We start from the raw sequence: 57,671 nt of genomic DNA, 5'->3' as shown, positions 1-57,671 counted from the left end.
GTACCTATGTTGATATGACAGTTGCGAATGTCCTTGTCACCTTGCTTGTAGGTGTCCTTGAAGTCTACGTGCTCCATAACAAAGACGCTGGCATCGGCCATTTCTTCGCTCCAGAGGAATTCGCGGAGCGGGGTACCTGTGCCCCATAGTTTCACTCCGGTGTTGCTGATGCCGTATTTGGCGAGGATGGTGAGGATGTCTTCCTGACTGCTGTTTCCGTCGATGCCTTCAACGGGACGCTGATTCAGGTCTTTGCGTATGGCATCCCAGTCGCCTTGTTTCAGGCAGTGGGCGAGGTGAATCTTGCGAATCATGGCGGGGAGGACGTGACTGCGTTCCAGGTCGAAGTTATCGTTCGGGCCATATAGGTTGGTAGGCATCACGGCGATATAATTGGTGCCGTATTGCAGGTTGAAGCTTTCGCACATTTTCAATCCGGCAATTTTGGCAATGGCATACGGTTCGTTGGTGTACTCCAGCGGGGAGGTGAGGAGTACTTCTTCTTTCATAGGCTGCTCGGCATCACGGGGATAGATGCAGGTGCTACCCAGGAAGAGGAGTTTCTTCACGTTATGGCGGAAACTTTCGCCGATGACATTCTGCTGTATTTGCAGGTTTTTGTAGATGAAGTCGGCGCGGTAGATGCTGTTGGCCATGATGCCGCCTACGAAGGCAGCGGCGAGGAATACATATTCCGGTTGCTCGTCATCGAAGAATTTGCGGACAGCTACAGCGTCCAGTAAGTCGAGTTCTTTGTGAGTTTTGCCAACGAGGTTGGTATATCCTTTATCTTGCAGGTTCTTCCAGATGGCTGAACCTACCAAGCCGCGATGTCCGGCTACAAAGATTTTGGCATTCTTGTCCATTGTTTTTGTTTATTAGGTTTAAATACAGAGACACGGAGATACAGAGTTTTTATTCTCATTTTGTAGGTGAAAAACTTTGTGTCTCCGTGTCTTTGTGTTTGATTATTATTCTTGTGCTCTCAAGTGCAGCTTCTTCACGAACTTCATATCATGCGCTGCCATAATTTTCACCAATTCCTCGAAACTGGTCTGCCTTGGGTTCCAGCCTAACAAGGTTCTTGCCTTGGTCGGGTCCCCCAACAACTGTTCCACTTCGGCAGGACGGAAGTATTTCGGGTCCACTTCTACGATAACTCTTCCGGTTTTCACGTCGATACCCTTTTCTTCAACTCCTTCACCTTCCCAACGTATCTGGATGCCTACTTCCTCAAAAGCAAGTGTGGCAAATTCGCGAACGGTATGCATTTCGCCTGTAGCTATCACGAAATCTTCCGGCGTATCGTGTTGCAGGATAAGCCACATACATTCCACGTAATCCTTGGCATACCCCCAGTCGCGGCGTGCATCCAGATTACCCAGATATAGCTTGTCCTGAAAACCCAGTGCAATGCGTGCAGCAGCCAGCGTAATCTTGCGGGTTACGAATGTCTCGCCTCTGCGTTCGCTTTCGTGGTTGAAGAGGATACCGTTCACGGCAAACATCCCGTAACTTTCACGGTAGTTCTTTGTGATCCAGAAACCATATTGCTTGGCTACTCCGTAGGGACTGCGGGGATAGAAAGGAGTCGTTTCCTTCTGGGGAACTTCCTGCACTTTTCCGTAAAGCTCCGAAGTGGAGGCCTGATAGATCTTCGTTTTCTTCTCCATGCCGAGGATTCGGACGGCTTCCAGCATGCGCAGCGTACCGATGGCGTCAGCTTCGGCAGTGTATTCCGGTACATCGAAAGAAACCTTCACGTGGCTTTGTGCTGCAAGGTTGTATATTTCATCCGGTTGCACTTGCTGGATGATGCGGATGAGCGAACTGCTATCCGTCATGTCGCCATAGTGCAGGTTGATGGTACGTTTCTGTTTCATGTCGCGCACCCATTCATCGAAATACAGATGTTCGATGCGACCCGTATTGAAGGAAGAAGAACGACGGAGAATGCCGTGTACTTCATATCCCTTTTGTAGTAGAAACTCGGCGAGAAACGAACCGTCCTGACCTGTGATTCCGGAGATTAAAGCTGTTTTCATATAATAGGCTTTTTATTGATTGATTTTTGAGAGGGCAAAATTCGTTGTTTTTTACGAGAAAACAAAGACAGATATTAAATATTTATTTATAGATTTTATCCACCACCAGCGCAATCGCCCCGTCTCCCGTCACATTGCAGGCAGTGCCGAAGCTATCCATGGCGATATAGAGTGCAATCATCAATGCCTGTGCCGATTCGTCGAAACCCAGTATGGACTGCAATATGCCCAAGGATGCCATGATGGCACCACCGGGAACGCCGGGAGCCGCTACCATTGTGATGCCCAACATAAAGATGAATCCGGCAAACAGTGGGAAATCAAAAGGTATTCCCTGCATCATCATTAAAGCAAGGGCACATGCCACTATCTTTAGGGTACTTCCCGATAAGTGTATCGTGGCGCAAAGCGGGATGACGAAACCTGCAATATCAGCCGATACCCCGTTCTTTTTCGTCTGTTCCAGCGTGACGGGTATTGTGGCGGCAGATGACTGTGTGCCCAACGCCGTGAAGTAAGCCGGCAGCATTCGTCCCAGCAACTTGAAAGGATTCTTACGAACAAACAATGCAGCAATGCAATACTGGAATATCAGCAGAAAGATATGTAGCAGGAAAATCACCCCGATAATCTTTATGAAGACCATCAATACAGAAAACACCTGTCCCGAATGGGTCATATTAAGGAATATGCCGAAAATATATATAGGAAGTAATGGCAGAATGACTGCACTAATCATCTTTACAATAATATCCTGAAAATCGCGTGCTGCATTCTTCAATGTATCGTTTTTCAACTGTGCAAGTCCCAGACCTAAAGTGAAAGCCAGCACCAACGCCGTCATTACATTCATCAGCGGCGGAATGGCTACTGAAAAGAAAGGCAATATTCCTTGTGCCTCGCTCACTTCCTCCAACGGCACACCTGTTTCTATCAGACGGGGAAATACCGTCACACCTGTGAAGTAAGAAAGGAAACCGGAAAATAGCGTTGCACCATAAGCGATTAATGCCGTTATCAACAATAACTTTCCTGCTCCTTTACCAATATCGGCAATGGCCACCGTCACCAGTCCCACAATAATCAGCGGTATGGAGAAGTTGAGAAACTCACTGAAGATGCCGTTGAACGTAACGAACAAACGCACCATTCCTCCGGGGAGGAAGTTACCCAAAAGAATACCTAATGCAATGGCTATAATGATGCGCGGCAGTAACCCGATATGTAGTTTTTTCATAAAAATGAATTTAAGTTTTCCCGATGAAATGGACTTATGTTTGCAAAAGTACGATTTTTATTCGAAATCCATACGAACAAATGCCCTTGACATATTGTTTCCATTTCAATGAAACAATAACAAAAAAAATGCAAGTTATGACAAAAAAAGAACAATTGACAAACATAGGCTTAATCGGACTTGCCGTGATGGGGGAGAATTTAGCCTTGAACATGGCAGATAAGGGGTGGCGCGTGTCGGTATACAATCGCACCGTTCCGGGAGTGGAAGAAGGTGTGGTCGAACGTTTTATCAATGGTCGTGCCAAGGGGAAGAGTATCGAAGGATACACTGAAATCCCCGACTTCGTAGCATCCATTTCCGCACCGCGCAAAATCATGATGATGGTGCGTGCAGGCGCTGCCGTGGATGAGCTGATGGAACAACTTTTCCCGCATCTTTCTCCGGGAGATATATTGATAGATGGTGGCAATTCAAATTATGAAGATACCAACCGCCGTGTGGCACTGGCCGAATCCAAAGGTTTCCGTTTTGTAGGGGCCGGAGTTTCGGGTGGTGAAGAAGGTGCGTTGAACGGTGCTTCCATCATGCCGGGTGGCTCCGCTACTGCCTGGGATGAGGTGAAACCCATCCTGCAAAGCATCGCTGCACGTGCTGCCGACGGCACTCCCTGTTGCGACTGGATTGGTCCGGCGGGCTCGGGACATTTTGTCAAGATGATACACAACGGCATTGAGTATGGCGATATGCAACTGATTGCTGAGGCCTACTGGGTGATGAAGAACTTGCTGAAACTGGATAATGAAGAGATGGCTTCCGTCTTTGCCCATTGGAATGAGGGCAAACTGCGCAGCTACCTGATAGAAATAACCGCCCACATCCTGCGTCATAAGGATAAAACAGGTGGTTACCTTATAGATAAGATATTGGATACCGCCGGACAGAAAGGCACCGGTAAATGGTCCGTCATCAATGCCATGGAACTGGGGATGCCACTGGGGCTGATTGCCACAGCAGTTTTTGAACGCAGCCTTTCAGCACAGAAAAACTTGCGTGAAGCGGCTTCCAAACAGTTTGTCTGCCAGCGTTCGCAGGTGGTATACAATAAGCCGGAAATGGTGAGAGATATCTATTCCGCTTTGTACGCTTCTAAATTAGTATCCTATGCACAAGGCTTTGCCGTGTTGCAGAAAGCATCCGAGAGCTTCGGCTGGGAGCTCGATTTAGCTTCCATTGCCCGTATGTGGCGGGGTGGTTGCATTATTCGCAGTATATTCCTCAACGATATAGCTGCTGCTTTCGAGGCACAGCAGAAACCGAAGCATCTGTTGCTCGCTCCTTATTTCAAGGAAGAGATACAGCAATTGCTTTCGGGCTGGAAACACCTCGTGGCACATGCGATGAAAGAAGAACTGCCTGTTCCCGCTTTCTCTTCCGCACTGAATTATTTCTATTCGCTGGTATCTTCGAAACTCCCTGCCAACATGATTCAGGCACAGCGTGACTACTTCGGTGCGCATACCTTCGAACGTACGGACGAGCTTCGCGGACAATTCTTCCACGAGAACTGGACCGGACATGGCGGAGATACAAAATCGGGTACATATAATGTGTAATGTAGTGATTAGTTATTAGTGATTAGTGATTAGTGGGCTGCGCTATCATACCGCATGGTACTAATAACTAATAACTAATAACTAATCACTACTCACTAATCACTAATAACTAAATTAAATGAGTAAATTTGTAATGATTATATTCGGCGCTTCGGGCGACCTGACAAAACGCAAACTGATGCCGGCCCTTTACTCCCTCTACAAGGATAACCGCCTGCCGGAGGGATTCGCCATTTTGGGCATTGGCCGTACTGAATACGCAGACGAAACCTATCGCGACTATATCCTGAATGAACTGGAACATTTCGTCACTCCCGCCGAGGTAGGGATGAAAGAGTTTTGCACCCATTTGCATTATCTCAGCTTAGACCCCGCCAAAGAAGAAGGGTATGCAATGCTGGACCAGCACTTGCAAGAAATTACCGGCGAAAAGGAACCGGACAACTTGTTGTTCTATCTTGCTACGCCTCCCTCACTCTATGGCGTCATCCCCCTGCACCTGAAAACAGCAGGACTGAACCGTGAGCACACCCGCATCATTGTAGAGAAGCCTTTCGGTTACAACCTGAAGTCTGCACAAGAACTAAACAAAATATATGCTTCCGTCTTTGAGGAACACCAGATATACCGTATCGACCATTTCCTCGGCAAGGAGACGGCACAAAACATCCTTGCTTTCCGTTTCGCTAACGGCATTTTCGAACCACTGTGGAACCGCAATTATATCGACTATGTAGAAGTCACTGCCGTCGAGAATCTCGGCATTGAACAGCGTGGTGGTTTTTATGATGGCACAGGCGCCCTGCGCGACATGGTGCAGAACCACCTTATCCAATTGGTGGCTCTCACTGCTATGGAACCGCCTGCCGTCTTTACAGCCGACAATTTCCGTAACGAAGTGGTGAAGGTCTATGATTCACTAAAACCTCTGACAGAAGAAGATTTGAACGAACATATAGTCCGCGGGCAATACACGGCTTCCGGTTCAAAAAAGGGCTACCGCGAAGAAAAGAACGTCCCCGCCGACTCGCGCACTGAAACTTACATCGCCATGAAGATTGGAATAGACAACTGGCGTTGGAGTGGCGTGCCTTTCTATATCCGTACGGGAAAGCAAATGCCTACTAAGGTAACGGAAATCGTAGTGCATTTCCGTGAAACGCCACACCAGATGTTTCACTGCCACGGCGGACACTGTCCGCGGGCTAATAAATTAATCCTCCGCCTGCAACCCAATGAGGGCATCGTCCTGAAGTTCGGCATGAAAGTGCCCGGACCGGGGTTCGATGTGAAGCAGGTGATGATGGATTTCAGCTACGACCAGTTGGGCGGACAGGCTACGGGCGATGCTTATGCCCGCCTGATAGAAGACTGCATCCAGGGTGATCCCACACTTTTCACCCGCAGTGATGCTGTGGAGGCTTCCTGGCGTTTCTTCGACCCTGTGCTGCGCTATTGGAGCGAGTATCCCGATGCACCCCTCTACGGTTATCCCGTTGGAACATGGGGCCCTCTGGAGAGCGAAGCCATGATGCACGAGCATGGTGCCGACTGGACCAATCCTTGTAAGAATTTGACGAATACAGATCAATACTGTGAGTTATGAAAACTTATATAAATAGTACAGCTGTTGAAACGGCACGTGCTCTCATCAAGCATCTCATTGGCCTGATGGAGGCAGAGCCGGACAAGATTTTCCACATTGCATTCAGCGGGGGCAGCACGCCCTCGCTCATGTTCGATTTGTGGGCGGAAGAGTTCAAAGATGCCACTCCCTGGGTGCGCATGCGTATTTACTGGGTAGATGAACGTTGTGTACCTGCCGAAGATTCGGAAAGCAATTACGGTACCATGCGTCGTCTGTTGTTGGATAAGGTTGCGATGCCCGAGGAATATATTTTCCCCATCGACGGCAGTAACCAGCCCGATGACGAGGCGAACAGCTATTCGCGTCTGGTGCGCTGCAACGTTCCGCTTTGGCACGGCTTTCCGGCTTTTGATATTGTTCTGTTGGGAGCAGGAGAGGATGGGCATACTTCGTCCATCTTTCCCGGGCAAGAATACTTGCTCTCATCTTTCCATCCCTATGAACTGAGTGTGAATCCCTACAACGGTCAGAAACGTATAGCCATGACCGGCTGTTTGCTGTTCAATGCCAAACAGCTTATTTTCTTCATTACGGGTAGGAATAAGTCCAACGTGGTGCGAGACATTCTGGATTCGGGTGATACCGGTCCGGCGGCCTACGTGGCGCATCATGCCTGGAATGTAGAAGTATTCATGGATGAGCTGGCAAAAACCCAGCCCATCCATGCTGTTTATTCATAGAGAATGAGTGATTTATCAGTTGGACGTCCCGCTTTCGAGGATGCTGACGATGGAGAACAGTGTGAAGCAGATGCCTCCTAACCCGGCTAATACACGTGCGGGGACAAAGTAGACATCATTCATTGTAGCCATTTCAAAAAGGAAAGCAGAGAGGAAAAGGCAAGCCAATGCGGTGAGTACCGGAATAAGCGGAATACGGTTTGCCAGTTTGAAGACATTCCGCCAGATGACTGCCAACAAGATGACTTTGCTGGAGATGCTGTAGCAGACTAAACCGAGACCTATCATGATATATCCGATGGAGGACTTTTCAGGATTGACATCAGTCAGTATCCAAAGTCCCCAGAGAACACTCAGTGTACCCATTGCCAGTACAAGAGCAGGCCACCATTTCCGTTCAGAATGTGCGTACCCGTTACGTATCTGGCGGACAATGGTGGCGATTAGTGCAACCAAACTTGTACATATACATGCCAATCCGGCCATGACGTGACCCGCTACGAAGTAGGCGTTATGAATATCGCTTTGTCCCAATAACCAGAATGTCCATACCCATACGCTGACGGCAAAAATGACGGCAAGGATAATCAATGAGTCTCCTTGTGCCGAAGAAAAAGCCTTTGTAGGTGCGGCATGGTCAGTCCGTTTCGAATTCTGGGTGATGAGGGTGAAGCGGGTGGAAGCGGTGGCGGTGGTGGCTACGCAAGCTGTGATGAATGCTACCCCGCAGATAACGTGTCCCGCAACGAAATGAGCGGTAGTAGTACCATCATTGATATAGGTCATTCCTCCGATGAAGCACAGCACGGCTGCCAGATAGCCGATGATGGGCAGGGCGTACTTTGCCGCTGTAGTATAGGTGTGGATGATTTGACGGATGATGGTTCCTGCTGTAGCGAACAGCGCTATGCATATCATCCCTAACGAAAATACCACAGGACCGGCAACGAACCGGTTCATGTCTGTTCCCGCGTCAATAACGAAGGCTCCGTAGCCAAAACAAAAAAGGGCCATCAGCAGTGGGATAGCCCTGAAAAGGATACTAATACCGTAATTCATAACTGTTACATTTTTAGAGTTTTCCCTTCCAACAGCGTTCTTTACGGTTTGTTTTCTTTTTTAAGATTTATTTGTTTCGGGAAGATTACTTTTCTGCGAGAACTGAGTTCTTCCGTATCCGGTCCATTTGTCTCAAGCTCTTTCTGAAAACTTTTCCATGTATGCATTTGTTGTATTTAGTATATTCTAATAACTTAATATCAATCAATTATGGGCAAAACAAATGTATATTTAGCTATATTCTCAATTGCTGTATTCTTCGGAATATCCATTGACTCTTTAAACGCGTGTACCCGTGTGGTGTATCAGGGCGTGAATAATATGATAATCACAGGCCGCACCATGGACTGGAAAGAAGATACCCGTAGCAACCTCTGGATTTTTCCGCGGGGCATGGAGCGCAACGGAGAAGTAGGGAAGGACCCGATGCGCTGGAAATCCAAATACGGCAGTGTGATTACTTCGGCTTATGACATATGCAGCACCGACGGTATGAATGAAAAAGGACTCGTTGCCAATTTATTATGGTTGGCAGAGTCTTCTTATCCGCAATGGAACGGTGAAAGACCGGCGTTGTCGATAGCTGCCTGGGTGCAATATATGCTTGATAACTTCGCAACGGTGAATGAGGCTGTTGCCGCCGTAGAACAGAATTCATTCGATGTTGTATCGGACATGATGCCCGACGGCACACGAATGGCTACCCTCCATCTTTCTATCTCCGACGCCACCGGTGACAATGCCATCTTCGAATATATCAATGGCAAACTGAATATTCATCATAACCGTTCTTATCAAGTGATGACCAACTCGCCTGTTTTCGATCAGCAACTGGCACTCGATGATTATTGGAAGAATATCGGAGGAACTACTTTCCTTCCGGGAACCAACCGTGCTGCCGACCGTTTTGTGAGAGCCTCTTTCTATATAAATGCGATTCCTAAGACGGAAGATACACGCACAGCGTTGGCCAGTGTGTTCAGCGTGATACGCAATACCTCCGTTCCGTTCGGTATCAGTACCCCTGACCAACCGAATATCTCTTCAACACGCTGGAGAACGGTTTCCGACCAGAAGAATAAAATTTACTACTTCGAGTCTACGTTGTATCCTAATGTATTTTGGGTTGATTTCAAAGATGTGAACTTCTCTGAGGGAGCTCCGGTCAAGATGCTGAACCTTGTTTCCGGCAACACGTATGCGGGGAATACGGCAAAAGAGTTTGTTAATACGAAGCCCTTCCAGTTTTTAGGAGTAAAGTGAGTAGGATTATCAGTGTGTTAATTGTGTGTAAATGCTTCCGGTGAATTAGGCTTATTGCAGCTTAATTCACTATCTGCGTCTGGAGAATAACTCATCTATCCAACGAACCAGGTAGACGATAATAACTCCGGCAATGACCATTGTAATAATGCGAACTAACATAATCTATCGTTTTTAGTTTTTCGGTTGGCAAAGATAGGCAATGATATACAAAATGAGAAGTAAAAGCAAAATAAAAAGTGCTTCCCTTGTCGTTCTCTAACGGGGAAGCACTTTCACACAAAAACTAAACTAGACTTAACTAAACTATTCTATTGGGGGAAGTTTCACAACTTCCTTTATCTGTTCGATGCAAAGATAAAAAAACATTTTTTAATATGCAATAGGAAAATATGTTTTGTCGACAAATTCGGATATTTTATCGACTAATAGATGTTATTTCCTAACTCCTTTTATCTAAGAATGCTTGAAATACCTGTTTATAACTGTCGCTGACGGGGATATACGTTTTATCGAACACAATACGTCCGCGGTCAATAACTCGTATTTTTTCCTTTTGTACAATATAGGACCTGTGAACCCGCATGAAACGGGATGCCGGTAATAATTCCTCCATCGACTTCATACTCATTAGTGATAAAATGGGGCGGGGATTATCTTCCGTATAAATCTTGACATAATCCTTCAATCCTTCCACATAAAGTATCTTTTTAAGCTCTATTTGCACTAGTTTATAGTCACTTTTCACGAAGATGCTTTCGATTTCATCTTTCGGTTGTTGCAATAGCTCAAACCACTGTACGGCTTTGTTTGCTGCCTGCAAAAAGTCTACGTAGGAGATAGGTTTCAGTAGATAATCCAATGCATTCACCTTGTAGCCATCGATGGCATATTGCTCAAAAGCAGTGCTGAACACAATGCGTGTATGTGGGTCTACCATTTTAGAGAACTCCAAGCCGTTGAGTTCCGGCATCTGTATGTCGAGGAAGAGCAGGTCTACCTGCTTTTCCGGCAATTCCTTCATAGCCTGTACGGCACTGGAATACTTTCCCGTTAATGTCAGGAACGGGGTTTTGTTGACGTAGCTTTCTATAAGACCTAAAGCTAAGGGTTCGTCATCTACTATGGCACAAGTCAGGTTCATGATTTTAATTATTAATTTTTAAATATTAAATATTAATTGGCTGTACAATGTCACTGCTGCGCAGCCAATTGATAATTAACAATTAATATTTTATATTTAATACCGATTTATACTCTTTTCCGTCATCACTCACTCCCTGATTCCATTCATACTGACCGGGATAGGTCAGTTCGAGGCGTTTCCGTACTTGCTCCAACCCTATGCCGCTTCCGCTTTTATCAGCTTGGTTCTTGGGGTGGTAGCTGTTGGTTATTTCGCAACATACCTGGCCAGGGCTTTCGCTGAAATGGATGCGGATGAAGCTGGGCTCGGTGGGCGAGATGCCATGTTTGAAGGCATTCTCTATGAGGGAAATGAAAATGAGTGGGGCAATCTCCGTGCGACTGTCGGGGCGGATGTCGATTTGTGTCTCTACGCTTACGTTGGAGGCAAGACGGATGCGCATCAGCTCTATGTAGTTGCGGATGAAATCCATCTCTTTGCCCAGAGCAACGTAATTTTGTTGGTTATCGTAGAGGACGTGGCGCAACAGGCGGCTCAACTCCTGAACGGCAGCTTGTGCTTTGTCACTGTCGAAAGCGATGAGGGCATAGATATTGTTCAGGGTATTAAGCAGAAAGTGCGGATTCAATTGGTTACGCAAGTTTTTCAGTTCGGCTTCCGTACGGCTTTTTTCAGCCTCCCGGCGGGCGGCTTCCACATTCACCCAGCGACCACTCATGCGGATGGCAGCAGCCAGTCCCACGGTGAGGATCATGGAGAATACATCGCGCATGATAAATATCCAACTGGGAGGTCCGGGGCGTCTGGGTCCTTCGGGTTTCGCGAACGTGTGGAAGATGAAATTCTGCCAGAAGTGTACTCCGATGGCGGTGCAGAGAATGAGTAGCAGGTTCACCATTATATATTGTTTGATGCGTCCCTCGAACAAGAAACGGGGGATGAAGAAACAATAGTTGACATAGAACACGATAAGAAACGAGATAGGAACCGCACTGCCATGACGCAGATAGTCTATCCAGGTTATTGAGAAACCGCTACGGTTCATCAACAGGAACGGAAAGCCGAAGATGATACCCCATCCGATAATATGAATGAGGACTTTTGCGATCCAGTGGGGTTTGGGCTCTTGCATAATCATGTTACAAAAATAATTAAATTTAGTGATTCTATCACTCTTATTCGTATCTTATCGCCTCTATTGGGTCCAGATCAGCCGCCTTCTTGGCGGGATACCAGCCGAAGAATACGCCGGTGACGGTGCAGACTGCAAAGGAGAGGAATACGCTCCAGGCTTGAATATAGATGGGCCAGTGGGCTACGTTCTTCACGATGAAGGCTGCTCCGCAACCGATGACGACTCCGATGATACCACCCGTGATACTAATGAGGATGGCCTCAATCAGGAACTGCGAAAGAATATCTACACCACGGGCACCGACGGACATACGCAGACCGATTTCGCGGGTACGCTCTGTTACGCTGACGTACATGATGTTCATGATGCCGATACCACCTACCACCAGCGAGATGCCGGCGATGCATGCCAGAAGTGTAGTCATCAGGTCCGTGGTGGAGTTCAGCATGGTGCTGAGTTCTTGCTGGCTACGGATGGTGAAGTCGTCGTCATCGCTCTCTTTCAGTTTATGATTGCGGCGCAGGAGAGTGGTGACTTCGTCCGTTGCATAGTCCGTCATATCCTCGGAGAGGGCGGAGGCGAAGATACCTTGCAGATAGGTGACAGCAAGCATACGCTTCATTACGGTGGTGTAGGGAGCTAACACTATTTCGTCTTGGTCCATACCCATGGAGTTGTATCCTTTGGCTTTGAGTACACCTACTACGCGCAGAGGTATCTGGTTGAAACGAATGGTATGACCGATAGGGTCTTGCCCGTTCGGGAAAAGATTGTCCACAATGGTTTTACCGATGATGCAGACTTTGGCGGCACTCTGAATGTCAGCTTCGGTGAACATTTCACCGCTCTCCACGCTCAGTTGGCGGATGTCGAGATACTCAGTACCTACGCCGTTCACAGAGGCAGGATAGTTGTTGTTTCCGGCAATGAGCTGTCCGCTGGACGATACGTTGGGGCTGACGGCTGCCAGAAAGTTTGTTTCGTCTCGCAGGGTCTCGTAATCGGTCAGTTTCAGTGTCTGCATGGCTGAAGCATCTTGTCGGACACCGCCACGCATGTCACCACCCGGATGGATCATAATCATATTCGAGCCCATCTCCGATATCTGCGCTTGGATGCTCTTCTTCGAACCCTGTCCGATGGCGAGCATGGTGATGACGGAGGCCACACCGATGATGATACCCAGCATGGTGAGGAAGGCGCGCAACTTGTTGTTGGCAAGGGCACGAAGGGCTATTTTGAAAAGGTTTGTTCCGTTCATGTTAATAACGTTTAGTGGTTAGTGATAAGCGGTTAGCAGTCAGTGATAAGCTACTAATCACTTATCACTAATCGTTAATCACTAATCATCGCTCTTCGGCAACGCTGCTAAGGCTGTGGCTGCCGAGAGAATTTTTTGATTTACTGTATCTTCTGTCACGTGTCCGTCGCGCAGACGGATGTTCCGGCTGCTGTATTGGGCAATTTCGGGGTTGTGGGTGACGAATATGATGGTGCGTCCTTCGGCATGCAACTTTTGGAAGAGGACCAGAATCTCGAAAGAGGTACGTGTATCCAGATTACCCGTCGCTTCGTCGGCAAGGATTACCGCAGGGTTGTTCACCAAGGCGCGGGCAATGGCTACGCGTTGCATCTGTCCGCCGGACATCTGGTTCGATTTGTGTTCCAAGCGATCGCCCAGTCCCACGGCTTGCAGAGCTTCGATGGCGCGGTGGCGGCGTTCGGCGGCTGAGATGGAGGCGTTGTACATCAAGGGAAGTTCCACATTCTCTACAGCGGTGGTTTTTGCCAGCAAGTTATAGCTCTGGAAGACAAAGCCAATTTTGCGGTTTCTCAGGATGGCACGTTGAGGCTTGCTCATGGTGCGCACGGATATACCGTCCAGCAGATACTCGCCGCTGGTAGGGGTATCAAGGCAGCCCAGAGTGTTCAACAGCGTCGATTTACCGGAGCCGGACGTACCCATAATGGTTACGAACTCTCCTTCGGCGATGGAGAAGGAGACGCCACGCAAAGCGTGTACCGTTTCTTCACCCACCTGGAAGTCCCGCCGGATATTTTGCAATTCTATGACTGTTTTGCTCATTTTGTTCTTGTTATTATATGAATGATAATTTAGCGCATGGCGCTAAAATATCATTTATTGTTCTTTTTCTTATTGTCTCCCGGGCGTCCAGGCATGAACGGACTTCTTTCACTGTCAGCTTGTCCTTCGCTTACGGCAGCCTGCTCGCCACTTGTACTGATTACTGCGTCAGCCACAATCTGTGTACCTTCATTGACACCACCCGTAATTTCCGTCATTATTCCATTGGAGATACCAATGCTGACCGGATGTGCAGTAAATGTATCTCCTTCTTTGGTCCACACTTTATGCTCACCTTCGCAATCCTTGATTACAGCATTCTGACCAACCAACGGAATGGCAGGCGTAAAGCGCAACGCCTTTGCAGGAACGCTCAGCACTCCTTGCTTGTCCAGTGTATAGATGGTGATATTAGCCGTCAGTCTTGGTTTCAACTTCAAATCCGGGTTGTGTGCAGAGATGACTACTTCATACGTTATTACCGTAGTCGTAGTAGTACTGCTGCTTGAACTGCTCGTAGCTCCCAGGCGGATTTGCGTCACCTTTCCTTCGAATACATCATTCGGATAAGCATCCACCGTGAAGCTCACACGTTGCCCTTCTTCCACATCACCTATATCAGCTTCATCCACGTCGGCCACTACCTGCATCTGGGTCAAGTCCGCAGCAATGGTGAAGAGGGTCGGGGTTTCGAAGCCGGAAGCCACGGTCTGTCCTTCTTCCACATCACGGCTGATGACTACGCCATCAATAGGGGAGGTGATGGTGGCATATGACAGATTACGTTCCGCCTTGGCAAGAGAAGCCTTACTGCTGTCGAAGGCACTCTTCGCTTTCTGATAGTTGTAGAGACTTTGTTCGTAGTCCGTATCACTGATGAGCTGTTTCTCGTGCAAACCTTTGTTACGCTCATAGTTCTTTTGCTGATACTCGTATTCGGCTTTTGCGCCGTCATAGGTTGCCTTCTGCGAAGCGAATTCACTTTGCAGGGTCACTTTATCCATCTCAGCGATGAGTTGCCCTTTGGTTACTACCGAGTTGTAATCTGCATACAACTTGTCGATGATACCGCTGACCTGCGTGCCGACTTCTACTTCGGTCACCGGCTCAATGGTGCCTGTGGCGGTCACAGAGTTGGAGATATCGGCACGGCCCACGGTGGTCGTCTCGTACACCACTTTCCGTTTTTTGGCTTGTCCGCCAAATGCCCAGACAGCTATGCCGGCTACAATGATGATTCCGGCTGCTACGATGATAATTTTTTTCTTACTCATACTTTATATGATATACTTATTGAATTAATTTTATGTTTTGAAACATGTTTATAGTGCTATCCCTTCTCCCTGGTAGAAGCGCAGCAACTGTGCATTCAATATCGCCATATACTTGGCTTGTAGCGTCTCCTGCTGTGCATTGAGCAAGTTGTTCTTCTCCGTCAGCAGTTCCACGGTATTCTTCATACCCAGGTTGAACTGTTCCTGAATGAGGTCGTAACTTGTTTGTGTGCTGCGCAGTTTCTCGGCGGCGGCCACGTATTGCTGTTGCGCACTGTTGGCATCCAGCCACAGGCTTTCGATGGTCTTGTACAGGGTCTTCTGCTGGTCCAGCAAGTCCAGTTCGCTGGTCTGCTTTTGCAGGCGGGCCTTCTGCACAGCGCTCTTGGTCTGGCGGTTGTTGAAGATGGGGATACTTACAGTCAGTCCCAGCGAGTTGTTCCAGTTATTCTTCACCTGTTCGGAGAAAGAGAAGTCATTGCCGTTGGCATTGGTGGTTCCAATACCGGCGCTAAGGCTCAGGGTAGGGATGTATCCTGCTTTGGCAATGCTGATGTCGAGGTCGGATGCCTGCACATTCAGTTTGCCCGACTCAATTTCCGGACGGAAGGTGAGGGCGGCGCGATACACATCTGTCTTGGTGGGTAACGGTATCAGTACACTCTCATCGCCCAGGCTGGGGAGGTAGAGATCCATTTCCTTTTCACCGTCCAGCTCGAGGAGTTGTTTCAGTTGCAGTTTGTAATCTTGCAGAGTGGCTTGTGCGGTCACCAACTGATACTTATCCGTGCTCACCTGCGATTCCAACTGTGCAAGGTCGCTTTTAGCGATGCTTCCGGCTTCCAGCAACTGCTGTGCGCGGTCGCGTTCGGCCTGACTCACGGCAAGAGTATTCTCGTTCACCTTTACGGCTTCGGCAGCATAAAGTATCTGCACATATATCTGTGCGATGCTTTCCTCGATGGAGTTCTCGCTTTCGGCAACGTTGAGTTCGGCGATGCGGTTGTTCAATGTCTGTTGTTTAATGGTGTTCAGGCGCTTATTGCCGTTGTAGAGAGTCCAGTTGGCATCAATGCCGTAACTGCCGTTGTAGGACGTCTTGCTCGTACTGCTGGTGATGTTGTCACCACTGATGATGGTGCCGCTCTCACTGTTGGGACGATTCACGATACGTTGGCTGACACTTGCCGACAGGCTTGGGAAAAGGGCTGCCTTAGCGGTTTTTACATCTACTTCGGCACTCTCCGCACTGATGCGGTTACGCTTCAGGGTGATGTTGTGCTGCAAGGCATAGTCGATGCAGGTTTGCAGGTCCCATTGGGAGGGAAGCGCTTCACCATCTTGCAGAGTGGCATCCTGCGCCGTGCTTTCTGTTTGCACGGCAGAGGCAGGTTCCTGTGCACACAGCGTTGAACTGCCTGCACAGGCACTGGCCACGCATAGTGTTATCACTGTCAATCTTCTTACATTTCTCATATCTCTGTTATTGCTAAATATGTTTTTTACCTGCACAAAGGTATGAGGCGCGTCGGAAACCTGCAAAACGAATAGACGGTTTACAAGTTTCCGACGGCGGAATACTTTTTTGTGCCGACAACTGACTTTATCGGTTGACGAAATTATATATAGAGCAGAAATGAACTATAATTTAGCGAGCGGCTTAACTTTTTCCCTATTTATTTGTTATATATGTATATAAGTTTTATATTTGTAATCATTATAATTTTGATATTATGAAGAATACAGTACTCAGCATCTGGCGTTTTTACGTAGATGGCTTTCGCGGTATGACATTGGGCCGTACATTGTGGTTCATCATCTTGCTGAAACTCTTTATTATGTTCGCTATTTTGCGTGTATTCTTCTTCCCGAACTTCCTGAATTCGGCTGCTACAGACGGCGATAAGGAAGGCTATGTCAGTAATGAACTCATAGAACGTGCTATCGGTGATCCTCCTCCCTCCATCTCCGATTAACCTCCTTCCTCTTAGCAAATAATTAATAATTGATATTTAATAATTAACAACTTACTTCTTATGCTTGAGCACATAGACACTTCGTTGATTGACTGGTCGAGGGCACAATTTGCGCTGACCGCTATCTATCACTGGATTTTCGTGCCCCTTACGCTGGGGCTGGCAGTCATCATGGGCATCATGGAGACAATGTATTACAGAACAGGTGAAGAGTTCTGGAAGCGGACTGCTAAATTCTGGATGAAACTCTTCGGTATTAACTTTGCCGTGGGGGTGGCTACGGGATTGATTCTGGAATTTGAGTTCGGAACCAACTGGAGCAACTATTCCTGGTTTGTAGGAGACATTTTCGGTGCTCCGCTTGCCATAGAGGGCATTTTGGCTTTCTTTATGGAGGCCACGTTCATCGCAGTAATGTTCTTCGGTTGGGACAAGGTGAGCAAACGTTTCCATCTCGCCTCTACCTGGTTGACGGGACTCGGTGCTACGATTTCAGCCTGGTGGATACTTGTTGCAAATGCTTGGATGCAGAATCCGGTAGGGATGGAGTTCAATCCGGCAGCGGGACGCAATGAGATGGTGGACTTTGCCGCAGTGGCACTTTCGCCAGTGGCGGTGAACAAATTCTTCCATACGGTGCTGTCCGGTTGGGTGCTGGGTGCAGTGTTTGTTGTGGGGATAAGTTGCTGGTTCCTGTTGAAGAACCGGGATAAGCGGTTTGCTTTGTCAAGCATCAAGATAGCTGCCTGGGTAGGACTGATTTCGGCTGCGCTTTCGGCATGGACAGGAGACGGCTCGGGCTATCAGGTGGCACAGACACAGCCAATGAAGTTGGCCGCTATGGAAGGATATTACGAAGGACAGCAAGACGCCGGATTGGTGGCAATCGGCATGCTGAACCCAGAAAAGAAAACGTATAATGATGGTGTAAACCCTTTCTTATTTCGGATAGAGATACCGAAAATGCTGTCACTCCTGGCCGAACGGCAATGGGATGCCTTTGTACCTGGCATCACGAACCTGATAGAGGGAGGTTATCAGCTAAAAGATGGCACGACGGCCTTGTCTGCCGAAGAAAAGATAGAGCGTGGAAAGACAGCTGTTGCTGCATTCGGCGCCTATCGGGCTGCAATGGAAACAGGTAATGAAGCGGAGATGAAAGCGGCTGAGCAGACGCTGAAAGAGAATGTAGCTTATTTTGGTTATGGATATATTAAAGATGTGAACGACCTGGTGCCCAATGTGCCGCTGACGTTCTATGCGTTCCGCGTAATGGTGATATTGGGCGGATATTTCATACTGTTCTTTATCTTAGTGCTCATCCTTTCCTATAAGAAAGACCTCTCGAAAATGCGATGGATGCATTGGGTGGCTCTGCTGACTATTCCTTTGGGGTATCTTGCCGGACAGGCAGGATGGGTAGTTGCAGAATGCGGACGCCAGCCGTGGACGATACAAGATATGTTGCCTGTAAACGCTGCCATCTCTAAGTTGGATGTCAGCTCTGTACAGACCACGTTCTTCATCTTCCTGATACTGTTCACCATCATGCTGATAGCAGAAATAGGTATCATGCTGAAAGCGATACGTAAGGGACCGGAGAATAATTAATAATTAATCATTAAAAATTAAAGCTCATGACATACGCTTTTCTACAACAATATTGGTGGTTCGTGGTATCATTGCTGGGGGCCCTGCTCGTATTCCTGCTGTTTGTGCAGGGTGGTAACTCGCTTCTTTTCTGTTTGGGCAAGACGGAGGAGCACAAGAAGATGATGGTGAACTCTACGGGACGGAAATGGGAGTTCACGTTCACTACGCTGGTGACATTTGGTGGAGCATTCTTTGCATCGTTTCCGTTGTTCTATAGCACCAGTTTTGGTGGGGCCTACTGGCTGTGGATGATTATCCTGTTTAGCTTTGTGTTGCAGGCGGTCAGCTATGAGTTTCAGAGTAAGGCGGGAAATCTGCTGGGTAAGAAAACATACAGGACGTTTCTGGTGATTAATGGTGTGGTCGGTCCGGTACTGCTGGGCGGAGCGGTGGCCACATTTTTTACGGGGTCGGAGTTCTACGTCAATAAGAGTAGTATGGCGGATACAGTGATGCCGGTCATCAGTCATTGGGCCAATGGCTGGCATGGACTGGACGCTCTGACTAATCCGTGGAATGTGGTGCTAGGACTGGCAGTGTTCTTCCTGGCTCGTATTCTGGGGGCGCTATACTTTATTAATAATATTGATGATAAAGACTTGGTGGCACGTAGCCGCCGTTCGTTGATAGGGAACTCGGTGTTGTTCCTGGTGTTCTTTCTGGCGTTTGTTATTCGGACGTTGCTGGCAGACGGATATGCGGTTAATCCTGCTACAGGGGAGATATTTATGGAACCGTATAAGTATCTGACGAACTTTATAGAGATGCCGCTGGTATTGATAATCTTCCTTATCGGCGTAGTATTAGTGCTTTTCGGCATCGGAAAGAGTTTGCTGAAAAAGACGTTTGATAAAGGTATATGGTTCACGGGTATAGGTACGGTACTGGCTGTGCTTGCGTTACTGCTCGTGGCAGGATACAATAATACGGCTTATTATCCGTCTACGAACGACCTTCAAAGCTCGTTGACACTGGCAAACAGTTGTTCCAGCCAGTTCACGTTACGGGTGATGTTCTATGTTTCCTTCCTGGTTCCGTTTGTGCTGGCGTATATCTTCTATGCGTGGAGAAGCATTGATATACACAAGATTAGCGAGAAAGAGATGGAAGACGGGGGACATGCGTATTAGTGAATAGTGGTTAGTGATTAGTGGCTGCGCTATCATTCCGCATGGAGCTAATCACTAACCACTAATCATTAACCACTAATTGCATCCCAATCAACCTGTCATATCTCTCACCGAAAGCCCGGTGATAGACAAGTATCAGATATTCATTTTCCGTTTCATAATAGTTTCCTTCTGCCTGCGCCGTGCTTCCTGATCTACTTCCCGGTGCTACATATAAATACTGATAATTATATGCCCCCTGTTTCAGTAACTGATTACCTTCATAGGCATGTGTTTCCGGATTATACTTCAATCGGCTCTCCTCATTGAAATTATCATAAGTAAATGCTCCTTGTAGATAAAAGTCCCCTTCACTGAGCGGATTTTCCCATAACAAGGAAAAATGCACGAAGAAGTAATCAGCTTCCGTATTGTTGTTCACAGCTTCATCATAGCGTATCACAAAACGCCCATTCTGATCCTGGTCATAACTATAGTTCAATATTCTCGGTTCAGCCGGACGAAGCGTCACGTGATAGTAGGGCGCATGATAACGGATACTCTCCACCCCTTGCGAAGCATAGCGGGTACTCACCATTTCGAAACGTCGATACTCATTTCCCGCAGGAAATATCAACGCACGGTTATGTTCATACCGCAATTGGTCAGGACCCACATAAGAAGGTTTCAGGTTAGTCACCCAATTATCCGTACGATTATCCTGTAAGACGTGTACTTTTACTTCGTTCTGCGGATTACGAATGGGGTATCCCTTATACTGAATACTGAAACTGACCTGTTGGTGCGTCTTGTTACGGTCAATTTCCGTGTCGCTGCTGACTTGTGCCGATACATTCACTTCTTTCTCCAATACCCGGAAGCAAGCACTGAAGGCAGGCTTATCTTTGCCTTCGGCATCATCATAAACCGTCAGCCGATAGTTGCCGGAAAGTTTCAACTGTACTTGGTCGTTAGGAAGTGTCAGTCGGTAGTGCGTGTAAGGTAGAGTGGTGTTGACCGAGATATCATAATCCTCTATCGGATTGTCATTGAAACCATCCAGGTATTCCGTTTCAGAAATGTCCGAAGGCGTCCAGTCTGCATTGCAGTGCGTGAGGATGTACTGGTAGCGGTGATAATCGTGTGTAAGATGGTCGAAAGAAATTTCCACAGATTCGTTTTCACCCAATCGAATGACTGCAGGGGCCATATAGTCATTATTAGCAATAACCTGTACCGTGCGTATATGTGGCGTATGCACTTCTGTACGCTGGGCATGCATCTCACCGCAGATGATACAAACAAAGAGGAGTATCCAGATTTTCTTCATCCTGTAATATGTTAAGTACACAAATATACGCAGATTATTTCTTTTTCTTCTTCTCTGCTGGTGGGAACTTAGGAACCAACTTCATCAGTCTTAATATCTGTGACTGTCTGTGCAGGATATAAGACGAGGGGTGTGCAGAGTCAAAACGTATTGGGTTGGGGAGGGTGGCGGCTATCAGTGCGCATTGTCCTGCTGTCAGTTTGGCGGCAGTGGTCTTGAATTTATATTTGGCGGCAGCTTCTGCTCCATAAATACCTTTTCCCATTTCGATGGAGTTGAGATATACCTCTATGATTCGTTCCTTCGACCAACAGAGCTCGATGAGCCAAGTAAAGTAAACTTCGAAGCCTTTCCGCATCCACGAAGATTGTGGCCAGAGGAATACGTTCTTTGCTGTCTGTTGGCTGATGGTACTGGCACCTCGTTTCCGTTTGCGGGTTTCATTCTCTTTCAAGGCTTTCTTTATTTCGATGAAGTCGAAGCCATTGTGAGTGGCAAAGCGATTGTCTTCCGAGGCAATGACTGCCATCGGCAAATGAGGGGATATTTTGTCAAAAGGTACCCATGTGTGATGCCAGACAGGTTTTTCACCTTTGAAGATTTGCTGGGTGCTGCGAATGACCATGAGAGGAGTGACATAAACAGGGACAAAACGATATAGTACCACTGCAAGGATAGTGGAGATAAAGAAAAAGAGTACCAGGTTGCGGATAATTCGCAGAACTTTCTTTATACTCATTGTCGTGGTGTTTTTTAAAGTTATAAGCTACAAAAAGCTACGAGCTATAAAAAGTTACAAGCTACGAGTTACGAGTGCTTTTGGTTGTGATAGCCGAACGAATAATTATTCGTCCGTAAACATAGCGCAACAACTCGTAATCCGTAGCTCTGTAGCCCGTAGCGTAGCCTTATATATTAGTTTCCTGCTTCCGCATTTTTAATCATCTGTTCACTGGCATACATATAAATATCTACACGGCGGTTCTGACTTGCCGTCATGCTGTCATCATACTGGTTGTAACCCACACCTTCCACTTTTTTGAATTGTGCAGGAGATACACCGCAGTCTTGCAGGTAATTCTCTACTGTATACGCGCGGTCTTTTGAAACTTTCATATTAGCTTCATACGTACCCACCTTGTCAGTATGTCCTACAATAGCGATGTCTGTGGTTGCATCTTCCTTTAATATCTGAGCCAATTCGCGCAGCGAAGCTTTGGACGTATTGCTCAGTGTAGAAGAGTTAAATCCGAACAGAATGCCCGATTCAAAAGTAACCTTCACCGCAGCGAGTCCGTTGTTGTCCGTCACCTTCTCCACCTGTGCACCTTCAATCTTGGCAGCTTCGGCAGCTTTCTTATCCATCTTATGACCGATGGCAACACCTGCACCCGTACCTACCGCCGCACCGACAGCCGCTCCAATGGCAGCGCCCTTGCCTTTACCGATAAGTCCGCCGATGATTGCTCCGGCAGCTGCGCCGGATCCACCGCCAATCACACCGCCTTTTGCAGTGTTATTCATTGTACTACAACTTCCTAATATAATGGCACAACTCAACAATAGTGCCGTAATTTTCATCTTTCTCATACTTTTTTCTTTTTAATATGTTACCGTAATTAGTAATGCAAATTTAGATATATAACAATTATCCTGTAGCTATGTTCAGGTCGTTTGTTCGCCTTTTTTAGAGAATTTTTCTTTTTATAATAATAAACCACAGTGTGAGAATGGTTCCCTTGGCAATGGTTGTTGCACTTACAGCCCACCAGATGGCGTCTACGCCCATTCCCGTGTGCACCAGGAACAAGGCAACGGGGATACGCATGTAATTGCATGATATACTGATAATGGCAGGTGGGATTGTTTTTCCTAATCCGTAGAACACACCTTGCATAGTGATTTCCAACATCATAAAGATTTGTGAATAACCATCTATACGCAAGAAGTCACCCCCTATGCGGTAAGCATCCGGTTCGGGCACAAAGATAGAAAACACTTCACTTCCGAAGAAAATAAAAAGTAATGAGCACAGGGTGCCGAATATAGATGTCATCCATAGCGTAGTGCGCCAAGCTTTCTTTACTCTCGACTTCTCTCCGGCAGCATAGTTCTGTGCAATGAAAGTACTCAATCCGGTAGAGAAACCTTGTGATGTATTCCAGGTAATAGCTTCTATCTGTCCTCCGGTAGTGAAAGCCATAAGCCCGAGGTGTCCACCTTGTTCCGATGCGGTGCGTGAAAGGAACATATTGACGAAGGCAAACAGGGTATTGAGTGTAGCTACCGGAAGTCCCAGTCTAAAAATACGTTTCGTATATTTCCCCTTCAGTCGGGTAAGGAAAGGAAAACCACCCAACAAATCGTCCTTACAACGTAGTTGATATACGAAGATGCCAAATACTGTTGCCTCGGACAGCCATGTGGCAAGTGCCGCACCTACCGTTCCCCAGCCGAAACCGAAGATGAAGAGGGGGTCGAGTATGATGTTCATAATCAATCCGGTGCCGCTGATGTAAAAAGGTGTTTTGCTTCGTCCTGCCGCATTATATATTCCGGTGAAAGCAGCAGAGAGAAACACGAAAGGCAATCCGGTTGATACAATGCGCAGATAAGTAATGGCATTTTCCGTGATGTGTTCTTTCAGCTCGAATATGTGTAGGATTGGGCTGGCAAAGAGGAACAACAAAGCTCCCCAGCACACCGAAATAAGCAATGCAATACTGATGTTATGCGAAGCGAATTGTCGTGCATCCTGTTCACTGCGAGCTCCGATGGACTGGCCTACGCTGACTTCTGAACCTACCTTGTTCAACAAAGCGATGGAACCGGACATCCAAGTCAGTATTCCTACCGCACCAACAGCGGCAACAGCTTCACTACCCAAACGGCCTACCCATGCCATATCCGTCAGACTGTATGCCATCTGGATAAACGAGGTAGCCATAATAGGTATTGCCAGATTAAATAACTGGCGGTTAATAGGCCCTTGTGTCAGACTTTTTATTCCTTGCATTCTCTTATTGCAGACTATATATCAAATATGGGCTGCAAATTTACGGATTATTTGTTAATAATGCGAATCAGTAGTTGAATTAGGCCCATTAAATAAGATAAAAAGGAATCTATTTGTTCATTAAGCAAAACCAAGAAAGGAAGTGATACCACACAAAAAAGGCCATCTATCCCAGACAGCCAATCTTTTTGTTAACCTTAAATCTAATACTATGAAAAACACAGTACAAAGATACGGATTTGTAGAACTTCTGCAAATTTAGGAGCTCAAACGGGCAATCTTATAACATGGTTTAAATGATATATCAAGATTGTTAACTATTAAATGTCTTTTTCCGGTTCATTCGTATGAACTCATTGCTTTTTAGCAATATCTCTTATTGAAATTTCTTATCTTCTTCGAGGAGTTCCTGGCTAAATTGCTCCGGTGCCAGAGGGGTAAAGAGTTCTATAAGATTTTCTTCGGGATCACGCAGGTACAGGGTACGCATCCCCCAATCGGGCATATCTGTAGGTTCATTGATAAACGTCACGCCTTTTGCTTTTAGGGCGGCAAAGGTTTCGTCTACGTTATCTACACTGAATGAGACCATTGATTTTTCGCGCATTGCAACGGGCTGTTGCTTATCTACATTGCCTACCGAAGGTGCCATCCAGTCGGATACAAAAAGAGCGAGGCCTTCTATTCCGTCAGCTACTGTAAAACTGGCGTATCCGCTATTTTCATCTCCCCAGGCTGGTTCTAATCCGAGTTGTTCGGTGTAGAATTTGAAGCATTTGGCGAAGTCTTTTACTAATAATCTTACGTTGTTGAATTTCATTGTTTACTGATTAATGGTTTGTAATTTGTTTTTTTATAATCAAGATGCAAATACAATCATCCTATTGGCTGGCATTTCAAAAAATCGTATTTACCTCCAAACGATACAGACTGTCTCTTATCAAACTTTTCTGTGGATGAATTTCCCCTCAATCCAGTAAGTGGCATGATTGGATTTAAATTTTAAAATAACATAAGTCGGGTCGGTTGGTCCGCCGGGAAAATGATTGATGAACCAGTCCTGCCAAAGTTCCAGTTTGATGTCCGCGTCTGTGATTACCTCCACATCACCGGTCATGCAAACGCTGTCTCCTTGAGCGTAGAAGCATAAACCGCCTTTCGGATTTTTGCGGAAGTCCTCCGTCTTCCATGAGGTATCTCCGGTGGACATCCAGACGGTTGAGATACCTTCAGCTTTCACCATGCTCATCGGCACTGGGCGTGGATAACCTTCCTGGTTTATAGAAGTGAGAACTACTACTTCGCTCTTTTGAAGCATTTCTGCGGCTTTCTTTTCAAGTGTTTCCATTTTTATAATCTGTTTAATTGATTGAATGGTGCAAATATAAGCAGTCGGAGATATTGCTTCATTGTACAAAAACGACATTTATGGCTCAACATAAGTCAGCGTGGCTTCTTCCTCTGATGTCGGTCGGCTCATGAAGGAGTAGGGGGTGCTGCCGGATAAATTCTTTATCTCCCTTGACAGATGTGGCACGTCATAATATCCTGCATGGACAGCGGTCGACAGCAGATTGTCGCAAGTATTGTTTCTCAGCAGGTCAACGGCATTCTTGAACTTCATAATCCTGCTGTATATCTTGGGAGTATATCCGGTATTCATCTTGAATTTGCGTTCGAACTGCCGCTGGCACAGACAAATATCATCCATAAGCGACTGTATAGACAGTTTTCCCTGGTATCGGTTTATCTGTTCTATGGCAAATATAATCTGCGAGTCTGCTGGCAAATCATGTTTGTATAACGACCTGATGAATAGCTCTTCTATAATTTTCACTCGGTCTCCGAAACTACTTTCTTCACACAACCTTTCAGTGAATGAAGTATCGAAGAAATTGCTGACTTCGTCGGCATTCATTCTCTGATTAGTGAGTTCGTGCAGGGGAAGCCGGATGAAACGAGATAATCCGCAAGGCAGAAAGCGAACGCCCAGCATATGAATCGTTTCTGTATATGTCGTTAATTCCGAATAGGTATTCATCGGACCGATGAAATAGGCACGGTAAGGTTTCATCTTCAAATCACTGTTTACAGCTTGTGTTGCTTCTCCAAGAGTGAAGATGAAGTCTGTACATCCGTCAGGCAATATATTGATGCGCATTCCATATCCGGGATTGCCTTTTAATTCCCAATATTTATCGATATAGGGAGAGAGCAGGGGGCAGGGCGAGTATTCCTTGTACATATATATAATAGGTCTTGCTCGCAAAGATAGCAATTTTTATTTTTCCATCTCCTTTTCCAGTCGTTTGCTCGGCATCACCCACAGGCAAGCCATCAGGAAATATAAGAAAATAGATATCCATACACAGACAAAGGCAAGCGGTATGGCACTGAAATAAATAAGAATGGATATCTTTTCTTTCTTTCCTCCGGCATGGAGTTTCCTCAGTGGGAAGTCTTCGCCATGATAGCGTATCAGTGTATTTTCGAGTAGGCGGAAAGCAATGGCACTCATCAGTAATACCCCTCCGTAGAAAGCTACAGGTACAGGTGATAAGTGATTCTTACCAATCCAGTTTGTGGTGAACGGCACCAGTGATAACCAGAAAAGCAAATGTAGGTTTGCCCACAAAATGACGCTGTTGATGCGGTGCGTCACTTGCATAATGTGATGATGGTTAATCCAATAAATGCCGACATAGATATAGCTGAGCAGGTAGCTCACAAATACCGGAACAACCGGAAGCAGCGCCTTTAGTGTCACTTCATCGGGTGTATCCATTGCCAATACCATGATAGTGATGATGATAGCCATTACCCCATCGCTAAAAGCTTCTAATCTCCCTTTGTTCATATTCGTCTGTATTACACTTCTGAATATACAACAAAGATGAAGTGGTTTCGTTTTCCGTTCTCAGGGATTTTTTTGCTGACAGGTATATAGATGTCTGTTATCTATTTCTCTGGTATATCCAGATCGCCTTGGAAGCTGATGGACTGGCGGTTCTGCATATTCACGAATATCGACGACGAGCCATTACTGAAAATGTCTATGTTGAAACTGAACCTGTCTTCCGCACTCCGCGCAGTGAACTGGATTTTGGCAGTTCCCTTCTTGTCCCACTCTATCTTATAATCATTGATTGGAGCTTTGAAGTTCAGCCCTTCGCCACCACCATACGGAATGGAGTAGGCACGTCCGTAGTAGGGGAGGTAGGATATGATGGAGTCATTCCTTACTTCTACCGAATAGGGGGAAGTGAGTGAAACGGAACGTCCTCTTGCGGGAAGTGCTCTGTTCACATCTATTTTATATTTTTCAGATAAGACCAGTTCCTTTACGGCTTGCTGTTTCATCTCTTTCTTTTCTTTTTTGGTCTGTGCAGAAAGAGTAGAAACACTGATTACTGCCACCAGCAGTAAGAAGAAAAGCATTCGGATCGTTTTCATACATACTATGTTTTAATCGTTTATATATGAGTAACAATCAAATATACAGATAATGCCAAATGAATGTGTACTCTTTTAATGATATTTAGATTTATTTCTCCATAGGCACTCCAGAATCTCTTCTGAGAGGGGAGGGAATCAGTATACGACTGAATAGGGATCAGTCGTATACTGAACCCTATTCAGTCGTATACTGAAATAGGTTCAGTCCGGGACGTAACTTACGAATACTGGAGAGGCTTTGGGTTTTGTGTATTTTTATGGCGGAATGAAATACTAAAACCACAAAATTTTAAGTAAAATCCATTATATTTGTATCCCGAACAAACAAGCCTATTGCAGTGCCGGTGAATAACGTGAAAAACATAAAGATAGCATTACTCCTTTTCTTATGCTTCAGGATAACGTTGACAGCTTATGCCGGCGATTTCCTGTTTACGTCTATCAATACCTCAAATGGCCTGAGCGATAACCAGATACGTTTTATTCTTCAATTGCCGGACGGACGGATGGTATTCACCACCAGTGGCAATGTCAACCTGTATGATGGCGTGCACTTCTCTTATCTTCATCGCACCGCAGAAGATGTATATCCATTGCAGCAATACGACGGATATTACCGTATTTACCGGAGCGGAGACTCTCTGTTATGGATTAAAGACAATCATAAATTGATGTGTATCGATCTTTACAAGGAACAATACATCACCGATTTAGCTTCCTACTTTCAAGGCAAGAGCATACCCCGACCTTTAGAAGACCTTTTTGTAGACGACTTGGGCCGTACATGGTTACTCATGTCTAATGCCTTGCAAGAACTGGGTAGCGGAATGTGTATCCTCCTTCCTGACAATGACCCAAGAGTACTACAAGATGTGAATGCAAAGGATAATGCTTTGTATCTATTTTATGACACAGGCGAAGTTGTTTGCTACGACCTCGGGAATCAGAAAGAGTTATATACCACCTCCGCTTACCCTCCATCCGAACGGGGAGATTTCTGGAGAACCTCTCTCGTAGTCAAAGGCAGTAAGGGATTCTATCAGTTGCGAAATGGGCGTAAAGGCGGCTTATTCTATTTCGACTGGCAGAACCGGACATGGAAAAAGATATTTGAGCAGGAGTACACACTTAATACTCTGGTCATCCTTCCGGGTGATGAAAAAGCATATATCAGTTGTATTCACGGCTTCTGGATCATTGATTTGGTGAATGGAGCACATCAATATCTTCCTCTGTTAAAGACCAGGAAAGGGCAGATTGTCTCAACTGAAATCAGTACTATCTTTCAGGATTTGCAGGGTGGACTATGGGTAGGAACTTTGAACCGTGGATTGCTATATTATCACCCGGCTATGCATAAACTGGCATACATCGGTCGCAGTTTTTTCCCTGTTTCTCTTGAAGAAGATGTAGTCGTTGAATGTTTTGCTGAAGACGAAGTGGGCAATATCTATTTGAGAAATCATTCCCATATCTATCGGTTGGCTGATAGCAAAGACGGCTCTTTGCTTTTAATTCCGCTTAGCGCATCTTCTATCTCTTCTGAGTTGTCCAGTCAACTGCAAAGAAGTGCCTCGGGATACCAATTCAGGGGTAAGAACTATACCGCTCTCTGCACCGATTCACGTGGCTGGACATGGGGTGGAACATCCGATGGACTGGAACTTTTCACCAATAGAAAAAAGACATCACACATCTTCTATTGTGAAAACGGTCTTAGCAATAACTTCGTACAGGCCATCCATGAAGACCGGCATAATGATATTTGGGTAACCACCAGTAATGGCATTTCCCGCATTCACGTCAATCCGGATAATCATGATGTTAGCTTTATCAATTTCAACCGGCAAGACGGTGCTTTGGAGGGAGAGTATGTGCAGGGAGCCATCTTCGAAGCCTCTGACGGCACCCTCTATTTCGGAGGAATCGATGGCTTTAATGTATTTCGTCCGGACAGTGAGCCGATAGCTCCGGGACTGCCTTATACTCCCGTTTTTACCACTTTACGTTTGTATGGTCAAAAAGTAAATACAGGAGAAAAGTATGGTGATCGTGTTATCCTTCCTCAAACACCCCCTTACACCGAAAATATAGAATTGGATTATAACCAGAACTTCCTTACTTTTGAATTTTCCGCCCTGAACTATCTGAATGGTGAACGTACTTATTACCGCTATCAGTTGGAAGGCATCGATAAAGATTGGAATCATGTCTTTGCCGGTGGACAGAATGGGAGAACAGACGGCACAGGTATCCTTCAGGCTTCCTATACCGACCTCTCTCCGGGAAAATACATTTTCAGGGTCATGGCCTCGGACAACATTCTGAAATGGGATGGGAGAGTGAAGGAGCTGTCTCTCATTATCCATGCCCCTTGGTGGAAAACGACTACTGCTTACACCTTATATATAGTAACATTATTAGTAGTAATTATAGCCGGTATCCGCCTTTATGTCTACTGGACCCGTAAAAAGATGGAACGTCGACATAAAGAAGAAATTCTTCTCCTCCGTATTCGTAACCTCATAGAGCAATGCAATAGTTATGAAAACGAGCAGAAAGCCCGTTCGGAAGAAAGCAATGCTCCCTCACCCTGCAACACCGTTGAAACACCCCATTCTCCAAAACAGGATGTCGCCGAGTCCGCATTCCTTGCCCGTGCCATCGAACAGGTAGAGAAGAACCTGCACGTCTCCGGTTACTCTGTAGAGCAACTGAGCCGTGACCTTTGCATGGAACGCACCGGGCTTTACCGGAAACTGGTGACTATGCTCGACCAGTCTCCAAGCCTTTTTATCCGTAACATCCGTTTGCAGCGCGCAGCCCAATTACTAGTGGAAGGCGACCTCAGCATTACCGAAATTGCAGAACGCACAGGTTTTAGCAGTTCCAGCTATCTGAGTAAATGTTTTCAGGAAATGTACGGTTGCCGCCCCTCCGAATATGCCGAAAAGATGAAGAAATCAACATGATTGTTGTTGCTTTCAACATGGTTGTTGCCCGCCAGACGTCCTTACGCCCTACTTTTGCAACATCATAAAACACTTAAAAACCATGAAAATGAATCTTATTAAAAAAGTCGGCTTCTTGCTGGTATCGGCAGCCCTTGTTGCCACAAGTAGCGTAGCGCAAAATGTGCAACGCACGCCTCAGGGCATCAAGTATGTTACACAAGGAATGGATGTTAGTGTGGAGTTTTACTCGCCCACCATCGTCCGGGTTTATAAAACACCCATGCAGACATCCTGCAATAAAGAAAGTCTGGTCATTATCAAAACTCCCGAAACTACCCCGGTGACTTTCGGCGAAAACGGCAAAAATGTGACGTTGAGCAGTGGTGCCGTGCGGGTGGAAGTGAATACCGAAACCGGAGGTATCCATTTCTTCGATAAGTCAGGGAAACGTATGCTGACGGACAAGGATTACGGAACCCAGTTCACCCCGTTTGATGATGCGGGAGTTCCTGCTTTTAATGTTCGCCAGGCTTTCCTGTTGGATAAAGATGAAGTCATCTACGGTCTGGGACAGCAGCAGACGGGCAAGGTGAACCAACGTAATCAGAAACTTTTCCTTCGCAACCAGAACATGAGTATCTGCATTCCGTTCATTCATTCCGTCAAAGGCTATGCTTTGTATGTGGACAATTATTCTCCTACCACTTTCCTGGATAATCCGCAGGAGATGTCGTTTGACTCGGAAGTAGGCGATTGTGCCGATTATTATTTCATCTATGGAGGTAATGCCGATGGTGTGATAGCCGGTGTGCGCGACCTGACCGGACAAGCTCCCCTTTATCCTCTCTGGACTTTGGGCTTCTGGCAATGCCGTGAACGCTACAAGAGCCCTGACGAACTCTGCGAAGTTGTTGATAGATACCGTGACCTGAAAGTACCTTTGGATGGTATCATTCAGGACTGGCAATATTGGGGATGCGACTCGAACTGGAACTCCATGAAATTCCAGAATCCTCGTTACATCAATAAGATGGGTGATCCTGAATACATGAAATATCTTCCGAACGGTGAAGACAAGAATGCACGCTATGGCACTCCGCGCATCAAGAGCCCGAAAGAGATGATAGACTATGTGCATAAACAGAATGCTCACATCATGATTTCCGTATGGGCTTCTTTTGGCCCCTGGACGGAAATGTATCAGAAGATGGACAGCCTGAAAGCTTTGCTTCACTTCGACACATGGCCACCCAATGCCGGAGTAAGACCTTTCGACCCGTTCAATCCGGTCGCCCGCAACATCTACTGGGCCGAAATGAAAAAGAATATCTTCGACCTGGGTATGGATGCCTGGTGGCTCGACTCAACCGAACCGGACCATTTGAATGTCAAAGACCAGGATTTCAATACTCCCACCTATTTAGGCTCGTTCCGCAGAGTACACAACGCTTTTCCGCTGATGTCAAACAAGGGAGTTTATGAGCATCAGCGTGCTGTGACTACTGATAAGCGTGTCTTCTTACTTACCCGTTCGTCCTTCTTGGGGCAGCAACGCTATGCTTCGCATTCCTGGAGCGGTGATGTGGTTTCGGACTGGTCTGTTATGCGCAAACAGATTGCGGCGGGTCTCAACTATTCCTTATGCGGTATTCCTTACTGGAACACAGATTTAGGAGGTTTCTTTGCCTGGAAGTATAATAATACGGTAGATAATGTCGCCTATCACGAATTACATACCCGTTGGTATCAATGGGGTGCATTCCAGCCGATTATGCGTTCGCATAATTCCGGTCCGGTGGCTGTGGAAATCTACCAGTTCGGCAAGAAGGGTGACTGGGCTTATGATGCGTTGGAAAAATATACTCACTTGCGTTATCGTCTGTTGCCTTACGTTTACAGTACCTCATGGGAAGTGACCGACAAAGCCGGCAGTTTTATCCGTCCGTTGATGATGGACTTTCCCGAAGATAAGAAAGTGCTTGATATGGATACTGAATACATGTTTGGTCGTAACTTCCTCGTTCGTCCGGTGACGGATTCTCTTTATACCTGGCAGGATAAAGAGCAAAACGGTCATTTGAAAGATATGAGCAAGGTCGGCAAGACAGATGTGTACTTGCCCCAAGGTGCCCGTTGGTTCGACTTCTGGACCGGACAGGCGCTTGAAGGCGGACAGACTATTCAGCGTGAAGTTCCTATCGACATAATGCCGATTTATGTCCGTGCGGGTTCCATTCTTCCCTGGGGACCGGCTGTGCAATACTCCACAGAGAAGAAATGGGATAATCTGACTGTTAGGATTTATCCGGGTGCTGATGCCGAATTTACTCTTTACGAAGATGAGTTTGATAACTACAATTACGAAAAGGGGGCTTACACTACCATTACCATGAAGTGGGATGATAAAGAACGCATCCTCACGATTGCTGACCGTCAGGGTAGCTACAAGGGGATGCTGAAGAATCGTAAGTTCAACTTTGTGGTGGTAGAGCCGGGCAAAGGCTGTGGCGATGAAGATACGATGGCATTCGATAAATCAGTTTCTTACAGAGGAAAGAAAGTAGTTGTGAAGTTGTAATCGGACAATAGTGTTTTTATATTATTGTAAGTTCAATATAAATAGAAGTAACTTTATTCTCCTCCTCTCCGGAGAAGGAGAATAGAGTTACTATTATTTGTTTTGAGATCACATTTATGCATTTTATTCCAACTCCTTTGCACAAATATTAATCGTTCGCAGTGCATCCGATATTTCAGCCGGATTCATTCCCAGACATTCTACTCTTAATACTTTCTCCCAGTCTTCAAAATCTACGTTCCATTTATGAATCTGTGGATATTTTGCGAGCAATGTTCCTACTCTTTTCACATCCTGTTTCCTGACTATAGAAGTTCGGAAAATTAAAATGCAGTCTTCCATTTTTCTCATTGTTTTTAGTGTTTTGATATGGAGCACAAAGATAATCCTGAAACTATTTCCGGAATAGGTCTAATAGACGAATTCCTTTGCCATTTCCGATGAAATAAGGAAAATAGGGGATGAAATCGGTAACTTTCGGATATGATGAATCCCCACTGCAAAGAAATGAATCAAATGATATTTTAGCGCAGCTCAAGGCTGCTTTGTTCAAATCCGCTACAAAAGAGACCTTTTTATCGATTTATTTCCGGAATTAAAATAAATGCATATATTTGCAGAATATAGAGTCTGTCTCATCAGAGTCTGAAGTGATCTTTATATTTTATTTATTGTTATTTGTCAAACTATGAAATTAACGGAATCCGAACCAAAGCAGGTTGATGTAGAATTGGAGCAATACCGTACTCGACTTGAGCAAATGGTCGAAGAGAAATCCAGAGACCTGATAGCCAGTCAGGAAATACTGGAAGCAACCAATCGCCGTCAGGCATTGTTTATTAAAGTACTACAGATACTGCAACTGGAAGCAGATATACCCACAGCCATGAATATGGCACTTGCCGAAATCGGTCGCTATACCGGCGTTGACCGTTTGGCAACATGGGAAAATCATCTTGATGGAGTTACGTATGGCTGCACTTACGAATGGTGCAACAGAGGTATTGAGCCCGCCATCGATTATCTGCGGAGCATGACTATTGAAGCAGGAAAACCTTGGTTTGATATGCTCGAAAAAGACAATATCATTTGTACATCCGATATCTATTCGCTCGACCCCTTCATTACACAAATGCTGGAAATACAAGGCGTAAAAGCCATTGCTGTCTTTCCGTTATCGCAGTTGGGCGTACACTTCGGTTTCCTTTCGTTTAACTTTTGCTGGAATAAGCAATGGGACGAAAAGGATGTGGAACTGATGAGCCAAATATCACAGATTGTATCCACTGCTACAAAACGCTGGCAGGTGGAAACCACCCTGCAACAATCACAGCAAACGATGCAAAAGGTATTGGATAATATCAATGCTAATATCTTTGTTAGCGACTACGACTCGTTGAAAGTGCTTTTTGCCAATAAATCTTTCAGGGAAGAGGCCGGTCAGGTTGCTGAAAATGCGAAATGCTGGAAAATGCTGAATGCAGGATTGGATGATGTGTGCAAGCACTGCCCGAAGCCGAATCTGTTCGATGCCGACCATCAGCCCACAGGTGTTCACTTCTGGGAAGACTACAATCCTGCCACTGACCGTTGGTATACCATCCAGAGCACGGCGCTCAAATGGACTGACGGGCGGCGGGCAATCATGGAGTTAGCTACCGACATCACTACCCGTAAGCAGGTGGAACTGGAACTGATTCAGGCTAAGGAAAAAGCTGAAGAATCGGACAGGCTTAAATCGGCATTCCTGGCCAATATGAGCCATGAAATACGTACTCCTCTTAACGCCATTGTAGGCTTTTCGAGCCTGCTTGCCGAAACTGAAGAGGTGGAAGAACGTCACTCATACATGACTATAGTAGAGAAAAACAATGAACTGCTGCTCAAACTTATTTCCGATATTCTGGATATTTCTAAAATAGAATCCGGCACAATAGAACTTACCATAGCAAGGGTGGATGTGTTCATGCTTTGCCGCGAGGTGATTAACACCTTCTTGTGCAAAACCCGTGACAGGGTGGTAGAACTTCGTTTCGATGAAAATTCACCGCAGGTGGTGATTGACGGTGATGAGAAACTGATTACACAGATGCTTTCTAATTTTGTGAACAACGCCTTGAAATTTACTACCGAGGGATCGGTCATTCTCTCTTATACTTTGGAAGATGACAATCAGGTGCGTTTCTGCGTGACGGATACAGGTGAAGGCATTCCTGCCGAAAAACAGAATGAGATTTTCAATCGTTTCGTGAAGCTCGACTCGTTTGTACAAGGTGCCGGACTCGGACTGGCGATATGCCAGAACTTGGTTGAGAGGGTGGGCGGAAAAATTGGCGTCAACTCTCGCGAGGGAGAAGGTTCATGCTTCTGGTTTACGCACCCATGCGTGATGAAGGCTTAAGCTTTATCTCTTTCCAAGTCGATAGGCAAAGGATGCACCTAATTTGTAGGGTAACCATTCGGCACTGGCATTTTTACCCACATACATTTCTCCGGTAGATTTCATATAACCTCTATATCTGGAATGTTGCCACCCATAGCTTGCGAAAAGGTCTAGTGCCCAACGGTCGTTAATTTTAAATTGATAACCTAAGGTTGCTCCGAAAGACATGCCGTTACCTTTTTGATATCTATCACGATTGATATAATTCCATTTAGTGACCTTAAACAGTTTGTGATAACTGCCATATCCTCCTACATAGAGCCCGTTGAATGCTCCTTTAGGGTAATATCTGCCTTCTACGATTAATTGGCCAAATCTCATAGGGTTGCCCTCAATGCTTTTCCAAGGTGAGTATACAGCATCTCCATTGAATGTCCACTTATTTGCAAGTTTAGTTTCTGCTGACATATTCACTACACCCATAGCCCAATACAAAGCGTTCCATTTAAGTTGAGTCTGAGCCTGAACGGCAGATAAAGATAGAGCCAGGATGGCCAGCAATAGTAATTTTTTCTTCATGACGAAACAGTTTAGATATAATAATTTAGTTAAAGTCTTTTCTCTGTATTTTTTTCGTAAAGAGCTATTAGTCAAATGTTTTAATCTGTTTTGAATAAAAAAAGGAACTCTCAAAGTTCCTTTTCTAGTGATCCAGCTGGGGCTCGAACCCAGGACCCCAACATTAAAAGTGTTGTGCTCTACCTGCTGAGCTACTGAATCAATCCTTGTTTTGCTGTTAAGCGGGTGCAAAGATAGAGACTTTTTTCGTAAATGCAAAAGGATTCTTCTTTTTTTCTTATCTTTGTCACAAAACGAAGATAAGCTGCACCTCTGCATAAAAAATGAACTCGTTCATTTTATTCTGCTCTCGGTTTGCATTATCTTTGCACAAGATTCCTCTATTTGAAATTGAATATACATTATTAATATAATACACTTAAAAACTTTATGGCAACAGTTGACGATAAAAAGATTATCTTTTCTATGGTAGGGCTGAACAAGACCATTCAGCAGAACAACAAGCAGGTATTGAAGAACATCTACCTCTCGTTCTTTTATGGCGCAAAGATTGGCATCATCGGTCTGAATGGTTCGGGTAAATCCACCTTGCTGAAGATTATCGCCGGGTTGGACAAGTCTTATCAGGGCGAAGTGGTGTTTTCACCGGGTTACTCAGTGGGATATCTTGCCCAGGAACCTCACCTTGACCCTGCAAAGACCGTAAAAGAAATCGTTATGGAAGGCGTACAACCCATTGTGGACGCACTCACCGAGTATGAGGAAATCAACCAGAAATTCGGTCTTCCCGAATACTACGAAGATGCTGACAAGATGGACAAACTCTTTGCCCGCCAGGGAGAACTTCAGGACATCATCGATGCAACCGATGCCTGGAATCTGGACAGTAAATTGGAACGCGCCATGGATGCCCTCCGTTGCCCGCCCGAAGATCAGTTTGTGGAGCATCTTTCGGGAGGTGAACGCCGCCGTGTGGCTCTCTGTCGCCTGCTGTTGCAGAAACCCGATGTACTGTTGCTGGACGAGCCTACCAACCACCTCGATGCCGAGTCCATCGACTGGCTGGAACAGCACTTGCAGCAATATGAAGGTACGGTGATTGCCGTAACTCACGACCGTTACTTCCTCGACCACGTAGCAGGCTGGATTCTTGAGCTCGACCGTGGCGAAGGTATCCCCTGGAAAGGCAACTACTCCAGTTGGTTGGAACAGAAGACCAAGCGCATGGAGATGGAAGAGAAGACTGCCAGCAAGCGTCGCAAGACACTGGAACGTGAGTTGGACTGGGTGCGCATGGCTCCCAAAGCCCGTCAGGCAAAGGGTAAGGCGCGTCTGAACTCTTATGATAAATTGATGAACGAAGACATCAAGGAGAAAGAAGAGAAACTGGAAATCTTCATCCCCAACGGTCCGCGCCTTGGCAACAAGGTGATCGAAGCAAAGCACGTGGCAAAAGCCTATGGCGACAAACTTCTGTTCGACGACCTCAACTTCATGCTTCCGCCCAACGGCATTGTCGGCGTCATCGGTCCCAATGGTGCCGGTAAAACCACCCTGTTCCGCCTGATTATGGGACTGGAAACCGTGGATAAAGGCGAGTTTGAAGTAGGAGAGACCGTGAAGGTGGCTTATGTCGATCAGCAACACAGTGATATCGACCCGAACAAGAGCGTGTACCAGGTTATTTCCGGCGGTACGGAACTGATTCGTATGGGTGGCCGTGATATCAATGCACGTGCCTACCTGTCACGTTTCAACTTCTCCGGTGGAGATCAGGAGAAGCTTTGCGGTGTACTTTCGGGTGGTGAACGTAACCGTCTGCATCTTGCTATGGCTCTGAAAGAAGAGGGTAACGTGTTGTTACTGGACGAACCTACCAATGACATCGATGTGAACACACTTCGTGCTCTTGAAGAAGGTCTTGAAGACTTTGCGGGATGTGCCGTAATCATCAGTCACGACCGTTGGTTCCTCGACCGTATTTGCACTCATATACTTGCGTTCGAAGGTGATTCCAATGTCTTCTATTTCGAAGGCTCTTATTCAGAATATGAGGAAAATAAACAGAAACGTTTAGGGAAAGAAGAACCTACCCGTGTACGTTATAGAAAGCTGATGAATGACTGATAATCGGTGAGAATCTGATAGCATATATTATATTTTGATGACAAATAGAAAGCCCTGCAAAAATCTTGTAGGGCTTTTTTGTTATAAAAAGTTTCAATAACTCCTACTTACTCTAAAATTTTGTAGCAGAAATGTAATACAAATCTAAATCTTATTAATTATATTTGCGTCTTGATACAGTATTTAATACTTAATTAACATTTCTAATTAACACAATTAATTAACAAAAAACAGAAGTATGAAAAAACATCTAATTCATTTCCTGTTGGTGGCAGTGCTGTCCATATTTAGTGCTGCGGCATTTGCCCAGACTACAGTGAGGGGACAGCTTGTTGACTCAGAAACAGGCGAACCGCTGGTGGGAGCTGCCGTTATGGTAGAAGGCACTTCACAGGGTACGGTGACTGACATTGATGGTTATTTTAAACAAAGTGTTGCTCAAGGTGGAACCTTGTTGTTCAAGTACGTAGGTTTCAAAGACCTCAAGAAGAAGATTACACAGAAGGGTGCTTCTGTTGATTTGGGTGCTATCAAAATGGAACCGGATGCAGTGATGCTGGCGGACGTTACGATTACTTCGTCTATAGCAGTTGCCCGTAAAACCCCCGTAGCTGTATCTACTATTGATCCGGTTTTTATAGAAGAAAAGTTAGGTACACAGGAATTTCCTGAAATCCTGAAATCTACTCCGGGTATATATGCTACTAAAGACGGTGGTGGTTTTGGAGACAGTAAGATTAATATTCGTGGTTTCAAGAGTGAAAACTCTGCTATGATGGTTAACGGTGTACCCATGAATGGTATGGAGAACAATAAGGTATATTGGTCAAACTGGTCAGGTTTGTCTGATGTAACCCGGAGCATTCAGGTACAACGTGGTTTGGGTGCTGCCAAAGTTGCCTCTCCGGCAGTAGGTGGTTCTATCAATATTATTACTAAAACTACCGAAGCTAAGAAGGGTGGTTCTGTTTCCTACGCTATGGGCAATGATGGTTATAATAAAATTCTGTTTAATCTTTCCTCCGGTTTGTCTAAAGACGGATGGGCATTCTCCTTGCTGGGAGCCAAGACCTGGGGTGACGGATATATACAAGGTACAGAGTTTGAAGGATATACTTGGTTCGTTAGTATTGCTAAACGCTTCAATGACAACCACCAGTTGTCTTTGACCGCTTTTGGTGCTCCTCAGTGGCATAACCAACGTAGCAATCAGAATGGTCTATCTATTAAAGAATGGCAGCGTGTAAAACAATATATGGGCGAAGATAGTCCTTATAAGTATAACTCTACTTTCGGTTATCGCCATGGACAGTCTTATAACTCTTCCAAGAACTCTTATCACAAACCACAGATTTCTTTGAATCACTTGTGGCAGATTGATCAGAAATCAAGCTTGAGTACTGCTCTTTATGTATCTATCGGTCGTGGAGATGGTTATAGAGGTACGGGCGATAGCACCTACTCTAATTCATGGTATGGTTCTACAAACGGTTTGGTGAACACACAATTCCGTCGTCCGGATGGAACTTTTGACTATGATGCTGTTGAAACAATGAATGCCGAAAGTACTAACGGTTCCAAGATGGTAATGAGTAAGATGATGAACAATCATCTCTGGTATGGCTTGCTCTCTACATACACCACTAAACTCGGTGAAAATTTTGATTTCTATGGCGGTATTGATTTCCGTTATTACAAAGGCTTACATCAGGATATCCTGACAGACCTTTTCGGAGGTACTTATTTTATTGATTCTTATAATAGAAAGAACGTTACGGCAGAAAATAACCCCGCCGTAGGTGGTAATTCTAGTTATATTAATCAAAAATTGAATGTGGGTGATGTGTTGCGTCGTGATTATGATGGCTTCGTTATGTATGAAGGCGTGTTTGCACAGTTGGAATACAATCAGGATAAGTTGAGCGCCTTTGTGTCCGGTGGTGCTTCAAATACCGGCTATTGGCGTTATGACCGCATGTATTATAGTAAAGATAAGGCTAAGTCTTCAACCAAGAATTATCTGGGTGGAAACATCAAGGGAGGTGCTAACTATAACCTGACTGAGAATCATAATATCTTCGTCAACGCAGGCTACATCAATCGTGCGCCGATGTTTGATACTTCTTTCATCAATTCGCAAACTTCACATGACCGTAACCCGGATGCCAAGAACGAGAAAATTATGTCGTTCGAGGTGGGATATGGCTACCGTAGTCGTTTCTTCACTGCTAACTTGAATGGGTACTATACCCGTTGGATGGACAAGGCTCTTTACGATAGTGGTACAACGCAAGACGGTTTGCGTTGGGCTATGAACATGACTGGTGCCAACGCTGACCACTGGGGAGTAGAATTGGATTTTGTTGCCAAACCTTTGAATTGGCTTGATGTTACAGGTATGTTCTCTTGGGGCGACTGGCGTTGGGGCGGTGTAGCTTCCGGATACCTGTTCGACTCACAAGGCCAAATGTTGAAAAATACTCGTGGTGATGTAGTGACTGATATGGCAAATGCAGAACAATATCAATATCAGATTGATATGGATAACGTTTCTGTAGGTGGTTCGGCACAGACAACAGCCGCTTTGGGGTTAGGGGTACGTCCGGTAAAAGGTCTGCGCTTGGGAGTAGATTGGAACTTCTTCTCACGTAACTTTGCCGATTATGATATCAATGCCAACGTTGCAACGCAAAATGAGCCTTATGTAATTGGTAGCCCGTGGAAGATTCCATCCTATAGCACATTTGATTTAAGTGCAGGTTATACATTTGATTTTGGAAAAATACGTGCCACTCTAAGTGGAAATGTAAACAATGTCCTCGATCAGGAATACATTGCAGATGCTCGTGATGGTAGTACTCACGATTGGGAGAGTGCTACACGTGTGCTTTATGGTTTCGGCCGTACCTATTCTGTAAGATTGAAGTTCAATTTCTAAACCAAGACAGATTATGAAGAAAAATATAGTATTTAGCATGTGCGCATCTTTGCTGTTTTTGGCAAGTTGCGACTATAACGAAGATAACTTTCCGGGCTATGACGAGCTTGCCATTCCTAAGGATGTGCAGAATGTCGAGTTGAGCCTGGCAGACGGTGACTATAAGAAAATTGCCGGACTTGAGAGCAATATAAAGATTGCAACGGATAAAGTAGATCCGGAAGGAATAGACTTTGTGGCAGCTTTGGAAGCCATGGGCACGAACAAATATTTTACGGAAACCGCACCAGCATCATGGTATCTGCCTGCTTATCTTGAAACCCTTTATCCTTATTTGAGCGACGAATCGAAAGTGACGGTGGCTTTCAATAATGCAGAGAAACTGCCCGAATATCTGACAGATTTCAATGGCATTTCCGCTTACGAACTTACTTCCGGTGACTATAAGACAGTATGGGGTGAAACTGTTTCTGCTTCGTTCCTGTCTCCGTCTACAATAAGTAAAATCCCTGCCCTCCTGAAACAAGCTGTAGAGAATCCTGCTGATGGTGCTATGCGTATGGTCAACTATGCGTATTCTGAGACAGAACCGAGTATCGGCGGCGGTGGCGTAATTCCGAATGTTTATCAGAAAGTATCTGGAATGGCTGCTGAGGGTGGTAATTATGTATTTGTTGCTCCTGATAAAGAAGGAAAACTCATTCCCTTTGGAAGACTTACGGATGAAACAAAATCCTATGGTTATATGGCTGGTACTGCTGTGACTGTTACCGATGGATTGATTAGTAGTGATGTTTCGAATTATGTATTGACTGTTACTCCTACTGCAACCGGATATTCTCTGCAACGTCCGGATGAAAAGTTCATTTATCTGTCAGGAACATATAATAGTTTTAATCTGGGCGCTCTTCCTGCAACCGGTGGTGACTGGAAGTTCTCTCAAAATGCAGATGGCACAACTTCTATCGTGAATGTTGAAAAGAAGAAGACCGTGAAATTGAATGAATATAATGGTTCTTATTCTTTTGGTTCATATCCGCCCTCTTCATTTGGTATCTATCTGAATGCATCAATGAAGGGAAGTGATGGTGATTTCACCTTCCAGGACATCAAGTTGGAAGGCGTTACTTATGCATGGAAATACGATTCACAGAACAATTATTGGAAAGCTGCGGCTTTTGCTGGTGGGGTGAACAATCCTACTGAAAGCTGGTTAGTTTCTACCGAAATAGATTTGTCCGGTGCTACTGCTCCGTCACTTTCATTCGATGCTGCCATCAACTTCCTGAATGGCAATAACCGCGCTGATTTTATCGAAGCTAAGATTTCTGCTGATTATGTAGATAACGTTACGGCTGCTACTTGGACTACACTGAACGCTACGTGGTCGGAAGGTAAGGGCTGGACTTTTGTTAATTCCGGTAAGATTGATTTGAAAGATTACGTTGGAAAGAAAGTACGCCTTGCATTTGCATATAAGAGTACTTCGGCATGTGCCCCTACTATAGAGATTAAAAATATAAGTGTTACAGAACCTAAGGATGGCTATTATGCAGATGTTTATCTGTATAAGGAAGTTCCTGAAAATGAAGTGGAAGCAGCTTCTGCTATGATGTTCGCCTCTACGCGTGCTGCTGCAAAATACAACACTTCTGCTGTATACCGGTATGACGCAGCAACCAGCACTTGGAAAGAATACACCACTCCGGATGTAACTGTCGCTGTATTGCAACCTGCCGATTATGCTAAGATGGGAGCTACCTATGTCAGCAAACCGGGAGAAACTTTGCCGATTTATCTGAAGAATGCTTATCCGTATGCTCAGGCAGACTTGACTGTAGCTGTGGTTTATTACAGCAGTAGTAGCCAGGCTATTTCTGCAACCGAGTTCATTTATGACGGTGCTACTTGGACGGAAACTGCTAAGGTTATGCCTACCACGATGTTGTTTATCAAAGCGAACGGTGTATGGAACGAAGCGAAAGTATACTATGCAAATACCTTTATTGGTGATGAAGGTGGATGTACAATTCAGGATGTTGAGTTGGGCGGAAAAGACTATGTTTGGATTCTCGATGCTAAATACGGTTGGAAAGCTACCGGATATTTGGGGGGCAATAAGACTACTGAAAGTTGGTTGCTTATTCCGGAAATCAATTTGAAGGGTGCTTTAACTCCTGTATTAAGATTTGAAGCCGGTCTAAATTATCTGTATGGAGCAAAAGCAGAAGATTATATTAGTGTTTGCGTTTCTACAGATTATACTAATGATGTGACTACTGCTACCTGGGAAAAATTGGAATTTGCAACATGGCCCGATAGCTTTACCTTCATTCCAATGGAAACTGATTTCAGCAAGTATAATGATAAGGTTATTCGCATAGCTATTAAGTATACGAGTGATGCAACTTGTGCTTCTACGTTTGAAGTTAAGAACTTCTCTCTTCAAGAAGAATAAGAATCATTGTTTCTATAAAATGAACCCCGGAAGTTTTTTCCGGGGTTTATTTTATCCTACCTTTACCACCTTTCCCCCTTCACCTCAAAGCACGGGCACTCCTTCGTCCACTCCATCGGCTCCACCTCTCCGTTTCCATTCACATCCGGACTCAAATCCCGGTGTCCTACCACCCTTGCTTCCGGATAATCCATCTTCAATGTCCTTACCAGCACCCGCAGAGAATGTCGTTGCCACTCTGTACGCGTATCTTTGGGCACTCCGTGGCAGTCCAGTCCACCCTCGTAGCAAACAGCTATGCTACTCGCATTGTAACCCCGTGCATGCGCCCCGGCCTTCTCTACGGAACGAAGGCTTTTGATGTCCCCGTTCAGGCGAATGTAATAATGATACCCCGCTTCGCTGACCCCCCGTCGCAGATGATCGGCAGTGAGCTCCGCTTCCGTGTAGTGGCGGTCAGCACGAGTGGCGGAACAGTGAATGACGATTAGATTTATTCTTCTCATTACATCTTCCCCGTCATTGCATGCGCACTCAGCGCTCCCAATACAGCCGAAGCCACCGCAATTACCACCTTCAATATCGCATCCCAACTCATTTTCTTTTTCATACCAAATCAAATATTAGTTATTAGTGGGCTGCGCTTCACCCATCGCGCAGCCTTTAATTTTTAATTTCTAACGCCAAAGGCGTTAGATTCTATCCCAGTGGATCCTCTTCCAGGCCTCCTTCTCCTGAACCGCCGGAGCCTCCCGAACCACCGGAATTGCCTCCGCCGCCGGCCTGCTGTGCCTCGAGGTAGGCTTGCAGGTCGATGAACTCTATTTTTTCTCCGGCACGGGTGGCCACCAGATTCACCTTGACGGAGGTGGAAGGTCGGAAATTGATATTCACCCGTTTGATTTTCTCCACTGTGCACTCCTTACGGGTGGCGGAACCTTCGCCTTCGCAACTCAGTGAGAATACACCGAAGTTCTTGATGTTTACCGATTGTCCAGCATACAGACATTCGCGCATCGTCTCCACGAAGTTGGTAAGCACACTCTGGATGTCGCCTTTGGAGAGCGAACTCACGTTCTTCATTCTGTATGCCAGCACATCCAGATCGACACTCTGTCCCAGCGTCACCAGTCGGGGATAAATCATCTTTGCCGCATCCTTCTTGGTGGGGTCGGCATACTCTTCTTTCTTGAAAAATACTCCCATAACTTTTTAATTATTAATTTTTAAATTTTAATTATTAATTGTCCAACAAGCTTGTTTTGATACCTCAAAGATACGACAGCCGTCAGGGGAGTTTCGGACTTATCCGGACTTTCCGGGGATTTTCGAGGGATAACATAGGATTACGGGGGATAACAGGGGATATGAATTTTACCGGAGTTGGCATGCAGCTTACGCACTGGTTATATGTAGTTTCTGTTTTGTTTATCGACGAAAAAAGCGTATATATTGACTGATAATTCGCTAATTATTAGTACCTTTATGGGAAATAAAATAATGAATTTATTATATGAAAACCAGCGAAGAAGATAATGAATTTCAATGCCGCACTTACGGCAAAAGCGAGTTGGCACAGCTTTACTGTCCGAACATCGAAGCCAAAACGGCTGTGGCAAAACTCAATCAATGGATTGCACTGAATCCCGGTCTGAAAGAGGGTTTAGAGGATAAGGGGCTGCGGCATTGCGCAAAGCAATATACACCTGCACAAGTGAGGCTTATTGTGAATGCTTTGGGCGAACCGTGAGTTGTGCTGATGGAGGTTGCAAATACAAAATAGGAATGGCAAATGGTTTGCCCTTGCAATAAATCTGTTTGCCCTTGCAATAATTTCATTAGCCCTTGCAATTATTTTTTTGCCCTTGCAATGGGGGTGTTCTAATATTCATTTTGACACACTCTCATCTTTTTGTGTATATCCTTACAAAGATGAGACGGAATTCTCCGTCTCATCTCTTCGTTTTGGGTCCGCTTGGGTCCAGGGTCCACCCGGCCCCTGTTTTGGGCTTATTTTCCTGTTTTTTGGTATGTATCCTCTTGTTTAATAATTAGTTCGCACTTCTGGGCTTTCTTCAGCATACGCTTGACGGAAGTGGTGGATATCCCTTTCTCATGTGCCGCATTCAAGAATTCAGTATAAGTAAAATTAGTTGGCAAAGTGTTTAACACGTTATTCACCCGGTGAAAACTGTGTATGGCCACCGGCGGATGCTTGCTTGCAGGTAGCGCCGTGCTCATCAGCAGACTGTGCTCAATGAGTACGTGAATGATACTCATCGCCGTATTGAAATCCTCGTCCGAGCAGCGATATTCTTTGGCGAATTTAAAGTCCTCCCACTTGCGGAATACCGTGAGCAGGGCAGCGATGCGCATGGCAAGCAGACCGTGACGGAAGATGATACCGCCCGGTGCGTCGGTTCCTTCAATGATGGCTTTATCCAGCAGCTCACTGAACTGGTGTGTGTGCTCTTCCCACTGTGCCTCGCTGAAGGTGACACGTGTGGGGAACTCGAGCAAGTGCAGGTGCATCTCGGCCAGTTGTTCGCCCAATTCACGGAAGTAGGTACGCAAATCTATTCCTTCTTTCGGGGCGCACGATTCCCAGATGTACTGTGCCTGCCGGGTGTAAATGGAGAAGCGGTTGTAGAGCCCGTCTTCGAGCGACTGGAAGAAGGCGATGAACTGCTCTTGCGTGCCCGAGAGGAGGAGCGACAGGTAGGGAGTCTGGACGCTGATGGGGTCGCCATCCACTTTGTAGGAAGAAGCTATCTCTTCGTGCTGCGCAGCTTTGCAAAGGATGTCGGTGAAGTTGCCGCACTCCTGTGAGATGGCGGAAATCATGGTGTAGATTTCTGTACTCGTCATGCTGCCGCCCACGAGACCGTTGTCTCGCAGGTGGGCGATGAGACGACTCTTGGAAATAGTGCTGGGAATCTTGATGTAGACGTACTTGGGTTCCTCGGGCTTGAGGTTGATGTCTGGCTTGCGCTTTTCGCGGCGGGCTTTTTGCATTTCCGTTTCCCAGGCGAACATGTTTTCTTCAAATTCTTTCTTCTGCTTGCGGCGCAGTCGGTCGTAGTGCTTCTGCGTGGCTTCGAGCAGATAAATACAGAAGCCGACGACTCCTTTTCCGGCGGCGGAAGGAGCCTGGATGGCAGAATAGAAGTTCGGAGAGAACTCGGCGTTCTTGTAGATGAAACGTGTGCCGGGCAGGCAGGCGGCACAACAGTTCATGCAGCTCAGTAGTGTGATGTCCTTTTCACGGGGATTGTTGGCATACTTGACGCAATCCTTCAAAAAGGGTGGCAGATGCTCGTAAACTTCCTCCGGGAAATAGGGTGCAGAGGCACGTAGCTCGTTGTTATTTTCTAACAAAACGTCTTCCTCTTCGGAGTCATTGCGGGTCGTTTGTGGGGCCGGGTGGACCCTGGACCTAAGTGGACCCTGATTGGTGTCTTGGGGGACTTTAGGAAGAGTGCTAATGAATTGATAACCAGCTTGCACGCGTTGACGGATATCTTCTGCTGTGAAATCGGCGTTGGACCAATGTTGCGAAAAAACAGAAGTGATTTTTTCGAGTTCTTCAATCGAAAAACCTTTACTGCGGGCCATGCGTCCCAGCTTCAGGGCGATGTCGTTTCGCTCGCCGCGCACGAAGGGGTTGAGGTGCTCAAAGTCGCTGACGAATTGGGCAAGGAAACCGGGAGCGGGGGCTTGCGGAACAGGCTGGGGTGAGGCGGATGCTACGGGCGTTGCGGGAACGGGTGTTGCAGGAACAGTGTTTTCCGGCACTGAGCTTTTTTCCGTTTCCGGCAGGCGGAAAGGGATGGCATCGGGGTTGAAGTACGCTTCGGGATGCCAGGAGTAGAAGCAGGGACGGGTGATGTCTTTGCACTTCGGGTCGCAAGGGTGATTTACGTAGCTGCTGATGGCTGCTGACACGGCAGCGTAATAGGCATTGTATTCGCTGGAATCTTGGATAGCAATCAATACGAAAGCCTTGCAGCCGTTGCCGGAAATGCTTTTATGGGCACCCACTACATAAGGCAGTTCTTTCAGCTTTCCGAATACTTCTTCGGTGCGCTCGTCGGTATAGTCCAGGTCGATGCTGGAGATGTGGCTCAGCTCGATGAGGTTGCTGGCTGCATGTCCGCCCTGGCAGATGCCGGCGGGGATGATGCAGGGCATCTTGCCCTTGATGGCTTGCGCTTCGGCCTCGTGTCCCGGTTGCTGCCGCAGGGTGCGGTAGCGCACCACGCGGTCTTTGAATTCGTCACCTTGTATTTTCTCGAAATACTGTTTGATACTAATCACCTGTGAAACTTTGCTTCGTACACCGGAGAACTCGGATACCAAATTCCCGGATAGACTTTCTTCATCGGAATTTATTTCTTCCATCATAATTAAAAATGAATTTACCTTTTGTGCTCCGCTTTGTTGCTTTTGCACGCTTGCAAAGATACGAATAAGTAAATAATTGTTTGTTCAAATTCAAACATTTTCAATATATTATATACTTGTGTATAAGTGAGTTAGTGTATTAAAAATGTAGTATTTTAAATTTAATAAATCTTAACGTTGACTATCTTTTTTGTGTTTCTTGTCATGTTCTTTAATGATTTTGCATGAACTTCTATTGATGCGCTTAATCTTCTCATATCCACGTACTGATATGTCTTTTTTCAGTGTTTCAATTTCTTTGATAAAATCTTCCATATCATGAAGTTTATGTAAATCATCATGAGTAAATTTGCTTTTGTTATCCATTACTAATTTGTTGAATTTATTATTTGAACTGCAAAGATAATAAAAACTTTAGAGCCTGCTTAAAAAAACATTGTTTTAAGCAGGCTCTAAAGTTTACAATTATATCTGATGGCCGTATCTTTGTACTATGGCAACACCATTTTGCAGGTGGCGCAGCAGCTTTGTGCGTCGTAGGCGCGTATCAAGTAGAAACCGTGTGCCAGTCCCTTGACAGGTAGATTGAAGCGTTTCTCCGTGTTACCGGCAGTGTCGTGCGAGGCGATGGTTTGTCCGCTGCTGCTGACGATTTCCACGCGGGTAAGTTCTGTGCTGCTCATCAGGGTGAGATAGCCGCTGCGCGGGTCGCCTGTCAGGCGGATGGCGGGTTGGGAAGTGCCGACGTCTTCGATTCCGGTGCTGCTACTTTCTAGGTTGATGAAGGTGACGATGGGACTATGGTCGGAACAGCGGTACATGTTGTCCGTCTGTACGCCGTTTTGGTCAATGTCTATTCTCTGAGGTTCATCGGCATTGATGCGGAACGGACAAGCGTAGACCACTTGCTGTTCGAGGGTGCTGGTTGCCAAACTATGGTCCAGATAACCGGTGGCATAACTGCCATTGCTGAAGAAAGCATAGCTGTATTCGTTGGGGGCATAGGCGGTCAGCAGGTTGATGAGACCGCCGTCTTCAAGGGTGCGGATAGGATCTTCGCAGGTGTAGGCGTTCAGATCGCCCACCACCAATACGTCGGGGTCGTTATAGGTTTTTTTTATTTCTTCGATGAATCGCAGGGTGGCTTCGGCTTCTTGCACACGGCGGGGATTGTAGGCACCCTGACCGTCGCCTTTGTCTTTATATTGCTCCGGAACGTTGGTGCCGGATTTGGATTTCCAATGATTGCAGCAAAGGATGAAGCGTTCACGGTTACTGTTCAGTTGAAAACCCTGAGCTGTTTTGCGGTCGGGCAGATAGTTATCTGCCAGCTTATTTGGGCTGATGGCACCAACGTGGGTGACGGTTTCGCTGTTGTAGATGAAACAGGCCATGCCTTGCACGTTATCTCTATAATACCGTGTCTTGTACTTCTGCGTGTCGCAGTTCTCGTTCAGGAGTTGGCAGAGCTCTTCCAGTCCGGCGGCTCCTTCCACTTCTACCAAGGCGTATATGTCGGCTTGGAGGGCTTGCAGGGCGAGGGCCACTTTGTTGAGCTTGATGTTGTAAGTACTTGCACTTTTGTTGAGGTGTTCCAGATTGAAGCTGGCCACTTTCAGGTTATACGTTTCGTTGATGTTGCAGGACGTGGGGCGCTCGTTTTCCTTGAAGTTGGGTTTCCGGGTCAGCGTGAGGGTATATGTTCCGTTGCTGTAGCTGGCGGTTCCGGTCAGTCGCTCTACGGTCTGTCCGATGCGGCAGGTGGCATTGGCATCTGTGAAGGAGAAAGCACCTTGCTTGACGGTGATTTGATTCTCCTGATTAGCTTTATTCTCTTGGCTGAACATGTCCGCACCCGGCTGGTGCTTCTCGGTAGGGGTCCATAGCTGGCCGTTGGAAAGGGTGATGGAACCATACGTATAATTATAGTTGTTCGTCAGAGTCAGCGTGTTGGTGATGGTTACTTCTTTCCCGTCCAGGGCGCTCGTCTTGAAGTCGTCGGGGAAACGCACTTCTTGCTGGGCAAACAACAGGGCGGGCAGGAAGTGGAGGATTAGGAGTAATTGTGCTTTCATAGGCGGTTTTGTTTAAAGGGTGAGGGGGGAGATTTCTTTCATCCCACTTTCCCAGTGAGTAGTTCTTCTTTCAAAAAATTGTATACATAGCCGGAACTTTGATAATAAAGTCCGCTTTGCGGATTATTCAGGCGTTCGAAAGTATCTGAATTGTAGAATGTTTCAAGAGCCTTATCCATCTCGTACCCGAAGTCTTGCATTAAATATATGATGATTTCCCGGGTTGTTTCTTCTATGAGGAATTGAATTTGTTCTTGTTTTATCATAACTTTATCAAATAATTAAGGGCTTTTTCTGTACCGAAGAAATATTGAATAGTTTTTCCTTTATTGAATTTCAATTCTTCTATTAACTTTTCCATAGGAATAATTCCGGTTGAGAAGCGTCTTAGTTGAAAAGTGACACCATCGTCGGCAATGGGACCAATGACGATGTCATAATGATGTACGGGGAATATGTATTTCTACATTGGAGCCATGGTATAGTTTCATTTTAATTTCCCTCCGTTGTGTTGGCATACTGTAAGAATATCGTCTATGGCGTCATCAAACGATTGGGTATGCAAACTCTGGTAATGATTACGAAGGAATTGCATACCTTTAAAGCGGTTGATGTAATTGAATGCTTGTTTCTGTCCCAAATTAAAGCGTTTGGAAAATTCGGAAATGAGAGCTATTGTAAAGTTCAACTCATTCACATCGGGCATCTGTAGGTTTGTTTTTTGATTATTCATAATACAGTATGTTTTTAATCAATAGACAAATATAAATCTTTTATTTGAGAATGAAGGTCGTTTCATCTCTTTATTTTCATCTCCATCAGCACCGGATTATGGTCGCTGCACAGATCCAGGTCGGGTGAATAGTAGCGGTATCCCCGGATGCTGGGAGAATGGAAAACGTAGTCGATGCGCAGCAGGCGTTTGAAGTAACGGTAGGTGTACATGTAGCCGCGGCCGCTGGTTCGGAAACCATCTTTGAGGATATCGCTCAGTTCGGCATAAGTGTAGGAAGACGGCAAGGAGTTGAAGTCACCGCAGGCCAGCACGGGGTAGGGACTGGCGAGGGCGAGTTGGCAGATGGTGTCCGTTTGCTCGGCACGCTTCACGAAGTTATCGTGCAGGGAGGTGATGGCGCCTTGAACGACTTCGGCTTCGCGGCGGGTGTCGTTGGTGTTGGCGAGGCCGCGTTCCCATTTCCGGCGGTTCTGGCTGACGCTGGTGGTTTGCAAGTGGTTGTTGAGCAGGCGGACGGTGTCGCGACCCAGGACGATGTCGCACTGCATGCTACAGTTGGCGCTTTGGGCGTAGGAGATGAACTGCGGGTTGATGAGCGGGTATCGGCTGAAGACGGCAATAGGGAGCACTCCGCGAATAGAGTCTTCGGTGGGAATCATGGCGTATCGCCAGTGTGAAAACACTTTGCGGATGCTGTCCATAGGAAAGTATTGGTTGTCGCCACACTCCTGGAAACAGAGGACATCGACTTTCTGTTCTTTCATGTAACGGGCAATCTCTTTGCAGGAGTAGCCGGTGATTTCACCGCCGAAGTTGCCGACGTTGTAGGTGGCTATTTTCAGGTAACCGTCAGCGTAGTTGCTGCTGTAGTGCCCTTCGGGAATTTCTCTGGTGAAGCTGAACTGGAAGATGGCAAGGATGTAGCCATAGTTGAAAACGATTGCCGCAAGGGGGACGAATGCCCAGCGTCTGCGTGCAAAGGCCCAACAAATGGCAACCAATAAGTTGCAGAGTAATAATGCAGGGAGCGCCAGTCCCAGTACGGGCATGTATCTTGAATTGGCAGGGTCGAAATTCCCGGAGAAAGCGGCTACCATTGTGATGAGGGCCAAGGCGATGGTCAGGAGGACCGGAATGCTGAGGAAGAGACTTTTGATTTCTGATTTTCCCATGATGTTTGGAAGAGTGGTTTGATTTGTGAATGATAATAAAACGTTATGATATACAGAGTATCTTCATTCCCCTCCTCCAGTCGGAGGAGGGGTGCCCTTTAGGGTGGGGTGGTAGGTGAGAAAAGAATTCCTTATTATATGATAAATAGGTATTTATATCATCCTTTTACTACGTTTACCGGTTTCCCGTCAATATATGCTTTTAAGTTACTTACTGTGATATTTATCAGCCTTTGGCGTGCTTCGAAATTAGCCCAGGCAATGTGCGGGGTGATGAAGCAGTTCCGGGCAGTCAGCAGCGGATTGTCGGTATGGGGTGGTTCTTCAGAGAGGACATCCAGTCCGGCGGCATAGATTTGTCCGGTGTTCAGAGCGTTGGCAAGGTCTTGTTCATTAATGAGAGGGCCACGTCCGGTGTTGATGAGGATGGAGGTGGGCTTCATCAGGGCGAGGCGGTTGGCGTTTACCAGATTGCGGGTGCTGTCCGTCAAGGGGCAGTGCAGACTGACGATATCGCATTCGTGGAATACCTGGTCGAGGTCTGCCTTCCTGATTTCCGGTGGGAGTTGCAGGCGCGACTTGGAGGTGACAGCCCAGACTTTCATACCGAATCCGATGGCTATGCGGGCGGTGTTGTAGCCGGTTTGTCCCAGGCCGACTATACCTATCTTCTTTCCGAGCAACTCAATGAGCGGGGTATCGTAGAAACAGAAGTCAGAACTCTTGCTCCAGTCTCCCTGACTGACTTTTTCGGAATAATGGCGTACTTGCTGGGTGATGTTCAGGATATGGGCAAATACCATTTGTCCGACGGAGGGAGTGCTGTATGCGGGTATATTGGTCACGATGATGCCACGTTCGCGGGCGGCGGCGGTGTCTACTACGTTATAGCCTGTAGCCAACACGCCGATATATTTCAGATCGGGCAGGGCGGCGATCGTTTCGCTGTTGAGTACTACCTTATTGGTAAGGAGGGCTTCGGCACCGGTGGCACGTTCCAGAACTTCGCCGGGGGCAGTGCGGTCGTAGATTGTGCACTCGCCTAACTCTTTCAATTTATCCCAGCATAAATCGCCGGGATTGGCTGTGTAACCGTCTAATACTACAATTCTCATTTTGTATATATTTAAAGTGAGTATGCAAATTTAGGGAAAAGATTTCTCATAATACATATAATGAGAAATTTTGTTGGCGTGTTTTCTTTTGCTGCAGATTGCTTTGCTTTCTTCCTATCTTTGGCTATCTTTGTATAGATGTAACTTGTAGGAATATGAAATCTACTTCGGAAATATTGGAATTATTGAAGCTGTATAAACAAGCTAATGTGCAGTAATGAAGCAAATACTAAAGCAGTACTATCTTAATTCTCCTCCTCTCGGGAGGAGGAGTACCCGTAGGGGGAGGTGGTAGGTAAAACAATAAAATACCTATTAATCATAAAAATAAGGAATTCTTTCTCACCTACCACCCCGCCCTAAAGGGCACCCCTCCTCCGACTGGAGGAGGGGAATGAAGATACTCAGTATATCATTTCATTCAAAACCTAATAGGAAAGAGTAAAACTCACCTACTGATTTTCATTATTTGTATTTCTCGCCCCACAACGCTTTCATCCTTTCGGCATGTTTCTGTTCGGCAGCATTGTCCTGTGCTTCCCAGAGCCGTCGGTCCTTCAACTCGTCGGGTAGGAATTGCTGCTTGACGAAGTGACCGGGATAATCGTGCGCATACTTATAGTTATCACCGTATCCCAACTGTTTCATCAGTTTGGTGGGCGCATTGCGCAAATGTAGAGGAACAGGCAGATTTCCGGTTTCGCGTACAAGTTCCAGAGCATTGTTGATAGCCATGTAGGCGGAGTTGCTTTTCGGACTTGTGGCAAGATAGACGGTAGCTTCTGCCAGTGGGATGCGTCCTTCGGGCCAGCCCACTTTCATTACGGCGTCAAAACAAGCGTTGGCGATAAGCAAAGCATTCGGATTTGCCAGTCCTACGTCTTCCGAAGCAGAGATAACGAGGCGGCGGGCAATGAAGGCGGGATCTTCTCCGGCCTCTACCATGCGCGCCAGCCAGTAGATGGCACCGTCGGGGTCGCTGCCACGGATGGACTTGATAAAAGCGGAGATGATATCATAGTGCATTTCTCCATCTTTATCGTAGGCAAGGGGATTCTGTTGCAGGCGCTCGGTGACGGTTGCATCGGTAATGATAACGGGGTCGTTGGCTTCGGAAGAGACTACAAGATCCAGTATGTTGAGCAACTTACGCGCGTCTCCACCACTGTAGCGGAGCATGGCGGTGGTTTCTTTCAGTTCGATTTTACGTTCCTTCAGTATATGGTCGGTGGTGATGGCACGTTGCAGCAATTCCATGAGGTCTTCTTTTTCGAGAGACTTCAGTACATAGAGCTGACAACGGGACAGCAACGGGCGTATAACCTCAAAGGAAGGGTTCTCTGTGGTGGCGCCTATCAGCGTAACAGTGCCTTGTTCTACGGCACCGAGCAGTGAGTCTTGCTGTGACTTGCTGAAACGGTGGATTTCGTCAATAAACAGGATGGGACTGCCTTGTGAGAAGAAGCGGTTGCTCTTGGCGCGCTCTATCACTTCGCGCACATCCTTCACACCACTACTCACGGCGCTTAGCGTATAAAACGGAGTTTCCAATTTGTTGGCGATAATCTGCGCCAAAGTTGTTTTGCCTACTCCCGGAGGACCCCATAGGATGAATGAAGAGATACGTCCTGCGTCAATCATTTTACGCAACACCGCACCCGGTCCTACTAAATGTTTCTGACCGATGTATTCGTCTAAGGTTTTAGGGCGAAGCCTTTCTGCTAATGGGGTCATGTGAGTTAATAATTCATATTTGTTTAGAAAATCATTAATATCATGAAACGGATGCCACCTTTCTTTACTCCCGGAATATCGGTATAAGTGAGGCGGCGAACATATTCGATATGTAATAGTTTGAATATATTGTAGATACCTACGCTGGCTTCCAGATAGGGAGTGCTACCCATTACGTGACTGGTGGGCACACCATCGCGCATGGGGAAGAGGAACAGTTCGCTGTTGTGGCTCTTGTACGGGTTGTTCTTGTCCGTCAGGGTGCCATACATACCACGGATGCGGAAAGCTTCGCGCCATTTCAGCTTTTTGAGGAGCGGGATGCGGTTGAAGAGTTTTCCGTTCATGTCATACGTCAGGGCAAGAGAGGCATAACGGTCGTTCAGGAACTCCATGTTGTCGATAAGGCTGAATGACTCGTTGTGCTGGGTGATGTATGAAAGGTTAGCCATGGGCAGGTTCAGCAGGGGGAACGGTACGGTGTTCCACTGCGCTCCGGCGCGGGCTGTGATGTCCAGTTTACCCCACGAGCCGAACCAGAAACGCTTGCGGACGCTGGCCTCGGTGAGGTTGAAATTATACTCGCCACCCAGCACGCCTTTCAGACCGATGGTGTGGGAGAGGGAGAATATCGGTGCATCCAGCGATACGGGCACACGGCGTTGCTTGGTGTTGACGTATGTTTCGCCCGGAGCATAACGCAGGGTGACGCCCAGTTCGGTGGTGGTGATATCCTTGATGAAGGTATTGGTATCGTCCCATGAACCGGCGATGTTACCGTCGTTTTTCCAGTATTGCAGTACGCCTCCGGCAGGTTCATCGTTGCGGTGGCGCGCCATGGCTTTGATGGAGAAGCCGGCATTAGTTTCCAGTTCATAAGTCAGGGTAGCGTCGCGCATGTACGACATCTGGTCTACTTTGGTCCACTTCCAGCCGACGAACATGTTATCTTTATCCGTCGAGAGGTACTTATCCATAGGAGACATAACGTCGTAGCTGTAATCGAAGGCAATGTAATGCTTGGGGAATTCCCACAACACATATTCGCGCTTGTTGAACGAATACGCTGCTTGTCCTTTGTAGAACCATTTCTTGTCCTTTGTACCGTAGGCGCCATATCCGCTGAAACTCCAGTGGGGATCGAGGTTACCGGTGGTCATACCGCTGAGACGGAAACGCGTGCCGTTCACGTAGTTGCTGGTGATGGTGGTATTGATAGGTCCGAAGTCGAACTTACTCGGATTCTTCTTGGTGCCCGTCTCCACGAAGTTCTCAATCAGGGCTTTCGCACCGAAGATGACGTACTTGAAACCGGGGATTTGCTCGATGCGGTTCATGAAGACGTCCATGTTGCTCTCTTTCTTGGTGAGGGGAACCTGGCGGACTTGCGCCCAATAGTCGTCACTCTTGTTGAGCATGTTGGCTTCTTTGATGACGTTACCTTTCAGACGGAAAAGTCGTTGTTCTATCTCGTCGAATTTGTAATCACTGTATTTCGTGGTGCGCTGCACTTCAAGGCCTTGGGTTCCTTTGATGAATGCCAACTCTACGGTCATGTCATCGTCGGTGAGCACCCAGTTGCCGTCCGGCATCTGCTCGAATTGCTGCACGATGTCGAGGTTATCCACGAAATTGACGCCTGTTTTCTTGGGTAGTTTCATGGTACACTTCTTCACGGCATAGGTAGAATCTTTTACTACATAGAGGTGGCCTGTGAAACCGAAGTCCTGAGAGTTCTGCGGAACGAAGGTGAGGTGCACGCATTCCTGTTTGTCCACCATGATGGTGTCCATCAGGTAGTATTTATAGAAGCTGATGGCACCTCGTCCGATGGGGCTGACAAAGCGGCGTTGCAACAGGCGGATGTCATCATCGTAGATGTTGACGTCGGAAAAGACATCGGTGAGGATGGTTCCCAGCATGTCTCCGGTGTTGAAGAATTCTTCAATGCCACTGGAATTCATACCCTCGATGATGGTCTTCTCGCTCTTGGGACTTTTGCGGTAGATGGTGCGCGAAGCCGTTTCCTTGATGGAGATGGGGAGAATCATCTTGTTGGTCTTGGGGGATATTTCCACCTGGTCTTTGAAGAATGAGAATTTCTTGTAGATGCCTTTTTCCATCTTCTCAGGGGTGACGTCGTTCATAGACATCTTCATCTTCTCGTATTTCCTGTACTCGTAGTAGTCATTGGTTTCCAGCTTCAGCTGTTTCTTGTTTTCAATGACTTTTCTCATGAAATCCACAGCAGGATTGTTCTTGCGGGAGTATTTCTCTTTCTGGGGCTTCACCACTACTTCGGAGAGCATGACGTCGGCTGGTGCCAGTTTCACGTTCAGTACCTTGGTGGTGGGTTGCAGCCTGACGGTTTTGGTAGTGTATCCGATGGCTGAGAATGTGAGTTCATTCCAGCCTTTACGGGTTTCTACCACATATTCTCCCTCGGCATTGGTGATGGCACCCACGCCTTTTCCTTCATATTGAACGGTGATGTACATTAACGGTTCGTTGGTGAGGGAGTCGGTAACGACACCTTTTATCTGTGCGGATGCGCTGTGCGCGACGAGTAAGAAGAACAGAGAAAGGATGAAAGTTGTATATTGTTGTTTCATATTTAAGTCAGTATGAGGCTGCAAAGGTAACAATTTAAGGTTAAAAAAGAAACAAATATAATCTAAAGTATATGTA

47 protein-coding genes, 1 tRNA gene and 1 pseudogene (1 of these 49 only partly in view) are annotated in these 57,671 nt (G+C 46.3%); 14 read left to right on the top strand and 35 right to left on the bottom strand.

The window, feature by feature from the left end; genetic code table 11:
• From HMPREF9447_RS04865 to HMPREF9447_RS04855, 3 genes are all read right to left on the bottom strand, one after another.
• On the bottom strand, positions 1-866 hold the 5' portion of the coding sequence (locus tag HMPREF9447_RS04865) for a GDP-L-fucose synthase family protein (RefSeq protein WP_009128613.1). 208 nt of this gene lie to the left of the window's left edge; 866 of the gene's 1,074 nt are visible here — the first part of the coding sequence; it begins with the start codon at positions 864-866; its stop codon lies beyond the left edge, outside the window.
• A 105-nt stretch (positions 867-971) separates the two neighbouring features.
• The gene (gmd, locus tag HMPREF9447_RS04860) at positions 972-2,045 is read right to left on the bottom strand and encodes a GDP-mannose 4,6-dehydratase (RefSeq protein WP_009128612.1); all 1,074 of its coding nucleotides are present in this window, start codon (positions 2,043-2,045) and stop codon (positions 972-974) included.
• Between the two features lie 82 nt (positions 2,046-2,127).
• A complete protein-coding gene (locus tag HMPREF9447_RS04855; RefSeq protein WP_009128610.1) occupies positions 2,128-3,282 on the bottom strand; it encodes a dicarboxylate/amino acid:cation symporter in 1,155 nt (384 codons plus the stop codon).
• A gap of 128 nt (positions 3,283-3,410) precedes the next feature.
• Between HMPREF9447_RS04855 and gnd the strand changes: the two genes are divergently transcribed.
• The 3 genes from gnd to pgl all read left to right on the top strand — a co-directional run bounded on the left by gnd (position 3,411) and on the right by pgl (position 7,226).
• Complete coding sequence (gene gnd / locus HMPREF9447_RS04850; protein WP_009128609.1) at positions 3,411-4,898, top strand: decarboxylating NADP(+)-dependent phosphogluconate dehydrogenase; 1,488 nt, start codon at positions 3,411-3,413, stop codon at positions 4,896-4,898.
• A gap of 118 nt (positions 4,899-5,016) precedes the next feature.
• Positions 5,017-6,504 carry a glucose-6-phosphate dehydrogenase gene (zwf, locus tag HMPREF9447_RS04845; RefSeq protein WP_009128607.1) on the top strand — a complete coding sequence of 496 codons (1,488 nt, stop codon included), beginning with the start codon at positions 5,017-5,019 and terminating at the stop codon, positions 6,502-6,504.
• The gene (pgl, locus tag HMPREF9447_RS04840) at positions 6,501-7,226 is read left to right on the top strand and encodes a 6-phosphogluconolactonase (protein ID WP_009128605.1); all 726 of its coding nucleotides are present in this window, start codon (positions 6,501-6,503) and stop codon (positions 7,224-7,226) included. The genes zwf and pgl overlap by 4 nt, the downstream gene beginning before the upstream one ends.
• Before the next feature lie 15 nt (positions 7,227-7,241).
• Here the strand turns inward: pgl and HMPREF9447_RS04835 are convergent, their stop codons facing one another.
• Entirely contained in the window at positions 7,242-8,285 is a 1,044-nt protein-coding gene (locus tag HMPREF9447_RS04835; protein ID WP_009128603.1) for a DUF2776 family protein, read from the bottom strand.
• 210 nt (positions 8,286-8,495) lie between these two features.
• Between HMPREF9447_RS04835 and HMPREF9447_RS04830 the strand changes: the two genes are divergently transcribed.
• Positions 8,496-9,548: a linear amide C-N hydrolase gene (locus tag HMPREF9447_RS04830; RefSeq protein ID WP_009128599.1), complete on the top strand. Its 1,053-nt coding sequence runs from the start codon at positions 8,496-8,498 to the stop codon at positions 9,546-9,548.
• A 442-nt stretch (positions 9,549-9,990) separates the two neighbouring features.
• Here the strand turns inward: HMPREF9447_RS04830 and HMPREF9447_RS04825 are convergent, their stop codons facing one another.
• The 6 genes from HMPREF9447_RS04825 to HMPREF9447_RS04800 all read right to left on the bottom strand — a co-directional run bounded on the left by HMPREF9447_RS04825 (position 9,991) and on the right by HMPREF9447_RS04800 (position 16,666).
• Positions 9,991-10,692 carry a LytR/AlgR family response regulator transcription factor gene (locus tag HMPREF9447_RS04825; RefSeq protein ID WP_009128595.1) on the bottom strand — a complete coding sequence of 234 codons (702 nt, stop codon included), beginning with the start codon at positions 10,690-10,692 and terminating at the stop codon, positions 9,991-9,993.
• 82 nt (positions 10,693-10,774) lie between these two features.
• Positions 10,775-11,833 carry a sensor histidine kinase gene (locus HMPREF9447_RS04820; RefSeq protein ID WP_009128594.1) on the bottom strand — a complete coding sequence of 353 codons (1,059 nt, stop codon included), beginning with the start codon at positions 11,831-11,833 and terminating at the stop codon, positions 10,775-10,777.
• A 37-nt stretch (positions 11,834-11,870) separates the two neighbouring features.
• Positions 11,871-13,091, bottom strand: a complete 1,221-nt coding sequence (locus HMPREF9447_RS04815) for an ABC transporter permease (protein ID WP_009128592.1) — start codon at positions 13,089-13,091, stop codon at positions 11,871-11,873.
• An 81-nt stretch (positions 13,092-13,172) separates the two neighbouring features.
• Positions 13,173-13,916: an ABC transporter ATP-binding protein gene (locus tag HMPREF9447_RS04810; protein ID WP_009128591.1), complete on the bottom strand. Its 744-nt coding sequence runs from the start codon at positions 13,914-13,916 to the stop codon at positions 13,173-13,175.
• 50 nt (positions 13,917-13,966) lie between these two features.
• Positions 13,967-15,190 carry an efflux RND transporter periplasmic adaptor subunit gene (locus HMPREF9447_RS04805; RefSeq protein WP_009128589.1) on the bottom strand — a complete coding sequence of 408 codons (1,224 nt, stop codon included), beginning with the start codon at positions 15,188-15,190 and terminating at the stop codon, positions 13,967-13,969.
• Positions 15,191-15,238: 48 nt separating this feature from the next.
• Positions 15,239-16,666 carry a TolC family protein gene (locus HMPREF9447_RS04800; RefSeq protein WP_009128587.1) on the bottom strand — a complete coding sequence of 476 codons (1,428 nt, stop codon included), beginning with the start codon at positions 16,664-16,666 and terminating at the stop codon, positions 15,239-15,241.
• 257 nt (positions 16,667-16,923) lie between these two features.
• Here HMPREF9447_RS04800 and HMPREF9447_RS04795 point away from each other — a divergent pair, with 257 nt between their 5' ends.
• The 3 genes from HMPREF9447_RS04795 to HMPREF9447_RS04785 are packed head-to-tail and all read left to right on the top strand — an operon-like array spanning position 16,924 to position 19,949.
• Complete coding sequence (locus tag HMPREF9447_RS04795; protein WP_009128585.1) at positions 16,924-17,166, top strand: DUF4492 domain-containing protein; 243 nt, start codon at positions 16,924-16,926, stop codon at positions 17,164-17,166.
• A 60-nt stretch (positions 17,167-17,226) separates the two neighbouring features.
• Positions 17,227-18,777: a cytochrome ubiquinol oxidase subunit I gene (locus HMPREF9447_RS04790; protein ID WP_009128584.1), complete on the top strand. Its 1,551-nt coding sequence runs from the start codon at positions 17,227-17,229 to the stop codon at positions 18,775-18,777.
• 26 nt (positions 18,778-18,803) lie between these two features.
• Positions 18,804-19,949, top strand: coding sequence for a cytochrome d ubiquinol oxidase subunit II (locus HMPREF9447_RS04785; RefSeq protein WP_009128582.1), 1,146 nt, complete (start codon positions 18,804-18,806; stop codon positions 19,947-19,949).
• 61 nt (positions 19,950-20,010) lie between these two features.
• Here HMPREF9447_RS04785 and HMPREF9447_RS04780 read toward each other — a convergent pair whose 3' ends face one another.
• From HMPREF9447_RS04780 to HMPREF9447_RS04740, 9 genes are all read right to left on the bottom strand, one after another.
• On the bottom strand, positions 20,011-21,258 hold the full coding sequence (locus tag HMPREF9447_RS04780; RefSeq protein ID WP_009128581.1) for a type IX secretion system plug protein: 1,248 nt from the start codon (positions 21,256-21,258) through the stop codon (positions 20,011-20,013).
• 34 nt (positions 21,259-21,292) lie between these two features.
• Positions 21,293-21,997, bottom strand: coding sequence for a monofunctional biosynthetic peptidoglycan transglycosylase (mtgA, locus tag HMPREF9447_RS04775; protein WP_009128580.1), 705 nt, complete (start codon positions 21,995-21,997; stop codon positions 21,293-21,295).
• 176 nt (positions 21,998-22,173) lie between these two features.
• On the bottom strand, positions 22,174-22,848 hold the full coding sequence (locus HMPREF9447_RS04770) for an OmpA family protein (RefSeq protein ID WP_009128578.1): 675 nt from the start codon (positions 22,846-22,848) through the stop codon (positions 22,174-22,176).
• 97 nt (positions 22,849-22,945) lie between these two features.
• A complete protein-coding gene (locus tag HMPREF9447_RS04765; RefSeq protein WP_009128576.1) occupies positions 22,946-24,274 on the bottom strand; it encodes an MATE family efflux transporter in 1,329 nt (442 codons plus the stop codon).
• A 376-nt stretch (positions 24,275-24,650) separates the two neighbouring features.
• Entirely contained in the window at positions 24,651-25,094 is a 444-nt protein-coding gene (locus HMPREF9447_RS04760) for a VOC family protein (protein ID WP_009128574.1), read from the bottom strand.
• Between the two features lie 120 nt (positions 25,095-25,214).
• A complete protein-coding gene (locus HMPREF9447_RS04755; RefSeq protein WP_009128573.1) occupies positions 25,215-25,622 on the bottom strand; it encodes a pyridoxamine 5'-phosphate oxidase family protein in 408 nt (135 codons plus the stop codon).
• A 78-nt stretch (positions 25,623-25,700) separates the two neighbouring features.
• Positions 25,701-26,519 carry a helix-turn-helix domain-containing protein gene (locus tag HMPREF9447_RS04750; RefSeq protein ID WP_044137447.1) on the bottom strand — a complete coding sequence of 273 codons (819 nt, stop codon included), beginning with the start codon at positions 26,517-26,519 and terminating at the stop codon, positions 25,701-25,703.
• A gap of 36 nt (positions 26,520-26,555) precedes the next feature.
• The gene (locus tag HMPREF9447_RS04745) at positions 26,556-27,131 is read right to left on the bottom strand and encodes a TMEM175 family protein (RefSeq protein WP_009128569.1); all 576 of its coding nucleotides are present in this window, start codon (positions 27,129-27,131) and stop codon (positions 26,556-26,558) included.
• Between the two features lie 101 nt (positions 27,132-27,232).
• Complete coding sequence (locus HMPREF9447_RS04740) at positions 27,233-27,727, bottom strand: DUF4251 domain-containing protein (protein ID WP_009128568.1); 495 nt, start codon at positions 27,725-27,727, stop codon at positions 27,233-27,235.
• Between the two features lie 347 nt (positions 27,728-28,074).
• On the opposite strand from HMPREF9447_RS04740, the gene HMPREF9447_RS04735 reads away from it, so the two are divergent.
• Positions 28,075-30,702: a helix-turn-helix domain-containing protein gene (locus HMPREF9447_RS04735; RefSeq protein ID WP_044137756.1), complete on the top strand. Its 2,628-nt coding sequence runs from the start codon at positions 28,075-28,077 to the stop codon at positions 30,700-30,702.
• 88 nt (positions 30,703-30,790) lie between these two features.
• Complete coding sequence (locus HMPREF9447_RS04730; protein WP_009128564.1) at positions 30,791-33,262, top strand: glycoside hydrolase family 31 protein; 2,472 nt, start codon at positions 30,791-30,793, stop codon at positions 33,260-33,262.
• A gap of 123 nt (positions 33,263-33,385) precedes the next feature.
• On the opposite strand, the gene HMPREF9447_RS04725 is transcribed toward HMPREF9447_RS04730, so the two are convergent.
• Positions 33,386-33,604, bottom strand: a complete 219-nt coding sequence (locus HMPREF9447_RS04725) for a hypothetical protein (RefSeq protein ID WP_009128563.1) — start codon at positions 33,602-33,604, stop codon at positions 33,386-33,388.
• 346 nt (positions 33,605-33,950) lie between these two features.
• On the opposite strand from HMPREF9447_RS04725, the gene HMPREF9447_RS04720 reads away from it, so the two are divergent.
• Entirely contained in the window at positions 33,951-35,663 is a 1,713-nt protein-coding gene (locus tag HMPREF9447_RS04720; protein WP_009128562.1) for a sensor histidine kinase, read from the top strand.
• 3 nt (positions 35,664-35,666) lie between these two features.
• Here the strand turns inward: HMPREF9447_RS04720 and HMPREF9447_RS04715 are convergent, their stop codons facing one another.
• Together HMPREF9447_RS04715 and HMPREF9447_RS04710 are read right to left on the bottom strand one after the other, a co-directional pair.
• On the bottom strand, positions 35,667-36,224 hold the full coding sequence (locus HMPREF9447_RS04715) for a DUF3575 domain-containing protein (protein ID WP_009128560.1): 558 nt from the start codon (positions 36,222-36,224) through the stop codon (positions 35,667-35,669).
• Positions 36,225-36,352: 128 nt separating this feature from the next.
• A tRNA-Lys gene (locus tag HMPREF9447_RS04710) sits at positions 36,353-36,425 on the bottom strand.
• A gap of 228 nt (positions 36,426-36,653) precedes the next feature.
• Between HMPREF9447_RS04710 and ettA the strand changes: the two genes are divergently transcribed.
• The 3 genes from ettA to HMPREF9447_RS04695 all read left to right on the top strand — a co-directional run bounded on the left by ettA (position 36,654) and on the right by HMPREF9447_RS04695 (position 43,747).
• Positions 36,654-38,351, top strand: coding sequence for an energy-dependent translational throttle protein EttA (ettA, locus tag HMPREF9447_RS04705; protein WP_009128558.1), 1,698 nt, complete (start codon positions 36,654-36,656; stop codon positions 38,349-38,351).
• A gap of 238 nt (positions 38,352-38,589) precedes the next feature.
• The gene (locus tag HMPREF9447_RS04700) at positions 38,590-41,289 is read left to right on the top strand and encodes a TonB-dependent receptor (protein WP_009128556.1); all 2,700 of its coding nucleotides are present in this window, start codon (positions 38,590-38,592) and stop codon (positions 41,287-41,289) included.
• Between the two features lie 13 nt (positions 41,290-41,302).
• Entirely contained in the window at positions 41,303-43,747 is a 2,445-nt protein-coding gene (locus tag HMPREF9447_RS04695; protein ID WP_009128554.1) for a choice-of-anchor J domain-containing protein, read from the top strand.
• Positions 43,748-43,809: 62 nt separating this feature from the next.
• Here the strand turns inward: HMPREF9447_RS04695 and HMPREF9447_RS04690 are convergent, their stop codons facing one another.
• The 3 genes from HMPREF9447_RS04690 to HMPREF9447_RS04685 all read right to left on the bottom strand — a co-directional run bounded on the left by HMPREF9447_RS04690 (position 43,810) and on the right by HMPREF9447_RS04685 (position 44,953).
• The gene (locus HMPREF9447_RS04690) at positions 43,810-44,253 is read right to left on the bottom strand and encodes an N-acetylmuramoyl-L-alanine amidase (RefSeq protein WP_044137754.1); all 444 of its coding nucleotides are present in this window, start codon (positions 44,251-44,253) and stop codon (positions 43,810-43,812) included.
• Positions 44,253-44,357, bottom strand: a complete 105-nt coding sequence (locus tag HMPREF9447_RS28375; RefSeq protein WP_009128551.1) for a smalltalk protein — start codon at positions 44,355-44,357, stop codon at positions 44,253-44,255. The genes HMPREF9447_RS04690 and HMPREF9447_RS28375 overlap by 1 nt, the downstream gene beginning before the upstream one ends.
• A gap of 89 nt (positions 44,358-44,446) precedes the next feature.
• A complete protein-coding gene (locus tag HMPREF9447_RS04685) occupies positions 44,447-44,953 on the bottom strand; it encodes an HU family DNA-binding protein (RefSeq protein WP_009128549.1) in 507 nt (168 codons plus the stop codon).
• 307 nt (positions 44,954-45,260) lie between these two features.
• Here HMPREF9447_RS04685 and HMPREF9447_RS04680 point away from each other — a divergent pair, with 307 nt between their 5' ends.
• Positions 45,261-45,497 (top strand): DUF4248 domain-containing protein, encoded by a 237-nt coding sequence (locus HMPREF9447_RS04680; RefSeq protein WP_009128547.1) that lies wholly within the window; start codon positions 45,261-45,263, stop codon positions 45,495-45,497.
• Positions 45,498-45,757: 260 nt separating this feature from the next.
• Here the strand turns inward: HMPREF9447_RS04680 and HMPREF9447_RS04675 are convergent, their stop codons facing one another.
• From HMPREF9447_RS04675 to HMPREF9447_RS04630, 10 genes and pseudogenes are all read right to left on the bottom strand, one after another.
• Positions 45,758-48,151, bottom strand: a complete 2,394-nt coding sequence (locus tag HMPREF9447_RS04675; RefSeq protein ID WP_009128545.1) for a DUF3987 domain-containing protein — start codon at positions 48,149-48,151, stop codon at positions 45,758-45,760.
• A 171-nt stretch (positions 48,152-48,322) separates the two neighbouring features.
• Positions 48,323-48,466, bottom strand: a complete 144-nt coding sequence (locus tag HMPREF9447_RS04670; protein WP_157225274.1) for a hypothetical protein — start codon at positions 48,464-48,466, stop codon at positions 48,323-48,325.
• Positions 48,467-48,642: 176 nt separating this feature from the next.
• Positions 48,643-50,226, bottom strand: a complete 1,584-nt coding sequence (locus tag HMPREF9447_RS04665) for an endonuclease/exonuclease/phosphatase family protein (protein ID WP_009128541.1) — start codon at positions 50,224-50,226, stop codon at positions 48,643-48,645.
• Between the two features lie 38 nt (positions 50,227-50,264).
• The gene (locus HMPREF9447_RS04660) at positions 50,265-50,492 is read right to left on the bottom strand and encodes a hypothetical protein (RefSeq protein ID WP_009128539.1); all 228 of its coding nucleotides are present in this window, start codon (positions 50,490-50,492) and stop codon (positions 50,265-50,267) included.
• Positions 50,489-50,677, bottom strand: a pseudogene (locus HMPREF9447_RS04655) (DUF3990 domain-containing protein); the annotation flags it as partial. The pseudogene HMPREF9447_RS04655 and the gene HMPREF9447_RS04660, both read right to left, overlap by 4 nt.
• Positions 50,678-50,713: 36 nt before the next feature.
• Positions 50,714-50,959, bottom strand: a complete 246-nt coding sequence (locus HMPREF9447_RS04650; RefSeq protein WP_009128537.1) for a DUF3791 domain-containing protein — start codon at positions 50,957-50,959, stop codon at positions 50,714-50,716.
• A gap of 62 nt (positions 50,960-51,021) precedes the next feature.
• Complete coding sequence (locus tag HMPREF9447_RS04645) at positions 51,022-52,134, bottom strand: endonuclease/exonuclease/phosphatase family protein (RefSeq protein WP_009128536.1); 1,113 nt, start codon at positions 52,132-52,134, stop codon at positions 51,022-51,024.
• Between the two features lie 158 nt (positions 52,135-52,292).
• The gene (locus HMPREF9447_RS04640) at positions 52,293-53,249 is read right to left on the bottom strand and encodes a D-2-hydroxyacid dehydrogenase (protein ID WP_009128535.1); all 957 of its coding nucleotides are present in this window, start codon (positions 53,247-53,249) and stop codon (positions 52,293-52,295) included.
• A gap of 465 nt (positions 53,250-53,714) precedes the next feature.
• Entirely contained in the window at positions 53,715-54,983 is a 1,269-nt protein-coding gene (locus HMPREF9447_RS04635; protein WP_009128533.1) for a replication-associated recombination protein A, read from the bottom strand.
• 23 nt (positions 54,984-55,006) lie between these two features.
• A complete protein-coding gene (locus HMPREF9447_RS04630) occupies positions 55,007-57,595 on the bottom strand; it encodes a DUF5686 and carboxypeptidase-like regulatory domain-containing protein (protein ID WP_044137445.1) in 2,589 nt (862 codons plus the stop codon).
• Positions 57,596-57,671: the final 76 nt, after the last annotated feature.

The organism is Bacteroides oleiciplenus YIT 12058 (assembly GCF_000315485.1).
Classification (GTDB): domain Bacteria; phylum Bacteroidota; class Bacteroidia; order Bacteroidales; family Bacteroidaceae; genus Bacteroides; species Bacteroides oleiciplenus.
Note: the sequence above shows the minus strand (reverse complement) of the source record. Positions and strands in the feature narration are given on the sequence as shown.

What these genes read in the sequence shown, in the direction of transcription:
- gmd (WP_009128612.1), bottom strand. Translation starts at nt 2,045, where the DNA reads ATGAAAACAGCTTTAATCTCCGGAATCACAGGTCAGGACGGTTCGTTT.
- HMPREF9447_RS04855 (WP_009128610.1), bottom strand. Translation starts at nt 3,282, where the DNA reads ATGAAAAAACTACATATCGGGTTACTGCCGCGCATCATTATAGCCATT.
- gnd (WP_009128609.1), top strand. Translation starts at nt 3,411, where the DNA reads ATGCAAGTTATGACAAAAAAAGAACAATTGACAAACATAGGCTTAATC.
- zwf (WP_009128607.1), top strand. Translation starts at nt 5,017, where the DNA reads ATGAGTAAATTTGTAATGATTATATTCGGCGCTTCGGGCGACCTGACA.
- pgl (WP_009128605.1), top strand. Translation starts at nt 6,501, where the DNA reads ATGAAAACTTATATAAATAGTACAGCTGTTGAAACGGCACGTGCTCTC.
- HMPREF9447_RS04835 (WP_009128603.1), bottom strand. Translation starts at nt 8,285, where the DNA reads ATGAATTACGGTATTAGTATCCTTTTCAGGGCTATCCCACTGCTGATG.
- HMPREF9447_RS04830 (WP_009128599.1), top strand. Translation starts at nt 8,496, where the DNA reads ATGGGCAAAACAAATGTATATTTAGCTATATTCTCAATTGCTGTATTC.
- HMPREF9447_RS04825 (WP_009128595.1), bottom strand. Translation starts at nt 10,692, where the DNA reads ATGAACCTGACTTGTGCCATAGTAGATGACGAACCCTTAGCTTTAGGT.
- HMPREF9447_RS04820 (WP_009128594.1), bottom strand. Translation starts at nt 11,833, where the DNA reads ATGATTATGCAAGAGCCCAAACCCCACTGGATCGCAAAAGTCCTCATT.
- HMPREF9447_RS04815 (WP_009128592.1), bottom strand. Translation starts at nt 13,091, where the DNA reads ATGAACGGAACAAACCTTTTCAAAATAGCCCTTCGTGCCCTTGCCAAC.
- HMPREF9447_RS04810 (WP_009128591.1), bottom strand. Translation starts at nt 13,916, where the DNA reads ATGAGCAAAACAGTCATAGAATTGCAAAATATCCGGCGGGACTTCCAG.
- HMPREF9447_RS04805 (WP_009128589.1), bottom strand. Translation starts at nt 15,190, where the DNA reads ATGAGTAAGAAAAAAATTATCATCGTAGCAGCCGGAATCATCATTGTA.
- HMPREF9447_RS04800 (WP_009128587.1), bottom strand. Translation starts at nt 16,666, where the DNA reads ATGAGAAATGTAAGAAGATTGACAGTGATAACACTATGCGTGGCCAGT.
- HMPREF9447_RS04795 (WP_009128585.1), top strand. Translation starts at nt 16,924, where the DNA reads ATGAAGAATACAGTACTCAGCATCTGGCGTTTTTACGTAGATGGCTTT.
- HMPREF9447_RS04790 (WP_009128584.1), top strand. Translation starts at nt 17,227, where the DNA reads ATGCTTGAGCACATAGACACTTCGTTGATTGACTGGTCGAGGGCACAA.
- HMPREF9447_RS04785 (WP_009128582.1), top strand. Translation starts at nt 18,804, where the DNA reads ATGACATACGCTTTTCTACAACAATATTGGTGGTTCGTGGTATCATTG.
- HMPREF9447_RS04780 (WP_009128581.1), bottom strand. Translation starts at nt 21,258, where the DNA reads ATGAAGAAAATCTGGATACTCCTCTTTGTTTGTATCATCTGCGGTGAG.
- mtgA (WP_009128580.1), bottom strand. Translation starts at nt 21,997, where the DNA reads ATGAGTATAAAGAAAGTTCTGCGAATTATCCGCAACCTGGTACTCTTT.
- HMPREF9447_RS04770 (WP_009128578.1), bottom strand. Translation starts at nt 22,848, where the DNA reads ATGAGAAAGATGAAAATTACGGCACTATTGTTGAGTTGTGCCATTATA.
- HMPREF9447_RS04765 (WP_009128576.1), bottom strand. Translation starts at nt 24,274, where the DNA reads ATGCAAGGAATAAAAAGTCTGACACAAGGGCCTATTAACCGCCAGTTA.
- HMPREF9447_RS04760 (WP_009128574.1), bottom strand. Translation starts at nt 25,094, where the DNA reads ATGAAATTCAACAACGTAAGATTATTAGTAAAAGACTTCGCCAAATGC.
- HMPREF9447_RS04755 (WP_009128573.1), bottom strand. Translation starts at nt 25,622, where the DNA reads ATGGAAACACTTGAAAAGAAAGCCGCAGAAATGCTTCAAAAGAGCGAA.
- HMPREF9447_RS04750 (WP_044137447.1), bottom strand. Translation starts at nt 26,519, where the DNA reads ATGTACAAGGAATACTCGCCCTGCCCCCTGCTCTCTCCCTATATCGAT.
- HMPREF9447_RS04745 (WP_009128569.1), bottom strand. Translation starts at nt 27,131, where the DNA reads ATGAACAAAGGGAGATTAGAAGCTTTTAGCGATGGGGTAATGGCTATC.
- HMPREF9447_RS04740 (WP_009128568.1), bottom strand. Translation starts at nt 27,727, where the DNA reads ATGAAAACGATCCGAATGCTTTTCTTCTTACTGCTGGTGGCAGTAATC.
- HMPREF9447_RS04730 (WP_009128564.1), top strand. Translation starts at nt 30,791, where the DNA reads ATGAATCTTATTAAAAAAGTCGGCTTCTTGCTGGTATCGGCAGCCCTT.
- HMPREF9447_RS04725 (WP_009128563.1), bottom strand. Translation starts at nt 33,604, where the DNA reads ATGGAAGACTGCATTTTAATTTTCCGAACTTCTATAGTCAGGAAACAG.
- HMPREF9447_RS04720 (WP_009128562.1), top strand. Translation starts at nt 33,951, where the DNA reads ATGAAATTAACGGAATCCGAACCAAAGCAGGTTGATGTAGAATTGGAG.
- HMPREF9447_RS04715 (WP_009128560.1), bottom strand. Translation starts at nt 36,224, where the DNA reads ATGAAGAAAAAATTACTATTGCTGGCCATCCTGGCTCTATCTTTATCT.
- ettA (WP_009128558.1), top strand. Translation starts at nt 36,654, where the DNA reads ATGGCAACAGTTGACGATAAAAAGATTATCTTTTCTATGGTAGGGCTG.
- HMPREF9447_RS04700 (WP_009128556.1), top strand. Translation starts at nt 38,590, where the DNA reads ATGAAAAAACATCTAATTCATTTCCTGTTGGTGGCAGTGCTGTCCATA.
- HMPREF9447_RS04695 (WP_009128554.1), top strand. Translation starts at nt 41,303, where the DNA reads ATGAAGAAAAATATAGTATTTAGCATGTGCGCATCTTTGCTGTTTTTG.
- HMPREF9447_RS04690 (WP_044137754.1), bottom strand. Translation starts at nt 44,253, where the DNA reads ATGAGAAGAATAAATCTAATCGTCATTCACTGTTCCGCCACTCGTGCT.
- HMPREF9447_RS28375 (WP_009128551.1), bottom strand. Translation starts at nt 44,357, where the DNA reads ATGAAAAAGAAAATGAGTTGGGATGCGATATTGAAGGTGGTAATTGCG.
- HMPREF9447_RS04685 (WP_009128549.1), bottom strand. Translation starts at nt 44,953, where the DNA reads ATGGGAGTATTTTTCAAGAAAGAAGAGTATGCCGACCCCACCAAGAAG.
- HMPREF9447_RS04680 (WP_009128547.1), top strand. Translation starts at nt 45,261, where the DNA reads ATGAAAACCAGCGAAGAAGATAATGAATTTCAATGCCGCACTTACGGC.
- HMPREF9447_RS04675 (WP_009128545.1), bottom strand. Translation starts at nt 48,151, where the DNA reads ATGATGGAAGAAATAAATTCCGATGAAGAAAGTCTATCCGGGAATTTG.
- HMPREF9447_RS04670 (WP_157225274.1), bottom strand. Translation starts at nt 48,466, where the DNA reads ATGGAAGATTTTATCAAAGAAATTGAAACACTGAAAAAAGACATATCA.
- HMPREF9447_RS04665 (WP_009128541.1), bottom strand. Translation starts at nt 50,226, where the DNA reads ATGAAAGCACAATTACTCCTAATCCTCCACTTCCTGCCCGCCCTGTTG.
- HMPREF9447_RS04660 (WP_009128539.1), bottom strand. Translation starts at nt 50,492, where the DNA reads ATGATAAAACAAGAACAAATTCAATTCCTCATAGAAGAAACAACCCGG.
- HMPREF9447_RS04650 (WP_009128537.1), bottom strand. Translation starts at nt 50,959, where the DNA reads ATGAATAATCAAAAAACAAACCTACAGATGCCCGATGTGAATGAGTTG.
- HMPREF9447_RS04645 (WP_009128536.1), bottom strand. Translation starts at nt 52,134, where the DNA reads ATGGGAAAATCAGAAATCAAAAGTCTCTTCCTCAGCATTCCGGTCCTC.
- HMPREF9447_RS04640 (WP_009128535.1), bottom strand. Translation starts at nt 53,249, where the DNA reads ATGAGAATTGTAGTATTAGACGGTTACACAGCCAATCCCGGCGATTTA.
- HMPREF9447_RS04635 (WP_009128533.1), bottom strand. Translation starts at nt 54,983, where the DNA reads ATGACCCCATTAGCAGAAAGGCTTCGCCCTAAAACCTTAGACGAATAC.
- HMPREF9447_RS04630 (WP_044137445.1), bottom strand. Translation starts at nt 57,595, where the DNA reads ATGAAACAACAATATACAACTTTCATCCTTTCTCTGTTCTTCTTACTC.